This is a genomic window from Streptomyces sp. NBC_01241, assembly GCF_041435435.1.
GTDB lineage: Bacteria > Actinomycetota > Actinomycetes > Streptomycetales > Streptomycetaceae > Streptomyces.
The window spans coordinates 8,547,928-8,604,975 of record NZ_CP108494.1; the positions used below are offsets into that span (position 1 = coordinate 8,547,928).

Below are 57,048 nucleotides of genomic sequence, written 5' to 3' on the forward strand. Positions count from 1 at the left end.
GTTGACGGGCATGGTCGGCGTCGGCCTGGTCTCGGGTCTGACCGCGACGGGCCCCGGTCCGGTGCCGGTGCTGGGCGCGGCCGCCGCGGTGGCCGTGTACTGGGTGGTCATGCGGCGTCTCGCAGGACGCTCCACGCCGGAGATCGCCCGGCAGGGGGCCGGCCGGGAGGCGCTGCTAGGCAGCGCGATCGGTCTCGGGTTCATCCTCGTCTCCGCCCTCCTGATCAGTGCGTTCGGGGGCTACTCGTTCTCCTGGGCGGGGGGCGGCTTCGTGTCGGTCGTGTGGTCCGCGGTGATGGTGCAGATCGGCACCGCGGTCACCGAGGAGCTGATGTTCCGCGGCCTCGTTCTCCAGGCTCTGGAACAGCGGTGGGGCAGCCGCGCCGCCATCGTGATCACCGGGCTGTTCTTCGGTGTCGCCCACCTGGGCGGTGCGGGAGCCAGTGTGTGGAGCGCGCTGGCGATCGCTCTGGAGGCGGGCGTCATGCTCGGTGCGGCGTTCTTGTGGCGGCGTAGCATCTGGTTCGTCGCGGGTCTGCATTTCGCCTGGAACACCGCCGAGCAGCTGCTCGGCATCCCGGTCTCCGGACACGCTCCCAAGGGCCTGTTCACCGTCGAGGCGCACGGCTCCGCCCTGCTCACGGGTGGCACCTTCGGTCTGGAGACGTCGATCGTGCCCATCCTGATCGGTGTGCTGATCACGGTCCCGATGTTCGTCCTTGCCCGCCGGAGCGGCGGTCTGCTGCCCCGGCGGCGCGCCCGGCACTGAGACAGACCGACTGGAGGGAACGGAAGTGATGTTCCGTCAGGCGCCCTGGAGCTCTCCGCGGCTTAGGGCACCGCTCGACTGGTGGGAGGAGCGGGATGCCTTCCTCAAGGACGGCGTCCTCGCCCTGGTGCTCACCGTGCTGGCCTTCGTGCCGACCCTGTCCAACATCGGGGCGCAGATCGGCGACCTGCCCGAGCGGCCGGCGAATGCGCTGAGCATCGGGCTGATCCTCGCCCAGACCATGCCACTCGCGGCTCGCCGCCGGTGGCCCGCAGCCTGTCTGGCCGTGGTCGCCGCCGCGTTCGCCGTGCACCAGACGCTGGGCTTCGCGACGACGTTCGGGAGCGTGGGGCTGTATCTGGCCCTGTACTCGGCCGGGGCCCATCAGGTCCGCTTCCGCCATGGCCTGGCGGCCGGGGCGAGTGCGGGCTACGTCGTCCTGACCGTCGTTCTGCACCACCTCGGCTCACCGCAGGGGATCCCGGACTTTCTCGCGTTCTATCTGGCTCTGGCCGCGGTCTGGCTGGTGGGGGGTACCGTGCGCATGCGACGGGCGAAAGAGGCGGAGCGGCGGTGGCTGGCCGCCGCAGTGGCCACGGCCGCCGAGCGGGCCCGGATCGCCCGCGAGCTGCACGATGTGGTCACCCACCACGTCACGGCCATGGTGGTACAGGCCGACGCGGCGCAGTTCCTGCTCACGTCCGCGCCGGACCGGGCCGGCGAGGGACTGTCGGCTGTCAGCGACACCGGCCGCCGGGCGCTGACGGAGCTGCGGTATCTGCTCGGCGTCCTGGAGGCGACCGGCGAGTCCGCGGCCGCCGATGCGGCGCGCGCGGACCGGGCACCCACCCTGGGACGCGTGGGAGACCTCGTCGAACAGGCCCGCTGGTCGGGCCAGCCGGTCGAGTTCAGCGAGCGGGGCAAGCGGCGCCCGCAGTCCGTGGACGTGGAGCTGGCCGCGTACCGCGTGGTGCAGGAGGCACTCACCAACGCGATGAAGTACGCGGCCGGGCAGCCGACAAGGGTCCTGGTCCGGCACGCCGAGCAGCGCATCGAGATCGAGGTGACCACGGACGGACCCGTCCCCTCCCCGGAGGCCGCACCGGGCACGCGGAAGCCGGGCCCGGCGGGCGGACGAGGGCTGGCCGGGCTGCGCGCACGGGTGCGGACGGTCGATGGTGAACTGGAGGCCGGACCTCGGCCCGACGGCGGGTTCGAGGTCCGCGCCATGATTCCGTCCAAGCCCGTTCAGGAGTGACCCCGTGAGCGATGCGCCGCAACCGATTCGTGTGCTCGTCTGCGACGACCAGGCACTGGTGCGCACCGGCTACGTCACCATCTTCTCCGCACAGCCCGACATGGAGGTCGTCGGCGAGGCCGAGAACGGGCACGCGGCGGTCCAGGCCGTGCGGCGGCTGCGCCCCGACGTGGTCGTGATGGACATCCGGATGCCCCTGCTCGACGGCATCCAGGCGACCCGGCAACTGGCCGGTCCCGACGCCGAGGCCCCGCCGAAGGTGCTGGTCGTCACCACGTTCAACGTCGACGCCTACGTCTACGATGCCCTGCGCGCCGGAGCCAGCGGCTTCCTCCTCAAGGACGCACCCCCGGTGGAACTGGTGAACGGCATCCGGACGGTCGCCCGGGGCGAGGCGCTACTGGCGCCCGCAGTCACCCGCCACCTCATCGGCCACTTCGCCGAACACCTGCGCCCGGCCGAGACCTCCCGGCCGGCCAGGGAGGACGTAGTCCACGCGCTGACACCTCGCGAACTGGAGGTGCTCCGGCAGATCGCCGAGGGGCTGTCGAACGCGGAGATCGCCGCGGAGCTGTTCATCACGCCCGAGACGGTCAAGACCTACGTGTCGCGGATCCTGGCCAAACTCGGCCTGCGCGACCGGGTCCAGGCTGTCGTCCTCGCGTACCGGGTCGGGCTCGTGTCCGGCACGCCGTGAACCAGAGCCGCACGCGCGCGTAACGTTCGAGTTCCATCTTCCAGGTGATCAGGCCGTATTCTTCGTCCCGCGCCTGAGCCCAGGCACCGTGAGCGCCGTCGGCGCCATTCGGAGGTGTTGTGATGGCGGATGCCGTGGTCGGCCCGCACGCTGGAGCCGGATGTGGATGCGCCGCCTCGCACGGTGCGGAGGCAGGGCTCTGGGAGGACCGTATGACTGTTTCGTCGCGCGCAACTGACGCACCGCCGGCCCCGTTACGACGACCTGCGTGCCTTGGTGATCAACTGCACGCTCAAACGCACGCCGGAGACGAGCAACACCCAGGGACTGATTGACCGCAGCATCGCCGTCATGGACCCGCAGGGAGTGCACGTCGATGTCGTACGGGCGGTGGACCACGACGGTGTGTGGCCCGACATGAGGGAGCACGGCTGGGAGACGGACGCCTGGCCGGACCTCTACCAGCAGGTCCTGGCGGCCGACATCCTCGTGCTGGCCGGTCCCATCTGGCTGGGCGACAACAGTTCCGTGATGAAGAAGGTGATCGAACGCCTCTACTCCTGCTCCAGCCTGCTTAACGAAGCCGGCCAGTACGCGTATTACGGCCGCGTCGGCGGCTGCCTGGTCACCGGTAACGAGGACGGCGTCAAACACTGCGCGTGAACGTGCTCTACAGCCTGCAGCACCTGGGGTACACCATCCCTCCCCAGGCGGACGCCGGATGGATCGGCGAGGCAGGTCCGGGCCCCTCGTACCTCGATCCCGGCTCGGGCGGTCCCGAGAACGACTTCACCAACAGGAACACCGCGTTCATGACCTGGAACCTGCTGCATCTGGCGCGGGCGTTGAAGGATCTCGGTGGCATTCCCGCCTACGGCAACCAGCGTACCGCCTGGGACGCTGGCCGCCGCCGCGACTACGAGAACCCCGAGCACCGCTAGGGACCTCACTCGGTTGCCTTGATGTCGGGATTCATGGGCGATGGCGTCCGAAGACGACCAGCCTCAGCAAGATGAAGCGCAACACGTCACCAGCGCGAAGCTGGATACCAGCACCAGGGTCTCTGCCGCAGGTGACGCAGTGGGCCGGTAGTGGCGGAACAGCAGGACCGCCCCGGTGGTGACCAGGTGGGCCGGAACGGACAGGACGCCTGCCGCCAGATGGGCCTGGACGGCGCGGACCGGAGAGCCGCGGAAGGCCCGCCGCCGGTTCGCTTCGGTGTTGAGGACGGAGATGGCGAGAAGAGAGGCGAGATCGGCCGCCGGGGGAGGGGCCCAGTGGCACAGCTCCCAGTACAGCGGGGTTTGACCCGCTGCGGAGGCGACGCCGATGACGACGAACCAGCCAACTTGTCTGGTCAGCCTGATGCGGCCGGGCTGGGCGGAGGCACTGTGCCGTGCGCTGAGGCGTCGCGCGCCTCCATCATGAGGCACGGCTGCAGGGACTTGCGGGATCACTGGAGGCAGCGGTTCGACCGTTCGGCTGTGGACAGACACCCGCATGCACCTCAGGCCCGGACAGCCGACCTGATCTGTGTCAGCTTGCAGGTGTCCTGTTCGTTCGGCATGGAGCTGTCTCATCGTGAGAGAGCGGCTTGGGAACTGGAGGAGACGGCCAATGGCAAGTGGCGGACGGCCGTCGGGGCCGGCTCCATCCGATGGGTCGCGACTTCGGAGATCGGACGGGAAACGTAGACGGGCCCGGCGTGAGCGCGTGGACGCCGCTGTGGCGGTGGCCGCCGCTCGTACCCGGGCGGCCGCAGGGCGCATTGGACAGATGCCCCCACCCCCTGGTCCGTTCCGTCCCGGGTTCTGGCGCAGTCCGATCCGTGGGCCCTGGCTGACCTCCGTGTTCGGGTTGCTGCTGCTGATCGGCATCCCGCTGCTGTTCGTTACCGGACTGCTCTCCTACGCCTCCTACAACCCCGGGCTGAGCCCTCTCAACGACATGACCCCCGACAAGGGTGTCCTGGGCTTTTACCTGTTCAGCTGGCCCACACACCCGTACTGGCTGTACCGGCTGCTCCAGGGCGTGCACGTGACGTTGGGTGTGGTCCTGGTGCCGGTGCTGCTGGCCAAGTTGTGGTCGGTGATCCCGAAGCTGTTCGAGTGGCTGCCGGTGCGCTCCGTCGCCCACGGGCTGGAGCGGTTGTCCCTGCTGATGCTGGTCGGCGGGGTCATCTTCGAATTCGTCACCGGCATCCTCAACATCCAGCTCTACTACGTCTTCCCTGGCTCGTTCTATCGTCTGCACTTCTATGGCGCCTGGGTGTTCATCGCCGCCTTCGTCGTCCACGTATGCCTCAAACTCGGCCGCATGACACGGGCCTTGCGCTCTCGCAGCCTGACTGCCGAACTGCGCACCGACCTAGCCCACACCCTGCCCGAACCACCCGACTCCGACGGTCTGGTGGCGGCCGCCCCCACCTCGCCGACGATGACCCGCCGCGGCGCGGTGGGCATGGTGGGAGCGGGATCGCTGCTCCTGCTCGCCGTGACCGCCGGACAGAGCATCGGCGGGCGACTGCGCGGCACCGCGCTCCTCGCACCGCACAACCGTGACCCGGGCAGCGGCCCGAACAGCTTCCAGATCAACAAGACGGCGGCGGCCGTCGGCGTCACCCCCGCAGTTGTTGGCCCCACCTGGCGGCTGGAGATCCACGGCCACGGACCGGCACGGGTCTTCACCCGCGAGCAGCTTCTGACGATGCCCCAGCACGCCGCCGCACTGCCGATCGCCTGCGTGGAGGGATGGTCCACCGACGACCAGCACTGGAGCGGCCTCCGGCTGGCCAACCTCGCCGCCCTGGCCGGCATGCCCGACGCAGGAAGCGTCCTGGTCGAATCCATCCAGCCCCGCGGCCCGTTCACCAAGGTGGTACTGCGGGGCAACCAGATCCACGACCCCCGAGCCCTGCTCGCGCTGCGTGTCAACGGGGCGGACCTCTCCCTCGACCACGGCTACCCGGCCCGCGTCATCGTCCCGGCCAACCCGGGTGTGAACAACACCAAGTGGGTGCACCGGCTCACCTTCAGGACGTGACCATGGCACGATTCAGCCGCTGGTACGGCGCCGGACCCCTGCACCTTCTCGTCCTGATCTGCTCTTTCGCCCTCACCGGCTACGCCTTCGTGCGCCTGTTCGCTGTCCGGCCGCTCTATGTGGCGATCTGGTTCGTCGGCGCGGCGATCCTCCACGACCTGATCCTGCTGCCGCTGTACTCGCTCGCCGACCTGACGGCCCACTCCGTGCTGCGGCACCGCCCTGCTCGCGTACCGCAGGTGCCGTGGATCAACTACCTGCGCGTACCCACATTCCTTTCCGGTGTGCTGCTGCTCGTGTGGTTCCCCCTCATCTTCGATCTGGCGATCCCGTACCAAGGCGCCTCCCGGTTGCCCGAGGGCATCTACCTCGGCCGATGGCTGGCGATCACCGGTGTGCTGTTCGGCGCGTCCGCGCTGGCCTTCGCCGTCGAACTGGGCCGCATCCGGCGAGCCGCCGGCACCGACGAGGAACGGCCCCCACCCGGCCACGACGCCAAGCCGTGACGACCAAGGAGAACCAGCCGCCCCCCGGCGCAAGGACGAGACCCGGGCCGCGCCCGAGGGCCGCGACGGCAGCGTGAGCGCGGCCGAGGAGCTGGCCCGGCTGCGGGCGGAGAACGCCCGAGCAGGGGTGGCAGCTGGAGCGCGAGATCCTGCGCCGTTCCGAACTGGCCGTAGATCGAGGCAAATTCCAGGCCGAGGTAGCCGCCGCCGTTGATCGTCAGCCGTTCCGGCAGGATGATCGTGTCGATCAGTTCGGCACTTGTCACGGTGTACTGGCTGGTCCGCAGGTCGGGGATGTCGAGGACGACCGGCTCCGATCCGGTGTTGATGAGGATCGTCTCGGCGGTGACCGTCAGGCGGCCGTCGCCGGTCTGCACGCTCACGGTGTGCGGGTCGGTGAACGAAGCAGTGCCGGTGATCACCGTGACGGTGTCCATGCTGTTCAGCCCGTCGTAGTTGCCGCCACGGAACAGCTTGGTCAGCGCTTGCACCTCGCCGACAGAGCGCTCGTACCACTCCTGCGGAACGTCCTCCAGTCGGCGTTTACGGGAGTGGTGGACAAGGGCCTTGGTCGGCACACAGCCGACGTTCGGACAGGTGCCGGCGTGCATCCTCTCCGACCGCTCGACCAGCACCACGTGCTTGCCGAGCTGCCCCATCGTTGCGGCCACTGTCTACTCGCCCTTGCCGAACCCGATCACGAGCACATCGGCATGAAAGCTTCGGTCCGCGGTGCCCGTATTCGCTCCACTTCCCCACGTCGGAGTAGTCGAGGATGAACTGGATGAATGGATCTCAGGCAGGGATCCCAGCGAACAAAGTTCAACCATGCGGGTATGTACCCCCGTACTCCCCACAGCACCATCAACACAGGCCCGCCGCAACTGGCCACGAGTGTGGAGTGCACCGCTGCGTCCGCTCGGCGCAGCGCCTTGCGAGAGACGAGGCGCGGCCCATCGCGCAATCTGGAAGTGAGAAGGTGCGATCGCAGGCACCATCGCTGTCCCGTCCCGGGGCGCTGGAGCGACCGGGTTCGACCGGGAGGAGAACGAGTCATGGCTCGGCCGATAGCAGTGCTGTTCGATATCGATGAAACCCTGGTCCACACCGGAGACTCGGGAAGACGTAGTTGGTCGTGGGCATTCGACCGGTTGCACGGCGTAGCCGCCGACATCGGAAAGCACACCTCGGCCGGGGAGACGGATCCACAGGTCGGCCGGGAAACGTTCAGCGCCGTGCTCGGCCGCGAACCCAGTTGCGACGAGATGGCCCGCCTGTACGCCGCATACTTGTGGCACTTGTCGGAGGACATCTGGGTGTCACAGGCGTATCGCGTTCTGGACGGCGTCGAGGAAACCCTGCGACAGATCGCGGACGCCGGGGTCATCCTCGGGCTGCTGTCCGGCGCGATGGAGGGCGCGGCCAGGATCAAATTGGAACCGGGTAAGCTCGGCCGCTACTTCGTATTCGGTGCATATGGCTCGGACTCCCCGGACAGGGCAGAGATCACCCGCCTGGCGATGGCCAAGGCCGCTCGCCTGCACGGCCGCGAAGTGACTCGCGACGAGGTCTACGTGGTCGGCGACACCCCTCGTGACATCCAGGCCGCGCACACGGCACAGGCGACCGCGGTCGGAGTTGCCAGCGGCCATTACACCGTCGAGGAACTGCGCGCCGCCGAGGCCGACCACGTGCTCACGTCTTTGGCCGACCCCTTTCCGGGCATCTGACGGCCGGCAGCGGCGGACTCCAGCCGACGCCGGCGCCGCGCCACCGCGGATGTGCAGGGCCCTGCCGGTGATGAACCCGGCCTCCGGGGAGGCAGCGGGCTTCGCCGGGCGGGCCCGTTTGGATTGTTCTTGCAGAACAGTTCGGCTTCCATCGGACCGGGAGTAAACGAGTTGGCCGGGATTTCTTCGATGGCGAGTTCACCCGCCGAGGCACGGATTGAAGGGGTGCGGCGCACGTCGGGTCAGGCGACCTCAGCCGGCGTAGAAGGTCTTCAGCTCCGGCGCGAGGGCCGCCGGCACGGCGATGTCCTGATCGGGCAGCGCGTGGTGCCGGCTGTTGGGCAGCGCCTCGGCGAGCGCACGCGCCGAGGCGTGCAGCCAGCCGGGCGCGCTGTCGAAGGCCGGTCCGGCGTCGGCCCCGGCCCCGGCGTCGTCGGAGGACGAGCCGGAGCGTGATCTGGAACGCGTCTGAACCCCTCGTGCTCCGGGGCACGGCGCGGAAACGCCGTGCCCCGGATTGTGCGTGTGCGCATGCGGTGTGCCCCGGACCCGTGTCCGGGGCACGCGCCGTACCCGGTCCGGGCCGTGCCCGATCCAGGCTGTGCCCGGCCCGGTCCAAGGCCGGGCGGGGCAGGGCAGGGCGGATCGGGTCGGGCGGGACCGGACCGGGCACGTCCCGGACCGGGTCAGGCCGGGTGCAGGAAAGCGGATACCGGAGTTCGCGACGCGTTCGTCGCGGGGCGCGACAAGTACAACGTGGTGTGGAAGTAGCCTTCGCTCTCCTTGCCGCGGGGGTCCTCACCGGCCGCGGTGACCGCGGCGACCGCGTACAGCTGCTCTTGCGTGCTGGTGAAGCGGCGCTGCGGGAAGGTGCGCTCGGCGGCCTTCCCGGTGGTGAGGCCGTACGTCTTCAGACAGTCGGCGATGGGCTGGTAGGAGACGGTGCGCAGCACGAACGAGGCGACCCACACCGGGCCGTGGATGCTTTCCATGAGGGGCCGGAAGGTGCGCGGTGACAGAAAACTGGCTCCGCCGGTGATCGTGATCAGGCGGGTGTGGCGTACGGCCCGACGCAGTGCCGGGCCGGCGGGCGCGATCTCCAGGTTCTCGGCGAACGCTTCGTCCAGCAGGCCCACGGAGCGAGCGTAGGAGACGGCATGAGGGGCGGCGTCCAGCCCGATGACGCGGACCGCGTCCGGGCGCCGATGAGCCGCGTAGAACGCACTGTCCCACTCGATCAGTTCGGCGGTGGTCAGAGCGGTGGCCTGCGGGGACGTGTAGTGGGCGTACAGGTCGTCCCATGTGAGGTGGTGGTTGAGCAGGGCGGCGTTGATGCCGAACGAGCAACAGATGTCCAGCACCGTGGCCGGGCCTGCCGCGTCCGCCGAGGTTCCGCACGCACTGAGCATGCGCCGGAAGACGCCCTGCGCATGGTGTGGGGTCTGGTACTCCCAGGGACCCAGCACGCGGAAGTACGCCCGCGGGTCCGGCTGGTCGTAGATGTCGTCGAAGGGGGTCATGCCTCCGACGGCGGAGACGGCCTCCCCGCGGAAGCCACCGGCCACAGGCGGTTCTGAGTTCTTCGACTCTGCAGAGGTCATCACACGTCCTTTCCCTCTTTCCCTTCGATTCGAACCGGACGCCTTCCGGACCGAGTCAATGCCCAACGCCGTCCGTGGGGAACAGGACGCACGCGAATCCACCCAGGCGGCCGGTACGGCCCCGGGGCACCCCCGAGAACAACCCACGGCGCGGCAGCGCACTCCAGAAGATGGGCCGCCGCCTCCCTTGCGCGACGATGAACTGTCGCGGGCCACGGGCTGGACCGTGCCCGCTCACGAGGGAGGGCATGCCGTGTTGGGCGACGGGGACGGGACGGCTGCCGCACTGCGGTCGATGGCGGGGCTGGACACCTCGGTGGCCGTACGCGTGGCGGCGACGCTGAGGATCGCCGACCACATAGTGGCCGGACGGCACACCGTGCGGGAACTCGCCGATGCGGTCGGTGCACACGCCGACGCGCTGGAACGGCTGTTGCGCAATCTTGCCGTCCGGGGCGTCCTGGACCGCGACGACGCCTCCGGCCGCTACACCCCGACGGCGCCGGGCCAGCCCCTGCGCGACACCACCCGGCGGGAATCCGGGCCTGGTTCGACATCGAGGGCGGAGGCCGCGGCGAGCTGTCGTTCGTCGGGCTGCTGCACAGCGTGCGCACCGGCGAGGCCGTGGGCCGGTGGGTTGTGTCGGGCCGCCGCCCCATCTGCCCACGAGTCGAAGGGTGTTCGACCAGAATCCGGGGGCAGGGCCTCTGAGCCGGGCTTGCAAGTCAACGCCGTTGCGTTTGGGCGGGAAGCGGCACGTCAAGGGGGTTGAACGGAGCAACGGGACACCTGTAGATCAACGATCGGCCAAGAAAGTCGATCAAGTGCAGGAGTCCCGTTGCAGGAGAGGTCTGTCATCACCCGGACGATCGAGGTAGCCGGGGGCGTGTACGCGCCCGGGCATCTGGGCGAGTTGACCCAGATCGTGGACTTCGCGCTGGTGGACGCGGTGCTGGAGGAGACCGGGGCACGTGAGCGCAGGCTGCGGCTGCTGCCCTCGCGGGTGGTGGCGTACTTCGTCCTCGCGCTGGCCCTGTTCGAGCACGACTCCTACCGCGCGGTGTGGGGCAAGCTCGTGGCCGGACTTCAGGGGCTGCCCCTGGTGCGGCCTGCCGTTTTCTCACCTTCCCGCGCACGGCGACGGATAGGGGCCTCGCCGCTGCGGCGCCTGTTCGAGACGCCGGCCAGCCCCGTCGCCCACCGCCATCAGCCCGGCGCGTTCTATCGCGGACTGCGCACCGTGGCCGTCGACGGCACCTTCCTGCATGTTCCCGACGAGGAGGCACTCACCTGGCGGTATCTCAAGCGGAGCGGGGAGAAGCTGGAGTTCGGTTATCCGCTGCTGCGGCTGCTGGTCCTGGTGAAGTGCGGGACCCGGGCCGTACTGGCCGCCGCGTTCGGTTCGGAGTCCGAGGGCGAACTGTCCTACGCCCGCAGACTGCTGAACGCGCTGGACCACTCGACGCTGCTGCTGGCCGATGCCGCCTTCGACGCGAACGAGTTCCTGCACGAGGCCCAGGAGCGCGGCGCCCGGTTCCTGGTGCGGTCCTCCGCCCACCGGGTGCCCACCCCCACCGGGCACCTGGCCGACGGCTCGTACCTGGCTCGACTCGACTACGGCGTCCTGCCCGTCCTGCTCCCGGTGCGTATCGTCGAGGCGCACGTCACCCTGGTCCTGGCCGATGGGACCGTTCACCGTGAGCAGTGGCGCCTGTTGACCAGCCTGCTCGATGCGGACCGTTACCCCGCAGGCGAGCTGATCAAGCTCTACCACGAGAGGTGGCAGGCGGAGACGACCTACTTCTCGATTAAAGGCTGCCTGACGGCACCCGAGACACCGACTCCCTGACCCACTCGGCCGCTGCCGCATTCCGATCCGGAGCTGCGCTTCCCCTGGCGTGCGCCAGCCGCTGCGGTCAGCAGCGCTCTGCCACCGTCAGGTCACCCAGGCCGCACGGGCCGTAGCAGCCCAAGCGGTCCGGCTCGATCGAACATACGATGGTCTGGAGCGTGCTCGGGCAGCTCGTCGTGCTGGCCGTCGGAAGCGCGTAGGACGGAGGATTATGGCACAGGCCACCGACGCAACGCGGACCGTCATCCTGACAGTAGACGACGACCCGGGAGTCTCCCGCGCCATCGCCCGCGATCTGCGGCGCCACTACGGCGGCGGCTACCGGATCGTACGCGCCGAGTCCGGCGAATCCGCGCTGGAGGCGCTGCGCGAGCTGAAGCTGCGCGGTGACCTGGTGGCCGTGATCCTCGCCGACTACCGGATGCCGCAGATGAACGGTATCGAGTTCCTCGAACAGGCCCTCGGCGTGTACCCGGGGGCGCGGCGCGTGCTGCTAACTGCCTACGCCGACACCGACGCTGCCATCGACGCGATCAACGTCGTCGACCTCGACCACTATCTCCTCAAGCCTTGGGACCCGCCCGAGGAGAAGCTCTACCCAGTCCTGGACGATCTCCTCACGGCCTGGCGGTCCAGCGACTACCGGCCGGTACCCACCACCAAGGTGGTCGGGCACCGCTGGTCCGCCCCCTCCTCGCGGGCGCGCGAATTCCTCGCCCGCAACCAGGTGCCGTACCGCTGGTACTCCTCCGACGAACCGGAGGGACAGAGGCTTCTGGCGGCGGCCGGGGCCGACGGCCGACGGCTTCCCCTGGTGATCACGCCGGACGGTACCGCGCTGATCGAGCCGGAGTCGACCGAACTGGCCGCCCACGTGGGGCTCGCGACCACGCCGACCGCCGCGTTCTACGACCTCGTCATCATCGGCGGCGGCCCGGCCGGACTCGGCTCGGCGGTGTACGGGGCCTCCGAGGGGCTGCGGACCGTACTGGTCGAGCGGTCGGCGACCGGCGGACAGGCCGGCCAGAGTTCCCGCATCGAGAACTACCTCGGCTTCCCGGACGGCGTGTCCGGTGCGCAGCTGACCGATCGTGCCCGCCGTCAGGCGAGCCGATTCGGTGCCGAGATCCTCACCGCTCGCGAGGTCACGGGGCTGGAGGTGAACGGTCCGGCGCGCGTCGTACGCTTCTCCGACGGCTCAGCGGTCGCCGCGCACAGCGTCATCCTGGCGACCGGCGTATCGTACCGGCAGCTGGGGGCGCCGGGATGCGACGAGCTGACCGGCTGCGGGGTCTACTACGGCTCGTCCCTCACCGAGGCGTCGTCCTGTGAGGGCCAGGACGTGTACGTCGTCGGCGGCGCGAATTCCGCCGGTCAGGCGGCGGTGTTCCTGGCTCGGGGCGCGAAGTCGGTGACCATGCTGGTGCGCGGGGAGTCCCTGACAGCGTCGATGTCGTACTACCTGATCCAGCAGATCAACGAGGCCCCGAACATCACCGTGCGGCCCCGGACCGTCGTCAAGGAGGCGCACGGCGAGGAGCACCTGGAACGGCTGATTTTGCGGGACACCGTGACCGGCGCCACCGAAGTCGTCGATGCCCAGTGGATGTTCGTCTTCATCGGTGCCGCCCCGCTGACCGACTGGCTCGGCGGGACTGTGCTGCGCGACGAGAACGGCTTCATCCTCGCCGGACCGGATTTGACGCCGGACGGGCGCCCCCCTGCCGAATGGGCACTGGACCGGCCGCCCTACTACCTGGAGACCAACATCCCGGGTGTGTTCGTGGCGGGCGACGCGCGCGCCCGGTCCACGAAGCGCGTCGCGTCCGCCGTAGGAGAGGGAGCCATGGCCGTGATGCTCGTCCACCGCTTCCTGGAGCAGTCATGAGCGCACAGGTCATGGCCTGCGACCCGCACGAGATCGGCTCGCTGTTCCTCTTCGAGAAGCTCTCCCCGGAGCAGCTCGGACGGCTGTGCTCCGAGGGACGGATGGAACGGTTCGAGGCCGGCCCGGTGTACACCGAGGGCGACCCGGCGACCTGCTTCTACGTGATGGTCGAGGGAACCGTCGTACTGTCCCGCCGGGTCGGCGGCGACGATGTGGAGGTCAGCCGGACCTCGCAGCGCGGCGTGTACGCGGGGGCCATGCAGGCATATCTGGGCGACCAGGTCCCGCAGACGTACATCAACTCCATGCGGGTGACCGAACCCACCCGGTTCTTCGTACTGCCCGCACAGTCGTTCGCGGACGTCATGCGGGAGTGGTTCCCGATGCCGACGCACCTGCTGGAGGGGCTATTCTTCGGCTCCAAGAACACCCAGCGGGCCATTGGCCAGCGGGAACACCTGTTGGCGCTCGGATCGTTGTCCGCCGGACTCACCCACGAGCTCAACAATCCGGCCGCGGCCGCCGTCCGCGCCACCGCGGCGCTGCGTGAGCGGGTCGGCAGGATGCGGAACAAACTGGCGGTCATCGCCCAGGGCCGCTACTCCCGAGTGGCCCTCGCCAAGCTCATCGAGATCCAGGAACGCACCGCCGAACGCGTCGCCAAGGCACCAATGCTGACCCCTCTGGAGGCGTCCGACCGGGAGGACGAGCTCGCCGGCTGGCTGGAGGATCACGGCATCCTGGAGGGCTGGCGGGTCGCGCCGGCCTTCGTCCAAGCCGGGCTGGACACTGACTGGCTGGACCAGGTCGCGGCGACCGTGGGCGAAGGCATCCTGCCCGGGGCGATCGGCTGGCTCAACTACACGGTCGAGACCGAGCTGCTGATGGACGAGATCGACGACTCCACCACCCGCATCTCCCGCCTGGTGGACGCGGCCAAGCAGTACGCGCAGCTCGACCGCGCCCCTCACCAGGACGTCGATGTCCACGAACTCCTCGACAGCACGCTGCTGATGCTGTCCGGCAAGATCGGCCCTCGGGTGAGGGTGGTCAAGGACTACGACCGTTCCCTCCCCGAAATACCCGCCTACCCGGCGGAACTCAACCAAGTGTGGACCAACCTCATCGACAACGCGGTGGCCGCCATCGGCAGCACGGGCCACGACGGCACCCTGACGGTCCGCACGGCCAGGGAGGGCGACCGACTGCTCGTGGAGTTCCGCGACACCGGCCCCGGCGTCCCCGAGGACATCCGCAGCCGCATCTTCGACCCCTTCTTCACCACCAAGTCCGTCGGGGAGGGCACCGGCCTCGGCCTCGACATCTGCTGGCGGATCGTCGTCAACAAACACCACGGCAGCCTCCAGGTCGAGTCCGTACCAGGCGACACGCGATTCCAGGTGCTGCTGCCGCTGACCGCCCCCGAGACCGAAACCACAACCACTGAGGAGTCCGTATGACCGACATCGACGGCATCGCGGCGAGCGTCCCGCCCAGCACTACCGGCTGCGCGGACTGCGACGCAGTGGGGGGCTGGTGGTTCCACCTCCGGCGCTGCGCGCAGTGCGGCCACATCGGCTGCTGCGACTCGTCACCAGCCCAGCACGCCACCGCCCACTGGAAGTCCTCTGGGCATCCCGTGGTGCAGAGCTTCGAGCCGGGTGAGGAGTGGTACTGGAACTACGCCACCGACGTCCTGTACGAGTCCGGACCCGAACTGGCCCCGCCGACCAGCCACCCGGCCGCCCAGCCGACCCCGGGACCGGCCGATCGTGTCCCGCAGAACTGGCCGGACCTGCTCCATCCCTGAGAACCAGCGGCGGGATGACCAAGATAGGCATAATCACGCCCCCAACGCAATGGGTAACTCGGGCATGAGTCACCCTCCGTAGCGTCTTGATCTTGATGCTGGTCGTCGGCGGTGCGCTCACGCACGGGTATGCGGTGCCGGATGGTGATCTTCTCGGGGCCGACGAGGACGTCCTTGACGAGGAGCCTCAGGACGCGCTGGCGCTCGGGGACCTCGGCTGTCCCAGCGTTCTCGCGGAGCTGGGCGAGGAAGCCTTCGAGGTCGTCAGCGAGCTTGAGGTAGGCGTCGCGGTCGGCGAGCTGGGCTTCCAGCGCGTCGAGTTGGCCACGCAGGTTACTCTCCCGGGCCCGCAGGCCGGGCATCCGGGCCCGCAGTTCATCGATGGTGACGAGCTGTTCCTGGAACGCCTCGATCATGCGCGTGATCGCTGCGGTGGCCTTGGCCAGGGCCAGTTCGAGACGGCTGCGCTGGCGGGTGGCGGGGTCGGAGGTGCGGGCACGGTCCAGCCGCTTGTCGATCTCGGACCGGATCAGGTGCGGGTCGGCGATCATGCCGATGATGTGGTCCCAGACGACGGTGTCGAGGTAGTCGGCGCGGACGGGCTTGTTGGTGCAGACCCGGCCGCCCGCGTAGCGGTAGTCGTCGGAGCCCAGGCACCGGTAGTAGTAGATCTTCTTGCCGGAGGAAGTAGTGGTCGAGGTGCGGTAGTAGCCGTATCCGCAGCTCACACAGGCCGACAGCCCCTGAAGCAGGGAGGGGACCTTGCTGTTGCGCGAAGCGAAGCGCTTGTTGTCGGCGAGCCGCTGGGCGGCGCGTTCGAAGGTGGCCGGGGTGACGAGCGCGGGAACGGGGATGGTGATCCACTCCTCGCGGGGGCGGTCGGCGGTCTTGACGGCGCGCGGAGTGCTGCGGCCCTCCAGGCGGGCCCGGCGGTTCAGGCCCGGGGACTCGTGGAGGATCTGGGTCTTGCCGAAGGCTGCCTGCCCTTGGTAGGCGGGGTTTTTGAGCATGCCCCAGACCACGCTGCGGTCCCAGCGGGTCTTGCCGGTGCGGGTGGGAGTGCCGCTGTCGGTGAGCCAGCGGGTCAGGTCCGCGATGGAGACCCCGTCGTCGGTATAGCGGCGGAACAGCTCGACCACCAGCGCCGCCTCGGACTCGACGATCTCGTAGGTGGCCCCGCACTCGGGGGTCTTGCGCAGGTAGCGGTAGCCGAACGGGGCTCCGCCCAGCACGTTCACCGCCCCCGAGCGGGCCCGGTAGGTCTTCCCGCGCCGGTAGCGTTCCATCAGCTGGGCCTTCTCGTACTCGGCGAACATGCCCTGGAACTGGACCATCAGCTGGTCCTCGGGGCTGTCGCCGCGTGGGCCGCGGACGAACTCCACCCGGGTGCCTGCCCGGGCGAACTCCTCGACCAGCAGGGCCTGGTAAGCGAACTTGCGGGCGAGGCGGTCGGGCGCATAGCACAGCACCACATCCACGCCGACCTGGGCGACCAGGTCGCGCAGCCGCTCCAGCGCGGGCCGCACCAGGGTCGCCCCGGAGTGCCCCTCGTCCTCGAACACCCACTCCTCGGGCAGCTCAAGACGCTGTTCTGCGACGTGCGCGCGCAGGGCCGCGGTCTGCGAGCTGATCGTCTGGTCCTTCTTCTGCCGGGCCGAGGACACCCGGGCGTAGATCGCCACGCTGGTCATCGCTCACTCCTGCCTGCTCCAGGCGATCCCGTATCCGGGCCCGCCGCTGCGGAACCAACGCCGCATAGGCCGCGGACAAGTCCGCCGCCGCATGACGGTCGAAGACCGCCTCCACCTCCACCGGCCGGCCGCTCACCTGCCCGGCCGCCCCTCCGGGGCACCCCGCTCAAGGAATTCGGCCAGGGCCTGGGCCACCACCGCGGAGATCGCCCGGTCGCTCTCGTGGGCACGGGCGCGGATCTGTCCTGCCAGCGATTCCGGCAGCTTGACAGTGAACACCACGCTCGACTCGGGGACTTCGAGATGTCCAGCGGCCATGGCCTGCTCCAGATACCGGCGTGCCTGACGCACCGACACCCCGTACCTACTCGCCAACGTGCGGGCGGCTGCGGCCACGGGCGCACCCGCCCCGACCAGATCCGCGGCGGCGTTGACCCGCCGGGCGTACTCGACGCTATCGACACGATCACCACGCACCATGTCACAAACCTACTACCCATTGTGACGCTCCTTACCCTCCGCGCGAGGAAGGAGTTCCAAGCGCCGGTAGCCGAGCGTCACCTCGAAGCAGAAGTTGCCCATTGCGTTGGGGGCGTGTATACGCCCATCTGCGGCTTGAATAACGGTGCAGGCCCTATCGGTCACCCAACCCCGAGGAGCCAGCCCCGGACGGCCACCCGGCGCCAAGAACAAAACACCGGGCACCCCGCTACGACGTCGGCAAAACCGTCAAACGCCCCGAGCCCCTCAAGGCCATCGGCAAGCCCGGAAGATCTTGGTAGATAAAGAACAAGCTTAGCTCTGGACGAAGTCGAGGAGGTCTCGGGATAGACGCTCCTTCTCGGTGTCGGTGATGCCGTGCGCCGCGCCCTCGTACACCTTGAGCTGAGCGCCTCGGATCATCTGCGCCAAACGCTTACCGCCGACCTCGAACGGTACGATCTGATCATCGTCGCCGTGGTGATCAGCGTGGGAACGTCAATCCTCTCCAGGTCCGGGTGAAAGTCCATCGCAGAGAACGCGGCGATGCATTCGAACGCAGCGCGGTGGAAAGTCATCGCGGAAGCCGCCCCGGCAGCAACCGAACCCGACCCGCCTCAGACCGAGACGAGCACCGCCTACCAGGCCATCGTGAACGCCTTCAACCAGCACGCCGGCCAGATGTTCCGGGCCCGTGAACTGCACGAACTCCTCGACCTGCCCACCGACGAGGCATCCGTCAACATCACCCGAAGCCGCCTCGCACGCCTCCTCCACCAACGCTTCCTCACCCAACCCGGACGAGGCCGCTACCAGAAACGGACTTAACGTCCACTGAGAGGGCCGAGGGTCGGCCTGTGCGCGCTGACGATCCATGCGCAGTGGCGATGGTGGTTGTCACATTCGCGGGCCCGGCGGTGTCTTCATGCCAAACAGGCAAACGTTTGAGGAGAACACCATGGCGCTACGCGTCCCGAAGGCCGAGCTTCCCGCCGAGCTCCGCGAAAACCTGATCAAGCAGCTCGGTTCCGTGCCCGAGCCCAACGAGGTGCTGTGGAACAACCCCAAGCTCGCCGAGGCCAACCAGGAGTTTTCAGCCAAGGTGGGCACCTGGGACGCGGCCGACGCGAGCCTCAAGACGTTCGCGCACATGGCCGTCGCGGCACAGGTCGGCTGCAGTTGGTGCCTCGACATCAACTACTTCGCGGCACTGAACCAGAACCTGGATCTGGCCAAGGCGAGCCAGGTGCCGCGCTGGCGGGAGTCGGGGGTGTTCACGCCGTTGGAGCGGGAGGTGATGGAGTACGCCGAGGCCATGACGAACACGCCGACGACCGTCACCGATGAGCTGTCGGCGAGTCTGCTCGGCCAGCTCGGCCCGGCGGCGCTGGTCGAGCTCACCGTGTTCATCGGCTTCGCCAACCTGGCAGCCAGGTGCAACACGGCGCATGGGATCACCTCGCAGGGCTACTCCGATGCCTGCGAGATCCCGCTGGCTGCGCGTCCTGAGACGTCCGACGTAGCGTCGACGGCATGACTGGGGACCCGTTCGTCGCCCATCGCAGCCTGCTGTTCACAGTTGCCTACGAGATGCTCGGCTCCGCGGCCGACGCGGAGGACGTGCTGCAGGAGTCCTGGCTGCGGTGGGCCGAGGTCGACCAGTCGCGGGTGAGCGACGCGCGGGCGTACCTCGTCAGGACCGTCACGCGGCAGGCGCTCAACCGGCTGCGGACGTTGGCGCGCAGCCGCGAGGACTATGTCGGCGAGTGGCTGCCGGAACCGTTGCTGACCAGTCCTGATGTCGCCGAGGACGTAGAGCTCGCGGAGAGCGTCTCGATCGCGATGCTGACCGTTCTTGAAACGCTAGGGCCGACGGAGCGGGCGGTGTTCGTGCTCCGCGAGGTCTTCGAAATGCCGTACGGCGAGATCGCCGAGGCCATCGGGAAGTCCGCGGCCGCGGTGCGGCAGATCGCGCGGCGTGCCCGCGAGCATGTGGCGGCCCGGCGGCCGCGGGTGCAGGTGAGCCGGTCGGAGCAGCAGGCCGTGGTGGGGCGGTTCCTGTTTGCATTGCGCACCGGGCAGTTGCAGGAGCTGGTGGAGGTCATGGCGCCGGACGTGGTCTTGATTGCCGATGGTGGCGGGCTGGCGGCCGCCGCTCTGGCTCCGATCCACGGGGTCGAGCTCGTGGCGAAGGTGCTCGCGCGCACGAACCGGGTGGAAGCGGCCGTGCTCGCGACGACGGCCGTGTGGCTCAACGGCGCACCTGCGGGCCGGATCGAGATCGACGGCGAGTTGGCCACAGCGGTGAGCCTCGTGGTGGAGAACGGGCAGGTCACCCGGGTCTACTTGGTGAGAAACCCGCGGAAGCTGACGAGACTGGACGAACCGGCTGAACTCGCCAGGGGGGTGTCGTGAGTGTTCCGGGCGAAACCGCCCGGAACACTCACCACCGCAAGCCGGGCCAGAACCCGACGGCGGCCAGGACCAAGGATCCCGGACGGACGCGGATTGGCGCCCGATCCGACATGGATATCCCCCAAAAGGCCCGAGTACCACCTGAGACGCGTGAGACGCCCCCGGGCCAAGTGAGAGCGGACGCACGTGTCCCGTCTCATTAGATCTTGCAGATATGGGGCCGTTGACCTGTGGGGTGACAGGTTGATCTGCGACTTGCGACGGGCGAGACAATGCGTCCCAGACGAGGTGCGGCCAGTGGCGAGCACGCATCTCATCGATCATGGCGAGTGAAGTTCCCCCTCTGAAGTGGACAGCGGTTGTTTACGCTGCGGGGGTGAAGTCGTGCTGCAGCCTGGCTCGGGTTTCGAGCGGGGTGAGGTACCCGAACTCGGGGTGCTTGCGGAGCCTGGTGCGGTTGTACTCGACCTCGATGAAGCGGAAGACGTCGGCGCGGGCCGCCTCACGGCTCTCCCAGACGGCGGTGCCGATCTCCGCTTTCAGCAGTCCGAAGAAGCTCTCGGCTGCGGCGTTATCGTAGCATATGCCGGTTCGTCCCATGCTCTGCCTCAGGTTCAACTCCCGCAGCTCGTGGCGGAATTCGCCACTTGTGTACTCGCTTCCGCGATCGGTGTGCATGATGCAGCCGCCCTGAAGGTCGCCGCGGCTGGCGGCCATCCGCAGCGCGTCGGTGACCAGCTCGGCACGGTGGTGTTCGGCCATCGCGTACCCGATCACCTCGCGCGTCGCCAGGTCCATGACGGTCGCGAGATACCACCAGCCCTCGATCGTCGGCAGATAGGTGATGTCGCCGACGAGCTTCGTGCCGGACCGGGTAGCGGTGAAGTCGCGGCCGACCAGGTCCGGAGCCGGTGCGGCCTTGGTGTCCTGCTGCGTCAGGTGGCGGCGTCTGCGGCGGGTGACGCCGCGGATGTCGCGCTCGCGCATGATCCGCTCGACCTTCTTCCGGTTGATCGCATGGCCCTTGCGCCGCAGCGCGGCGTGTACGCGCGGGGCTCCGTAGGCACCCCGTGAGGAGGCGTGGATCTCGCGGATCTCCTCGGTCAACTCGTTCTCGGCACACTGCCGTTCGGCCGCTGCCGGCCGGGCCGCCAGCCAGGAGTAGTAGGTGGAGCGGTTGATCCCCGTGACGCGGCACAGCAAAGCCACGCTGTAGCCGTCGGGGTTGGCCTCGGCGGCCTTCTCCGCGTCGATGAATCGGCACAGCGTGCCTACTTCATCGTCTCCTTCGCGAAGAAGGCCGCTGCTTTTTTCAAGATCTCGATCGTCTGCTGCTGTTCCCGGTTCTCCCTGCGCAGCCGCTGGAGCTCTTCCTTCTCCGCCGTGGTCAGCGCGCCGGGCGCCCCCTCGCCGCGGTCGGCCTTCGCCTGCTTCACCCAGCCGCGAAGCCCCTCCGGACTCACACCGAGTTCCCGGGCAACCTCGGTGACATTCCGCCCTGACGACCGGACCAGTGCCACCGCGTCCCGCTTGAACTCCGACGTGTACCGCTTGCTCATGTTGCTCTTGCCACTCAACCTGGACTGCTTCCTCCGGGACCGATCCGTCCCAGTATCAGGCTGTCCACTTCAGAGGGGGAACTTCAGAGGGAGGTGCTTGTTGAGCTGGGCCTCGTCAGGATGCTGAGACGCCTGCTTCCAGAATTCGCAGTGAAGGTGGCAGTTTCCGGGCCAGGCCCAGCACGGTGCCCCTTCCGAACCGCTTGCGGGGCTCAAGCGCGAGCTTCGGCCCGAGGCGGTCGATGATGCGGTCGGCGGCTGGCTTCGACACCAGCCACACCGTGATCATCCCGCTGCGACCGACCCGTCCGGACGGGTCCCTGACGCGAAGCCGAGGATGTCGGAGACTGCTTCGTGCAGGCTCCCGAAGTGACGGTGCACGCCAGCCACCCTGATCGGAGCGTTCACCCCCCCCACACCGTCATGCCGGCGCGCAGTCCTGCCTCAACACCGTAGGTGGCGTCCTCAATGACCGGGCAGTCCTCGGGCTGGGCACCGAGCTGCTCGGCGGCCAGCAGGTAGGGCATGGGCGATGGCTTGCCCTCCTCTACCGCGGCGGCGTCCACGATGACACGCGGGACCGGCAGGCCCGTCCGAGCAAATCGCCCACGCACCCGGTACTCATAGTTCGAGGTCACCAGCGCCCACGACCCCGACGGCAGGGCATCCAGCAGCTCGGATGCACCGGCGAAGGCCGCATAGACGCTGGACCGGACGTCCTCGTCCTCAAGTTCGTGGAGCACGGCCAGACACTCCGTTGGATCCTGGTCCGGAGCTACCTGCGCGAAGGTCTCCATCGGCCGCGTCCGCAGTGCCACCCGGTAGACCTCATCCGCGTCCAGCCCGTATTGCCCCGCCCAGGTTCTCCAGACCCGGCGTTGGTCGTCCACGGCGTCGATCAACGTGCCGTCGACATCGAAGAGGACGAACTTCCTGGGGCCGGGCTGCACAAGCTCACTGGTCACGCCGTGATCACGCCAGGAAGCCCTGAAGATCATTTATGGGACGGGCCTTCTTCCTGCTGGTCCTGTTCGAGAACAAGGCTCGAAGGCAGGGGCTGGGCAGAGATGCCGAAGCGGCGTGCCGCCTCGGTCGGCATCCGGGGGTGGTCTCGCCAGTGGGCTGAGGCGAGCAGGCCAGTGAGAACGACGGATTCGGGATAGGTGACCAGTTCGATCCGGACTTCGAAGGGACGGTGGGGAGCGCCGAACTGGTCCTCGCCCAGCACGCCGAGTCGGCGGTTCCAGCGCTGCCGCAGCGGCTGGCTGCTGGCCCCGTTGTTGAACCACTTGATCAGGCAGTCGCGGGCATCGACGTAGGCCAGCGCGGTGGTGGGGTGGGTGACTCGGCGTGCGATCCGCTGATGTCGGCGGTTAGCCCGAAGAGCTTCGGGCAGTCGCGTGAGGCTGTGCTGCTCGTCTCCAAGAAGCCAGCGGTGATGCCAATGGCAGACGCCTTCATGGTGAGGAGTGCTGCGGATGACGAGACCGCGGATGTGGCGGCGGGCCATGCAGAGGCGGCAGGCCGGGCGGCGCCGCGGCTCGATGACCTCCTCGGTGGCGGACAACGGCAGCCGCCGGATCGGGTCACCGATCGTGCCGAGCGGAGGCATCGCGTGGATCAGAGAGGACGGGCTCCGACCGGTCAGGGCGGCGAGCCGCAGCAGCCGAGTTATTGTCAAGACCTGTGGTCTGGGTGATGCCTGATCAAGCTGTAATGGCCTCAGGCCACTCGACGAGGTTGCCGTCCTCGAATCGGGTTCCGGCTCGGATCAGGTCCAGTAGGGTGAGTCCGTGCTATGGACAGAGTTCGCCGAACAGGAGCCTGATCTCGCCCGGCGGGGACGGGTATTGCTCGCCGAGGAGCACGGTTATGTCTATCTGTCGACCGTGGCCGCAGACGGTGGCCCCCGGCTTCACCCCGTGGCTCCCCTTCTGAGTGATCACGGGTTGTTCGTCGCTGTGACGCGTCGCTCGCCGAAGTTGGCTGATCTCCGCAGCGAACCGCGAATAGCGCTGCATTCCACCGTGTTGCCGCCGGACGACGAGGAGTTCTCGGTGCGTGGGGTCGTCCGCGAGGTGGAGGACGTCGTCGCGCGGAAGGCTGCTGTAGTCGGGGCGCGGGGTGGTGCGCAGTTGTCCGATGCTTTGGCGCTTTTCGAGGTGGGGTGGGCTCGGTGGTCACAGGGAAGACCGACCCGTGAGCGTTGGCGGGCTACGGGCGTCAGCTCCTCCGGTTAGCTGGGTTGCAGGCTCGGCTCCCGCGGGGACGCGGGCGACAGGCTGGCATGATCAGGCGGCTCGGGGGTGGGGTAAAAGACCTCAGCCTCGAGCCTCCCTCCACCTACTACTACCGGCAGATGTTCTGCCGCTTCTTCCAGGACAAGCACGGCATCGACTCGATCGAGACCGTGGACGTCGACAATGCGACGTTCGAGATCGACTATCCCCACGTGGATTCGACGTAAAGCTGTTGCGGGGGAATACGAGCGCAGGGTTTGCGGGGTGTCCGGGGTGCCGCCGGTGAAGGTGTGCAGGGCCGGGTCGGACAGCACCGCGGCCATCTCTTCGGCGTGCTTGATGCGAAACGGCAGCAGGTCCAGCGTTCCAGTGCTGATGGCCTGGGCCGCGAGGGTGCTCACGCCGCGACCGCCTCGGGGCGTTCGACGAGTCGGCCGCGTTCGAAGCGGGCGCCTGTGCGGACGAGGGCGACCAGATGCGGTGCGGTGACCGCGCGCCAGCGGGCCTGGGCGGACTCGGCGAGCTTGAACACCATCGCGAGGGCCGCGGCCGGGCTGCCGGCACCGCGGGTGACCTTCGTCCGCAGCTTGACCGTGCTGAAGGTCGACTCGATCGGGTTCGTGGTGCGCAGGTGGATCCAGTGTTCGGCGGGGAACTCGTAGAACGCGAGGAGTTCGTCCACGTCGTCAGTTATCTTCTTGACGGCCTTGGGCCACTTCGCGCCGTACGTCTTCTCGAACGATCTTACTGTCTTGAGGGCGTGGTCGCGGTCCTCGGCGTTGTAGATCTCCTGCATCGCCTTCTTCGCGCCCGGCTGTGCGGACTTCGGCAGGGCGCGTTCGTCACGTTGCGGATCTTGTGCACCCAGCAGCGTTGGTGCCGGGAGGCGGGGAACACTTCGGCCAGGGCCTTCCACGGCCCCATGGCGCCGTCGCCGACGACGAGCTCGGGATCTTGCATGCCGCGCCGGCGACAGTCGCGCAGCAGGTCGGCCCAGGACTCGGCCGAGTCGCGCAGGCCCTCGGCGAGCGCGATGATTTCCTTGGTGCCGTCGGGGCGCACGCCCATGAGGACGAGCACGCAGGAGTGGGCCTGGCCGAGGCGCACTTTGGGGTGCACGCCGTCGGCCCACACGTAGACGTAGTCCGATTCGTGGAGGTCACGGGCGTGGAAGGCGGCGTGGTCGTCCTGCCACTGCTTGGTCAGCCGCGTGACGGTGGCCGGCGACAGCCCGGCCGAGCTGCCGAGGAACTGCTCAAGCGCGGGCACGAAGTCGCCGGAGGACAAGCCGTGCAGGTACAGCAGCGGCAGCACCTCGCTGACCTTGGGCGACTTGCGGCACCACGGCGGAAGGAACTCCGAGGAGAGCCGCATCCGCTCCCCGGTGGCCTCGTCGACGCGCTTGTCGTTCACCCGTGGCGCCTTCACCTCGATCAGTCCGGCGGCCGTGGTGACAGCCCGCTCGTGGTGGTAGCCGTTGCGGACCACCAGGCGACGGCCTCGCTCGTCCTTCTGGTCGGCCAACTCGGCTATGTACTGGTTGACTTCGGCCTCCAGTGCGGTGGCGAGCATGCGCCGGGCGCCCTCGCGGACGATGTCGTCGATCAGGAAGCCGGTGGCGGTGGTGCCGTCTTCGTTGACTACGCTGAGCACGGGCGTGCCTTCCCGACCCGCGCTGCGAACGCGGGCCTACTCGGTGACTTGCTGATCACTCACTCGGGAAGGTACGCCCCTCGTGCGTTCTCCCGGGAGAGCCGATCCACAAGTCGTGAGCATTGCTCCAAGCTGCCACGTCGCAGCCTGAAGGAGCCATTCGTACAGCCTGTCGTTCAGCTCGGGTGAAGCCGTGACCAGCTCGGGGAAAAGCACCCGTCGTAGTGCCGCCTTGTCGAGCAGGACACCGGGTATAGCTTCGGCCAGAGCCTGCGCGAGGGCGGTCTTGCCGCTGAGGGGGCGACCGCCTAGTGTCCCGCGCCGGAAATTGCGGCTGTAAGTCTGTAGGCTGTTTTCATGTCGCATCGGGGTCCGCGTGCTGTCGAGGTCGTACTGTCCGAGGAGGAGCGCGCTGAGTTGTCGCGTTGGGTGGGTGGTGGGGCGGGATCTCGTCCGGCTGAGCGCGCGCGGATCGTCCTGTCTTGCGCGGATGGCGCGTCAAGTTCCCAGGTGGCGGCTGACTTGGGCGTGAACGTGGCGACGGTACGCAAGTGGCGCTCCCGGTTCGTGGACCTACGGATGGCGGGCTTGGTCGACGAGCCGCGGCCGGGCCGGCGCAAGTCGGAGCTGGTACTCAGCAAGACCGAGCGCGCGCAGTTGACCCGCTGGGCGAAGCGGGCGAAGACTGCGCAGTTCCTGGCGCTGCGCGCGAAGATTGTGCTGCGGTGTGCGGAGGGCAGGACGAACAAGCAGGTCGCCACCGAACTCGGGGTGGCGCAGGCGACGGTCAACCGCTGGCGGTCGAGGTTCGTCACCGGTCGCCTGGACGGGCTGATGGACGAACGGCGTCCGGGACGGCCCCCGTCGATCCTGCTCGACCAGGTCGAGGACGTCGTCGTGGCGACCTTGGAGTCGACGCCGGGCAGGGACACACACTGGTCGCGCGCCTCGATGGCCAAACGCACCGGACTGTCGAAATCCACCATCGGGCGGATCTGGAAGAGGTTCGACCTCAAGCCGCACCTGCAGGACTCCTTCAAACTCTCCGCCGATCCGCAGTTCGTCGACAAGGTCGTCGATGTCGTCGGCCTGTACCACAACCCGCCCGAAAAGGCGGTGGTGCTCTGCGTGGACGAGAAGAGCCAGATACAAGCTCTGGACCGCTCCCAGCCGGTGCTGCCGATGATGCCGGGCATGCCCGAGCGTCGCACCCACGACTACCTGCGGCACGGCATCACCAGCCTGTTCGCCGCCTTCAACATCGCCGACGGCACCGTCATCGGTGAACTCCACCGCCGCCACCGGGCGATCGAGTTCAAGAAGTTCCTGGTCACGATAGACAAGGCCGTCCGCAGCGAGCTCGACGTGCACCTGGTGTGCGACAACTACGCGACCCACAACACTCCAGAGATCAAGACCTGGCTGGCCAGGCACCCTCGCTTCCACGTGCACTTCACCCCCACCGGCTCGTCCTGGATAAACCAAGTCGAGCGCTGGTTCGGCCTGTTGACCGACAAGCTCATCCGCCGCGGCGTCCACACTTCCGTAAAGGCGCTGGAAGACGACATCAAAGCGTGGATCGCAACCTGGAACGAGGACCCGAAGCCCTTCACCTGGACGAAGACCGCCGACGAGATCCTCAACTCACTCGCCGACTACCTCGCCAAGATCACCCCACCCAGCACCGAATCCTGACAAGAAAATAAGCTCGCCATTTCTGGCGCAGGACACTAGTAGGGCTTTGTTAGGTACCCCGAATGTTCGGCCAGGGGTAGGGTTGTGATCTTCTTTCAGGTGTGACACCTGAGGAGATGGAGACGGTCCGCCCGCGCTTGGAGGCGTTCGCGGCGGAGATGCTCGGTTCACTGGCGCGGCGGGACCAGCGGGCCAAGGGTGAGTTGTACCTGCGCGGGCTGATGCTGGACGGTAAGCGCAAGTCGATGCAGCCGATGGCCGAGCGTCTGGGTGTGGACCATCAGCAGCTCCAGCAGTTCGTCTCCTCTTCCACCTGGAACTGGGGCAAGGTCCGTGAGCGGCTGGCCCGTTGGGCTGCGGCTCACATCTCGCCCGAGGCGTACGCGATCGATGACGTGGGCTTCCCCAAGGACGGCTACGACTCGCCGGGGGTGGCGCGGATGTACTGCGGCGCGCTGGGCAAGCGCGGAAACTGCCAGGTCGGGGTCAGTGTCAACCTGGTGTCCGACCGTGCCTCCTCGGCGGTCGACTGGCGTCTGTTCCTGCCCGAGAGCTGGGACGACGCCAAGAACGCGGACGATGCGCTGCTGGCCGAGGCGATCCGCCGCCGCCGGACGAAGGCCGGCATCCCCGACAGCGAGCGGCACCGGGAGAAGTGGCGCCTGGCCCTGGACATGCTGGACGAGGTTCGCGGGGACTGGGAACTGCCCGACCTGCCGGTGGTCGCCGACGCCGGCTACGGGGACGCGACAGGCTTTCGCGAGGGCCTGAGCGAACGTGGGCTGGCCTACGCGGTCGCGGTCAAGGGCAGCACCACCGCCTACCCGGGTGACGCCGTCCCCCGGCGCCCGCCCTACAGCGGCCAGGGCCGCCCGCCCGGCCCGGCGTACCCCGACCCCCACACCACCTTGCGCCAACTCGCCCTGGACGAAGGACGATCCACGCTACGGACGGTGACCTGGCGCCAGGGCAGCAAGACCACCAGGAACAACCCCCGCGCCGAGATGCGCTCACGATTCCTCGCACTGCGCGTCCGCCCGGCCAACCGCACGATCCGCCGCGCCGTGGACGGTTCCCTGCCCGAGTGCTGGCTGCTGGCCGAGTGGCCGCCCGGCGCCGCCGAGCCCACCGACTACTGGCTGTCCACCCTGCCCGCCGACACCCCACTGCGCGAGCTGGTCCGCATCTGCAAGATCCGCTGGCGCATCGAGCACGACTACCGCGAACTCAAGGACGGCCTGGGCCTGGACCACTTCGAGGGCCGCAACTTCCCCGGCTGGCACCGCCACACCACCCTCGCCTCCCTCGCCCAAGCCTTCTGCACCCTGCTCAGACTCGACCCAAAAGCCCCTGCGCCGGCCTGACCCTCTACGCGGTCCTCCGCGAACTCCAAGCCCTCCTGGCCACCTGGACCGGCGCCTGCTCCATATGCGGCCAACCCGCCCCGGCACCCGAACCACACCACCGCACCTAACAAAGCCCTACTAGTGTCCTGCGCCGGAGATTCGTCGGCAGAAACGCGCGAGGGAGTCGAGGATCTCCTCGGCCGTCTTGGTCCAGGTGAACGGTGTTGGGTTTTCGTTCCACTCCTTGACCCAGGCTCGGATGCCGGCTTCCAGGGAACGCACGCATTTGTGGGAGCCGCGGCGGATCTTCTGGTCGGCGAGGAAGCCGAACCACCTCTCCGCCTGGTTGATCCAGGATGAACCGGTGGGGGCGAAGTGCAGGTGGAATCGGGGGTGTTTGGCCAGCCACGCTCTGATGGCGGGTGTCTTGTGGATGCCGTAGTTATCGCAGATCAGGTGGATCTGGAGGTGCCCGGGAACCTCCTTCTTAATCTTGATGAGGAACTTCTTGAACTCCGCTGCCCGGCGCCGACGGTGCAGCGAGGTGATGACTTCGCCGGTCGCGACGTCGAAGGCCGCGAAGAGGGTGGTCAGACCGTTCCGGATGTAGTCGTGGGTGCGACGCTCGGGCATGCCCGGCATCATCGGCAGCACCGGCTGAGACCGGTCCAGCGCCTGGATCTGCGACTTCTCGTCCACCGACAGCACCACCGCCCCTTCGGGTCTGCTCGCCGAACGCGCCCTGCGCACTGCCCTGACAGTGACCGACCCCTTCGGCAAGCTTCTCGTTGCCGGCCTGGCCACCTCTCTTGTGCTCCAGGTCTTCGTCGTCGCAGGGGGCGTCACCGGCCTCATACCTCTCACCGGCAAGGCCCTGCGGTTCCTCGCCCAGGGCGGTTCCTCCATGGTCGCCAACTGGCTGCTGGTCGCCCTCCTCATCAAGGTCAGCGACACCGCACGCCGCCTGGCACCGGCCCCCGCCGCGGATCCGAGCGCGGCCGCGACGCAGCTCGTCCGGACGTGAGTGGGGACGGATCGAAGGCGCAGAGGAGATGCCCCTAGGTTTCGTCAAGTGGCGGAGAGCGGGGCTGGAATGGCCGCCGTCAGCCGGATATGACGGTAGATCTCGCGCGCGACGTAGCGTTTGAGGCAGCGGTTGATCTCGCGCTTCGACATGCCCTGCTTGGTGCGTCGCTCCAGGTAGGAGCGGGTGCGTTCGTCCCAGCGTATGCGCGTCGCAGGACGGCTACGAGCTGCATGCGTGTCTTCGACGCGCCAGATCTGGCGCTGCACCGGCCGGCCACCGCGTCTTCGTCCGAAACAGCCAGTCTGGGACCGGAGAACGCCACCGACGGGGACCCCGGAAGCCGGTGGGCCAGCGCTTACCACAACGGCGAATGGATCCAGGTGGACCTGGGCCGCGCACAGCCGGTCCGACGCGTCCTGCTCGACTGGGAGACGGCGTCCGGACAGGACTACGACATCCAGGTCTCCGACGACGGGGTGAAGTGGAAGACAGCCGCCGCCGTCCGGGACAAGCCTGCAGGCGCGCGCGTGGACGACCTCACCTACGCGCCCGCCTCGGGCCGGTACGTGCGCATGCAAGGCATCAAGCGCACGTCGTCCTTCGGCTGTTCGCTCCGGCGATTCGAGGTCCGGGCCGCGAGCCCGGAGTCGAACCTCCTGCGCCGCTGACCATTCTCCAGCGCAATGTTGATCAGAAAGCAGCCGCCACGAGGCCCTGTCCGAAGCGGCACCCAGGCGAGGTGTGGCGTACCTGGGCCGGGGCTGCCGTGCGGCGCGTCCCCTTTTTCTCCGTGACGACCGCGGGATCGCTCATACTCCCCCGCCCCTTCTCAACGACCCTGGCGAGACGAGCACTTGGCCGGGAGATGGTCGCGGTCCGGCGACCGACGTTCGGTGCGGGCCAGGGCCGGGCGCGGGAGGCAAACCGTACGCCTGCGGGCTTCTCGCCCGGGCCTTCACGCCGTGGGGAAGGGGACGGGGTGGACATCGATCTCGTGCATCCGCTTGGCGTAGTCCCGGTAGCGGCGGCGGGCTTCGCCGTGCCGGCCCGCCGCGGAGAGTGCGGCGATCAGTCCGAGGTGGGCCGACTCGTCGTAGCCGTCCTCGCCGATCAGGCGCAGGTACCAGCCGGCTGCCGCGTCGTAGCGGTCCAGCCGCAGGCAGCGGCGGGCGAGAGTACGGACGACGTCGCGGTGCAGCTCGGCGAAGGCCGCGCGCGGGCGTTCGCTCCACTCCCCGGTGAGCTCGCCGTCGTCGCCGAAGTCGCCGGTGTACATGCCGACGACCACTTCCAGGCGCGCCACCATGTCGCCGCCGGCCGCCGTGTCCCGGTTGCCCTCGATCGCGGCGTTCGCCGCGATGGCCGCACGGGCCGCGTCGTGGAACCGGACCGTGTCGAGGACGACGTGCCCCGTGTTGAGCCGCACGCTGGAGGGATCGGTGACCAGAAAGCGGTTGGCCGGATGCCGCCGCGCCGGGTCGAGGACCGCGCGCACCGTCGAAATCAGCACCGAAAGACGGCGGTTGGCCACCTCCGAAGGTGTCTGCGGCCACAACAGGGCGGCGAGCGCGGTCCGGGTGACCGGTCTTCCCAGCTGACCCGCCAGCACCTTGACGAGCTCACGGGCCTTCCGCGACTGCCATCCGGCCGGGGGGACGGGGGTTCCGGAGAGCAGTACCGCCAAGTGGCCCAGGGTCTGCACGGCAACCTCGGGGACCGGCGGCGGACCGATCGCTGCCAGCGGCCCGGCGATGTGCCAGACGTCGTCGCACACCCCCAGCCGGTGCAGCCGCTGCCAGGCGACGTCCTCGGACAGCCGGTCGCCTGCGTGGCGCGCCCGCAGCAGTGCGTTGGTGGCCAGTGCCACCTCGTTGCCCGTGTCGGCCCAGACCGCGGCCGCCTCCACCAGCCCGGCGGCACGGCGTGCGGTAGGGCGCCCCGGCATCGCGGCCGAATCACCCCGGTATGCAGCGAGCGCGGCGAGTTCCATCGCCTCGGCCAGCCCGGCCGGGTCGCGGCGGCGGCCGGCCTCTGAGCGGACGTCTGCGGCGTACTGGGCGGCCGAGGCGGTGTCTCCGCTGCACAGTGCGACCCAGCCTGCGGCCAACTCGCCGGTGACCGGCCCGGCGGCGCTCGGAAGCGTGAGGGACAACTCCGCGTACCGCGCCGCCTCGCCCGGATCGTCGGCGTAGCAGGTACGCGCCAGCCCCGCCCATGCTTGCGCCACGACCTGGGCGTTGCCATCCGGCTCGGCCATCGCCACGGCCTCGCGGTAGGTCGCCGTCGCCTGCCAGGCGGAGCCCCGGGTCAGGTGCACCCGGGCGATCATCAGCAGTCCGAACGCGGCCAGCGGTGAGCCCTCCCGCTGCCACAGGGTGAGCGCACGATCGGCGTCGGCGCGGGCGGCGTTGAGATCGCTGAGCCCCAGCCAGGCCTCGGCGCGGTTGTGCAGGGCCAGTGCGAGCAGCGTCTGCTGGGGGGCGCCCTCACCGAGGCGGATAGCCTCGGTGAGGGCGTCGACCGCCTCGCGCAGACGCCCCTCCTCGACCAGGCGGGAGCCGACGTTGGAGCGGATCCGCAGCTGCAGGCCTATGTCCCCGGCCCGTTCGGCCGCTGCGTAGGCCCTGGCGTAGGCGTGTTCGTTGGCGGCGCGGTCGCCCTCACTGAAGGCGACCAGCGCCTGGGCGAGATAGGCCGCCGCCAGCGCAGCGTCGTCGCGGCTCTGCTCGGCAGCCCGTACCGCCTCGTCGGCGAGGCTCCGTGCCAGCGTCCGGTCACCACGGGCCCAGCGTGCTGCCGACCGGCCGGCCAGCAACTGGGCCTGGTCCGCGTCCCCGGCATCGGCGGCCGCGCGTTCGTACAGCGACTCGGCGCCCTCGAACTCGCCCCGCTGATGGAGTACGCGGCCGAGCCTCCAGGCCAGTTCGGCAGGCAGCAGCGCATCCGCCGGGAGCGTCGCGACATGCCGCAGCGCCTGGTTGTACTGCCCCTGTCGCAGGGCCGACTCCGCCAGTCGCGCGACAGTATCGGGGTCGCGCACCCGGTCAGCACCCGCAGCCCCTCCCGCGCTGGTGGTCACCGCGTCAGGATACTCTGAACCGCCGACTTATATGGGGAAAGCGGGACGCGGTCGGGTTGGCCGCTCGTAGCGTGCCGTAGGACGCCGGTCCGGGTGACTCGTGAACCGTCTGCCGCTCTTCGGGGCTGGCTCTCCCGGGGTATGTCGCCGGTCCGGTGTCCGTCCGCGGTCTGACTCAACAGAGGCGCGTCCCGGCCAGGTTGGTTCCGGAAGTCGGCGTGTCGACCGTGGCTGTCCCCGTCGTCCGACTGTGAGGAATCAGGTCCCGTGATACTGCTCGGTGTCGACCCACACAAGTCCACCCACACCGCCACCGCCGTCGAGCCGGTCTCGAACCAGCAGGTCGGGTCGATGCGGATCGAGGCCAGTCTGGCGGACTACCGGCGGCTGCTGGCCTGGGCCAAGCGGTGGCCACAGCGGAAGTGGGCTGTGGAGAACGCCAACGGCCTGGGCCGGCATCTCGCCCAGTGGCTCATCGCCCGCGGTGAGAGCGTCGTCGACGTGCCTGCCGCGGCGACCAGCCGGGTGCGCGAACTTTCCCGCGGTGGACGGCGTAAGAACGACCAGATAGACGCAGCGGCCGCAGCCACCGTTGCTTATCTGCAGGGAGAAGGGCGGGATCTCGCGCCTGAGGATCACACCACGGCGCTGGCCCTCCTGGACGAACGGCGTGTGAACCTGGCCCAGGCCCGGGTGCGCACGGTCAACCAGCTCCACGCGCTGCTGCGTGACCTGCTGCCCGGCGGCGCCCCGACCCAGCTGTCCGCGGACCTGGCCGCCAAACTGCTGCGATCCGTCCGCCCCGCCGGCGATATCGAGACCGTCCGGAAGGACATCGCCTGGGACCTGGTCGCCGAGATCCGGAAACTGGACAAGCAGCTCACGGACAACGCTGCCCGGATGCAGAGCCTGGTAGAGGCATCGAGCAGCACGCTGATGGACACCCCGGGCATCGGGCCGGTCATGGCCGCTCGGCTGATCGGCCGCACCGGACGGGCTCACCGCTTCTCCACCTCGGCGGCATTCGCGAACTATGCCGGTGCCGCCCCGGTGGAGATCGCCAGCGCGGACAAAGCCCGCCACCGGCTCTCCCGCTCCGGCGACCGCCAGCTCAACTCCGTCCTCCACACCATCGCGGTCGTGCAGATACGGATGCCGAAATCACCCGGACACGCCTACTACCAGCGCAAACTCTCCGAGGGTAAGACGCCGAAGGAAGCGAAGCGGTGCCTGAAACGCCGCCTGGCCGACCACGTGTGGCGCGTCATGATCGCCGATGAGCGAAAAGCCAAGTCGCTCCCTAACCAAGGGACTTGACAAGACACAGAGGCACCCCGGGTTCGGTAGAGATCTCAGATTGTGGTTTTGACCTGGGGTTTCGGGGATTCCATGTAGTGATTGGTCCCATACTCGACGGGTGGGACGTGGCCTATCTCACCGTGGAGTCGGCGGTGGCAGTACCAGCCGGTCCACTCGGCGGTGGCGAGCTCGACCTGGGAGAGTGTCTTCCCGGGCCGGCCGGGTTTGATCAGCTCGGTCTTGAACAGGCCCGATCGTCGATTCCATCAGGGCGTTGACGCGCCTATAGCTGTCAACGCGTTGCGGGGGTCGTCTGTGGAGCGGGTCGAATCAGGTGGTAGACCTCGCGGATGACGTAGCGCTTGAGGCAGCGGATGATCTCGCGTTTCGTCTTGCCTTCGGCGGTGCGGCGGGCGACGTAGTCGATCGTAGGTTGATGGAACCGCATGCCGACGATGACGGTGCGATAGATCGCGGCGTTGAGCTGCCGGTGGCCACCGCGCTTGCTGCGTGCCCGGCCGGACGGTCGACAGATCAACGCCAGGACACCCGTGGGGTCGGTCGTAAGCAAGAGTCAGACCGTCGCGGCCGGGACTACCCGATCCTTGCGGGATCCGGTACGAAGAGACTGACAGTCGTAGGCGTCGCCTACCGAGCCGATCGATGCCGCGATTCCTGCTCGATCCAGATGCTCGGCCGGCGCGAACGATGTGTACTGCGACTTCGCGTCCGAGTGATGTATCAACTCGCCCTGCTCTAAGTGAATCCATCACGATCGCGTTGCCGCAGGGCCATCTTCAGCGCGTTCAGGACGAGCTTGGTCTCCTTGGCGGTGGAGGCTGACCAGCCGACGATGCGACGGGAGAAGGTGTCCACGATGAAGGCGACGTAGACGACCCCGCTCCAGGTGGCGACGTGCGTGAAGTCAGCGACCCAGCAGCGGCTGGGGGCACTGGCGACCGGGAGGGCCACCGCGCGTGGGGCGAGGCCGAGCGCCGCCGCGCAAGCCAGATGCCGACCCCACAGGGTAACCGAGACGGCGGGCTGTCGGCCGAACAGCCCACTCGTGGCGAGGTGTTCAGGCACATCCAGCCGGCGGCCCGCGACCTCGGCGCCCCGCCGGGTGCCGCGCTCGCCGTTCAGTCTGCCCATCAGCATCAACAGCAGCGTCCAGGAGACCAGGCCCGCGCCGGGCCGGCGTTGTGCTTCCCGTCGTCCGCCGTCGCACACGTGCCGCGAGGCCGGTCAGGCCCGCGATGACGTCGGCCGGGACCGTCTGGATCGCGTTGTTGTAGGTGAAGACTGCGTCGTTGTACTACTGCCGGGAGTAAGCGATGCGGTTCTGGGTGACCGACAGCTCCTCCTGTGTCTGCCGCTCGTGCGCGGCCTACCCGCTGACGGTTTCCACGCGGTTGGGGGACCAGATCGTGGGGTCGCTTGAGCTGTACCTCGATCTGGGGCCCAGGCGTTGTCCACCGCACCGCGTTTACGGACGAGACCGTTGCAGGGCACGACGAAGGCGAGGATGAACAGCAGCACGACGAGAACGACAGCGACGGGTAGGATCGCGGGGGCTCCTGTGGATGGGGCGGGTGCGCACGGCGGACACGGGTCAGATCCGGGTGGCTACCTTTCGGGCCAGCTCTTGCAGTGGTGTGCGGTTCTCCGCCGGGTCGTTGAGCCGCACCAGACGGATCGACACCCACCGGTCGGACCTGCGGAGGAAGACCGCCTCGTCCTCGGCGTACGCCTCGTCACCGATACCGGTCAGCGGCCTGAGCGTGTGTCCGAGGTCGCGTTCGATGTCGAGGTACTTCTTCGCACCGTCCCCGACGAAGATCTCCACCTGGGCCGTCGGCCCGGTGACGGGACCCGTGTAGGTGCATGTCTCCCGTACCGGTGTCGCGGGGTCGAGCGCTGTTCCGGCCAGCTTCTCGGCCTCCTGCTTGGTCACCAGGGCGCAGGAGTCGATGGCTGCTCCATTCGGCGACGGCGCCTCGGTGCTCTCCTCCGGAGTCCGGGTTGCCGTGGCCGGCTCGCTCGACGAGGGGCCGGCTGCCGGGGACTGCCCGTGGCCGCCGCACCCGGACAGTGCGAGCAAGGCGAGCACAGCCAGGGGCACCAGTGGCGACGGCGAGCGGCTGCGGTTGCGGTTCATCGGGATCCTCACTGTCTGCCTTCGTCTCGGTGTCAGGACTTGCACAGCGGTACGTCCGGCAGCGTCTGCTGTCTGTGGACGAAAGGTGTCAGGCTCTCCTGCAGCAGCTGGAACTTCATCGTCGGCAGGAGCTTCTTGAGGGCGGCCATGGCCACGGCGGAGACGGAGACCCCCACGCCCCCGCCGACCTTGCCGTCCAGCGTCGCTCCGACACAGCGGGTCAGCGGGGCGCCGAGGGCCGAGCCGTTGGTCACCCCGAAGTCCATGACGAGCTTGGCGTAGGGACCGGCGAAGGCAGCGGGCACACCGACTCCGACCTGGACCTTGAACTCGACGGCGGTGGCGATGCCGCTGACTCCGACGGAGACTCCGGTGACCGAGTCCATGATGCTTTTGATCACCGAGAGCTTCGGGGTGACGATCGAGCCGTTGACCATGCCGATGGCACCGTCGAGCCCCCACTCACCGCCGGCGGTCACCGTGGTGTTGTTGCCACCGAGTGCGGTGGCGACGCTGAACTTCCAGCTGATGTTGAAGGCGAAAGGGGTCCCCGCGATCGGCAGGGTCATCTGGACCGGTACCTCGGCCCGGATCTTCGAGTTGTCGATGACACCGTTGGCCGCACCGGCGGCGATGCTGATCGCGACGCTTTTGATTCCCTCGACGGCGAACGTGGCCCCGTCGGCGACCCGACCGCCGGAGATCGGTACATCGGAACGGATGTGCAGCTTCTCCGTCTTCAGCGAAAAGTCGACAAAGACCTTGAGCCCCGCCGCGGCCTTGTGATTGAACTTCAGGCCGAACGCCCCCGGGCTGCGGTACGGCTGGGCCTTCCATTCCCCGAGATCCGCCGTGACGCTGCTCGACCTGGCCGGCGGCAGCGTGCCCCCGGCGGCGGCGGCCCGGACCGGTCCCCGTGCGACCACGGTGCCGACGCGCCCTGAATGCGCGGCGCGCACCGACGTCTGTCCGATCGTACGCGCCGTCGTCGGAACATCCCGTGCGGCGTCCTTGGCAGCGCCCTTCTCGGCCTCTGTCGCAGCGTCCGTCGGGGCATCCGCAGACACGGTCACCGCCCCGGGCAGGTCCGGGATCTCCAGGTAGTGGAGCGCGCCATCGTCGATGTCCTGGTCGAGGGTGAGGTGGGCATCGCGGAAGACCTCGGTGAACTCCACCGGGCCCAGGGTGGCCACGACGTCTCCGTGCACCCGACGCACCTCCTGCACCCGCCCCACCGCGCGGCTGGTGGCGTACAGGACCTTTCCGAGCCGAACATCCTGGGCACCGCGGGCTTTTCCGTCGATGGTCCAGGTCAGACCGTCACTGGATGCCGACCGGATCGCTCGCGGTCCGCCCTCGACGATCACGACGTCGGGCTGGTAGGTGATCGACGGATCACGGACCGGCCGGGTCCCGTAGGTGAGCGCGGCCTCGGACGTGTCGGCCGGACCGGAGCCCTCGTGCGCACGCCCGGGTGCGCCACCGCATGCCGCTGTGGTGGTCAGGAGGAGTGCGATCGCGAGCGGCGCGCCCCGCCTCCCCGGGCGCGGCGCGCTCAGGGCCCACCCCGGGCGGAGGGCCGCAACCCCCCGTGACACAGCCGACAGCAGCCGGATACCTCTCATGCCGTGATCCGTTCGCCATGGCCGACGCGCGCGGCGCCGTACCCCGTAGACCATCATCAACTGGCGTGTTCGCGCCCTGTTCAGAATCCTTCGGGCCACCGGTCGCTGCGTCGCCTCTCGTGGTCGCTGCGGCTGCCGGGCAACGGCGCCAGACGGCCTCGTGGAGTGCTCCGCCACCGCCTCGCCTAGCACGCGGACGTGCAGGGCTTCGGCACGGCCGGACGAGGCGGGTCCCAGGAACGGGCCGCGCGGCACGACAGCACTTCCGCCCGCGCCCGGCCCCCACCCCCGGCACGTGCCCCCGCCGACCGCGCGCCGTGCTCGTGGGGTGCGGCCCGGCGCGGGCCCGGCTGCCGGTGTCAGATGCGCGCGGCCACCGTCCGGGCGAGTTCGTTCAGCCGCCCGGCGTTGTCCGCCCTGTCCGCCACCACGGTCATCGCCACCCAGGTCCCCGACTTCCGGAAGAGCACGGCGAAGGTCCCGTGATCGGAGGCGTCGTAGGAGTAGGCCTCGTCGCCCACGCCGGAGAGCGGCTTCTTGTGGGCTCCCGCGAGAGTGTCGTCGGCGAAGGCCTTGGCTTCGTCGCCCCGTACAGTCGAGGAGATCAGCACCCCTTCGTGCGAGTACTCGCAGCCCGTGGTGTTGAACTCGCTAGTCTTCGCCGTGACGGACGCGCCTCCCAACTGCTGGACCTCTTGGACGGAGATGAGCCCGCAGGGGTCCGCCGGCGGCCTTTTCGCAGGGGCTCCGCCGCTGTCGCCTGTGCGGTCCGTGGCGTCCGACCGCGGCCGGTCGGCAGCCGAGGGAGCCCCATCGCCGGAGCCGCCGCACCCGGCTGCGGCGAGCGTCACGAGCAGCGTCACGGTCAGCACCGGAGCATGCCGCAAGCGTCTTCGGGACATCATCAGCCAGACCTCCTTGTCACCGCCGCCGACTCTGCGCCGTGCGAGGGCGGCAGCTCCGGCCCCGTACTGTCCGGGCCGGTCCACCGCCCTGATCAGCATGGACGCATGTGTTCGTGCCGGGTTAGGGAATTCTTCAGGTGAACGGAGGCGCCGCTCGCCGCCGACTCTGCGGGCGCAGCCCGCGCACCCGCGGGGAACTGGTGACGGGCGCACTGGAATCGGTCGGGCCGGCCGACGCGGCCGGAGCGTATCTGTGGCAGCTCTCGGGCGGGATGCATCAGCGGTTGGCGTCGCCCGCACGCTCGTGTACGAGCCCTGTGCTGCTGATGGACGGGCCGTTCGCGGCTGTCGACGCGCAGACGCGCGCCGATCTGAAGGCCCTCGTAAGAGGCTGCGGCGGGAGCGGGGGACCACGATCCTGTTCGTGACGCTCCGCAAGACCGGCAAGACCGGCAAGACCACCATCACGACCGTCTACGCGGTCACCAGCCTGACCGCCGAGCAGGCCACCCCCGTCCAACTCGCGAGACTGATCCGCGACCACTGGAAGATCGAGGTCCTGCACCACGTCCGCGACACCACCTTCGCCGAGGACGCCTCCCAGCTTCGGACCGGCAACGCACCCCGCGCGATGGCGACCTGGCGCAACCTCGCCGTCGGCGCTCTCCGGCTGAGTGGCGTCAAGAACATCGCCGCCGGCCTCCGCCGCAACGCACGCGACGCCCGCCGACCCCTCGCACTCCTCGGCCTCGCATGATCACAAAACGGGCGCCCGCCGACTACGCCGAAGCCCTGCCCACAACCCGTCAGTGGACACCACAAGCCGGGGCCGCGAACCGATAACCTTCACGCAGAAAGTGCCTTCCTCTGGCGACGACAGGACCCCTAGACAAGGTCCATCGTCCCAGCTCAGGAAGGCACTTTTGCGTTTCTACCCACCCCTCAGCCGCACCCCAACCGAAACGGCGAGGTTACTGCTTGATTGCGGGCAATGAAGGGCGCCTGGCTGGGAGTTCCCCCAGCTCAGGCGCCCTTTTCCATGCCTTTAGAAGAAGCCCAGCTTCTTCGGCGAGTAGCTCACCAGTAGATTCTTCGTCTGCTGGCGGTACACCGCCCGCTTGGCTCTGACCAGCGCAAATGTGCCATGCGGAGGGGCATGGGCGGACCTTGGTCCGGGTATGGTCCGGATCTTGCGTCGGTTGGCGCGACCGCCGCTCCCAGCGCCGTGCAGGCTGGTGCGGTGGTGCTGCGCGGGCAATTGACGGTGCCCGAGGGCGCGAGCGAAATCGTGGTGTTCGCGCATGGCAGTGGCAGCAGTCGGCACAGCCCGCGCAACCGGTTCGTGGCCGCCGGACTGAATCGGGCCGGGCTGGGCACCCTGCTGTTCGACCTGCTCACCAAGGAGGAAGAGATCGAGTTGTGCCTCGCGGTTGAGGTCGAGCACCAGCTGGTCATGGCCCCCGACGATCAGCAGCGTGGGCGCCGTCACCGCCGGCAGTCGTGGCCTCGCCAGGTCGGGCCTGCCGCCCCGCGAGACGACCGCGGCGATCCGCGCTCGTCTCGGCGCTCACGATTGAGCCCTACAGCGATCGACCGTCCTGGACTCGGACGACCGCGCCGCAGACGGGTCACATGTCCGGGCCCTCACAGCGGGGACCGATCCACGGGCGGGTGCGCCGCCGTATCGACTGCCACACCCTGGACGGTCGGGGCTCCCTGTCGGCTGCATCACCGCCCGAGGTCGGTTACGTTGGTAAAGTACCTGGTCAGAGGGGGTAGCAAGCCGTAACCCACTGGGGACGTTCCATGACCGGCCTGACCGTCATCCTGCTGCTCGTGGTCCTGGCCACAGCCGTGACGACCGGTGCTCGGCGCTGGAGCATGCCCGCCCCTTCGCTTCTCGTCGTTGCCGGTCTGATCGTCGGGTTGATGCCCTGGGTGCCCGAAGTTCGCCTGCCGCCTCATGTGATCAACGTGCTGGTGCTGCCGCCACTGCTCTTCGCCTCGGCCGGGGAAATCTCTGTCCGCGACCTGCGCACCGTGTGGCGGCCCGTGACCGGCCTGGTCTTCGGTCTGGTCCTCGCCTCGGCCATCGCTGTCGGGTACGTCGCCCGAGCGATCACGCCGCTCACTGCCGCGGCCGCGTTCATCCTGGGCTCCGTCCTGGCCAGTACCGACCCCGTGGCCGTTTCCGCGCTCGGGCGGCGCCTGTCTCTCCCACCGCGCGTGCAGGTGATGGTGCAGGCGGAAAGCCTGTTCAACGATGCCACGTCCCTGGTCCTGTACAAGGCCGCCGTGGCCACCGCGGTTTCCGGCAGCGCCCTCACCGTGTCCGGCACTGTCGAGCAGTTCCTGATCCTTGCCGGCGGAGGAGCCCTCATCGGCGCGGTTGTCGCCGGAGTGGTGACCCTCATCCGCAGACGGACCGAGGACCCCATGCTGGAGACCGTCATTGCATTGGTCACCCCGTACGCCTCGTACGTTGTTGCAGAGGACTTGCACACCTCCGGCGTGACTGCCGTCATTGTGTCCGGGGTCGTCCTCGGCAGCGCCGGCCACAAGCTCAGCATCGCCCCCGTCCGCCTCCAGGTCCACGCCGTCTACGACACCGTGACCTTCCTCCTCGAGAGCGTCGTCTTCGCTCTCATCGGCCTCGAGCTCCCCTCCACGGTCCGTCAGCTTGCGCACGACGAGCACGGCTGGCCGCTATGGGTCCCGGTGATCGTTTTCACCCTGCTTGCGATCCGCCTGCTGTGGATCTTCCCGCTGTCCGCCCTGATCCCATACCGGCACACGGAGGGAGACAGTCGCCTCTCCTGGCGTGTTCCGGCCGTCTTGTCCTGGGCAGGCACCCGAGGCGTCATGCCGCTGGCTGCCGCACTCTCCATCCCCCTGGTCACCCACACGGGGGCGCCGCTGCCGCATCGGGCCCTCATCCTCATGCTCACTACCGGGACCGTCGCGCTCACTCTCGTCTTCCAGGGGTTCACCCTCGCCCCTGTCGTCCGCCTCTCCGGCATCGCACTGGAGCCGGAGCACTCCGCGCGCGAGGAGTCCCGGACCCGCCGGCACATTGCCAAGGCCGCTCTCGAAGAGCTCAAACAGCTGGGCGATCCGGACCAGCTCGCGGAACTGGGTGCCGCCGCCGAGGCCGCTCTGAATCAGGCCCGTCGCCATTTGGAGGCGCGCATCCACCAGGCTGAAGATGCCCACTACAGCGACCCGGACGCCCGTCCTGCCGACGCCTACCGCGAGATACGTCGGACACTCATTGCCATTGAGGCGGCCGAGCTCCAGCGCCTCTACGAAGCGAACAAGATCAGCAACGCCACCCGGCGCCGGATCCAGCGGGAACTCGACCTCGAAGAAGCGAGCCTCCGCGCCCGCGGCTGATCAACCGGTTCTGGTACCGATCGCGGGACTCGAGCTGCGTCACCCGAGCCGAAGGCCGGATCCGGGCCGCCCGCGCAACGGGACTGCGCAACGGGACTGTGCAACCTGCCCGTGCACGAAAAGGTGTTGGGGCGAACCCGGCAATGGTGTTGGGGCGACCCCGGGCAATCCTGCTCTGCAGAGCAGCTGCTCGCCGGCTCTCTATGGGGGCGAACGGGACCCGGTCGGCGGCCCGTTGTCGCGTTGCTCGGTGATCGGGGTGGCTCGCCCTGACCTGTGGCCGAGCGGCAACGGGGCCCTGTCGTTCTGCCGAAGCATCTGGTCAGGGATGGCATGTGATGTGCAGGTGAGCTGCGGCATTGTTGGCGTATCCCCTGGGATTGGATTCCAGACGGTCGCCGGGGATTCGGCCTGCATGGCCGCGGTGGAGTCCCAGGCGCGTGCGATGATCTCGGCCTCGCCCGGGGGCAGGGTGAGCGTGGCGTGCCAGTGCTGCCACGTCCAGGGGTTCTCCGGTGGGTCGAGATCCGCGTGGGTCCAGGTGCCGCCACCGTCGGTGGAGACATCCACGCGCGCCACGGTTCGGTCGTCCCCGGCGAAGGCGAACCCGCTGACCTCGGTCGGGCCGGACGCCAGGTGGGCGTTCTTGCAGGGCCGCAGGATGGCGCAGTGGATGGCGATCGGACCGAGGGTGATGCCGACGCCGGGTCCAGTCGCCCCAGAGGCGGCTTCCGGGGGCAGGATGCTGTATTCGGTCTGGAAGTCGCGGCCAACCCCTGGCGGGGCCGGTGCGACGTCGGTGACCTCACGGGCAGCGAATGGGTGGCCGAGGGCCTTCCCGGAGCGCGGATCGTGAAGGCGTTCAACACCCTGTTTGCCGCGTTCATCGCCGCGGACCCCCAGCACGAGGAAGGCCACCAGGCGGTCTTCTACGCGGGCGACGACGCCGACGCGAAGGCGGCCGTGGCCGCTTTGCTGAACCAGTTCGGGTTCGCCGCACTGGACCTCGGTGGTCTGCGAGAGGGCGGGGCAGCCGGTGTCGTCGACGATCAGCACGCCGTCCGGCTGACCAAGCCGCTCGGCTATGTAGTCCTGCAGGTCGTCGCGGATCTCATCCGGGTCCCACTGGCACCACGACAGCAGCCGCTGCAGCCCGTACGGGGTGTCGTGGCCCGCGTGCTCGGCTATCTGCCAGCTGTTCTTGCGGCCCACCGGGCCCAGCAAGCCGCGCACGTAGTCCCGCATCCGCCGCCGCGGCTCGACCCGGCCGAACCGCTCTCCCACCCGCAGCAGTAACGAGTCCAACTCGGCATCCCACAGACCAACTTCGACATCGCTCTCCGTCTCCATGACTGGTTCAACGCGCCCCGATCGGGTGAGTCACGAACCACCGCCACTCTGACGGGGTGTCAGCCCAATAGACTTCAAAAGGGTCCTGTGACCAGGACAAATGGAGAAGCACGACTGGAGTATTAGGTGCAGGCTGGTCCGGATATATTCCGGACCAGCTGGTCAGGGCGTGGGCGACAGTGGGGCGAACTGGGAGCAAGCGAGCATTTCGCCTTACTGCTTGATTGCGGGCAATGAAGGGCGCCTGGCCGGGAGTTTCCCCAGCTCAGGCGCCCTTTTCCATGCCTTTAGAAGAAGCCCAGCTTCTTCGGCGAGTAGCTCACCAGTAGATTCTTCGTCTGCTGGTAGTGCTCCAGCATCATCTTGTGGTTCTCGCGGCCGATCCCCGACTGCTTGTACCCGCCGAAAGCGGCGTGCGCCGGGTACGCGTGGTAGCAGTTCGTCCAGACCCGGCCGGCCTGGATGGCGCGGCCCGCCCGGTACGCGGTGTTGATGTCGCGGGTCCACACGCCCGCGCCGAGGCCGTACAGGGTGTCGTTCGCCGTGGCGATCGCGTCGTCGAAATCGGTGAAGGACGTGACCGCCACGACCGGGCCGAAGATCTCCTCCTGGAAGACCCGCATCCGGTTGTCGCCCTCGAAGATGGTCGGCTGGACGTAGTAGCCGCCCGCCAGCTCCCCGTCGTACTCGATGCGCTGACCACCCGTGAGGACCTTTGCGCCCTCCTGCTGGCCGATGTCCAGGTATGAAAGGATCTTCTGCAGCTGGTCGTTGGAGGCCTGGGCGCCGATCATCGTGTCCGTGTCCAGCGGGTGCCCCGGCACGATCTTCTCCGTGCGGGCGATGCCCGCCTCCAGGAATTCGCCGTAGTGGCCGCGCTGGATCAGCGCGCGCGAGGGGCAGGTGCAGACCTCGCCCTGGTTGAGGGCGAACATGGTGAATCCCTCAAGGGCCTTGTCACGGAAGTCGTCGTCCGCGTTCCACACGTCGTCGAAGAAGATGTTCGGCGACTTGCCGCCCAGTTCCAGCGTCACCGGCTTGATGTTCTCGGAGGCGTACTGCATGATCAGCCGCCCCGTCGTGGTCTCACCGGTGAAGGCGATCTTAGCGACGCGCGGGCTGGAGGCGAGCGGCTTGCCGGCTTCCGCGCCGAAGCCGTTGACGATGTTGACGACGCCGGGCGGCAGGAGGTCGGCCACCAGCTTCAGCCATACGTGGATGGAGGCGGGGGTCTGTTCGGCCGGTTTGAGGACCACCGCGTTGCCGGCGGCGAGCGCCGGGGCCAGCTTCCACGTCGCCATCAGGATCGGGAAGTTCCACGGGATGATCTGTGCGACGACGCCCAGCGGCTCGTGGAAGTGGTACGCGACCGTGTCGTCGTCGATCTCGCCGAGCGACCCCTCCTGGGCGCGCAGCGCACCGGCGAAGTAGCGGAAGTGGTCGATGGCCAGGGGGAGGTCAGCGGCCAGGGTCTCCCGGACCGGCTTGCCGTTGTCCCAGCTCTCGGCGACCGCCAGCTCCTCCAGATGAGCCTCCATCCGGTCGGCGATCCGGTTGAGGACCAGGGCGCGCTCGCCCGCCGCGGTCGCTCCCCACGCGGGGGCCGCGGCGTGTGCCGCGTCCAGGGCCCGTTCGACGTCCTCGGCAGTGCCGCGGGCGATCTCGGTGAAGGGACGGCCGTTGACGGGACTGGGGTTCTCGAAGTACTGGCCACGGGCGGGCGGGACGTACGCGCCGCCGATCCAGTGGTCGTAGCGGGACTCGTACGAGACGATGGCGCCCTCGGTGCCCGGCGCAGCGTAACGGGTCATCTCTGTGGCCTCCCGGATCCGGTGCCGCCCGCCGTTGGACGGCCCTCGGGACGAGGGTAGACAGCGGCACGTTGCAAACCCGTTGCACGGGGAACACCGCTATCCCTGCTCGGTCTCCAGCGTCCGGACCCTGGCGAGCAGTGCTGGGCGCCGACCCGCCGGGACGGCCGCCGCGAGCGCCCTCCAGACCGGGAGGTCGTCCTCGCCCCAGGGGCTGTACGCCCAGTCGGCCAGCAGGCCCGGGTCGCCGCGCGCGATCAGTGCGGCCCGCAGCTGCCCGTCGAGCCGGCGCCGCAGCCGGATGACGGACGGCGCCTGCGAGCCCGGCAGGAGCGGACCCGCGTAGGCGCTGAGCGCCGCCGCCACCGCGCCGGACGCCAGTCTGCGCGCCACCGTGTCGAAGTCGGCGTCGACCGGCGCGGAGAGACGGTAGGGGCGGGAGAGGAGCAGTTCGGGGCCGAGCAGTCGTCGCAGCCGGGAGAGTTCGGCCCGCAGCGTCACCGGGGTCACCGACTCGTCCTCGTACAGCTCGACGAGGAGCTCGTCGCCACCGAGGCCCTCGGGATGGCGGGCCAGGCTCACCAGGAGCTCGCTGTGCCGCCTGCTGAGCCGGACCGTGCGGCCTCCGGCGACGAGCAGCGCCTCGTCCCGGCCCAGCGCGCTGAGCCGCACGGTCTCTCCGGCCGACGCGGGCGCGAGGAGCGCCAGCTGAGACTCGGCGGCGCGGGCCACCGCCTGCACGAACGCCAGGCTGTGCGGATGCGCGAGCCGGTTCCCGCCGGTGATGTCCACGGCGCCCAGGACCCGTCCCGTGTGCGGGTCGTGGAGCGGAGCCGCCGCGCAGGTCCACTGCTGGACCGGCCGCAGGAAGTGCTCGGCGGCGAAGACCTGCACCGGCCGGTCCACGGCGATGGCCGTACCCGGCGCGTTCGTGCCGGCCACGGACTCGGCCCAGCGGGCGCCCTCCACGAAATTCATCCGGCCCGCGGCCCGCCGGGTTGTCGCGTGTCCTTCGACCCACAGCAGCCTGCCGAGCGCGTCGCACACCGCGAGAAGGTGTTCGCCGTCCGTCGCGTACGCGCTCATCAGCTCGCGGATCACCGGCATGGCCGGGGCCAGGGGGTGCCCGTCCCGGTACGGTCCGAGGTCGTCCGCGCCCAGCTCGACCAGGGCGGCACCGTCCGGGCTGACCCGGGCCCGTGCCGAGCGCCGCCACGACTCGCCGACCACCGGACGCACCGGCCGCTCCAGCCGTCCGGCGGTGGTGAACACCTCGTGCGCATGCCGGAGCTGGCCGAGCCGCTCACCGGGGTCCGCGCCGACCGTGAGGGCCACCCAGGGGTCCGTCAACTCACCCTCCCGTCCAGGGGCGTCGTGCACACCCCATCGTGGCCGCAGCGGACGTCTGTGACAACCGCGGCGCGGAGAGCGACCGGACGTGGTGGGGCGGGCGCGTCAGCCTGCCGAGTAGAGATTGACGAGACGGATGTAGCGCACCCAGTCCCAGTTCGGGCCGGGATCGGTGTGGTCGGTGCCGGGTACCTGGGCATGGCCGAGAATGTGCGCACGGTCCTTGGGGATGCCGTAACGGTCACAGACCGACGCGGTCAGAAGCGCCGACTTCTCGTACATGGTGTGGGTGAAGTAGGACGGCTGGTCCACCCAGCCCTCGTGCTCGATGCCGACACTGCGCGTGTTGTAGTCCCAGTTGCCCGCGTGCCAGGCGATGTTCTGCTCCCGGACGCACTGGGCGACGTAGCCGTCCGCCGAGCGCACCACGTAGTGCGCGGAGACCTGTTTCGCCGGATTCTGGAAGATCCCGATCGTGTTCGAAAACGTCTCCTGGGTGACGTGGATGATCACGTACTGGATCGGATAGGCCGAAGGGCGGGTCGAAGCCGTGTAGTTGGACGTGGAGGCGGGCGTCCAGTGGGCGGGCGGATAGTCCGTCTCGCCCGCCGCCGCGGAAGCCGCGGCGCGGGCCGAGGCGGGGAGCAGAGCGGCGGCCGCCGTCACGGCGGCGCCCTGAAGAATCCTTCTGCGGTGCATGAACACTCCTGTGGGGGGAGGGGATCAGGGACTGGACAGCAGCGTCGCGGTCTCCCGCAGATGGCGGTGGAGTCCGCGATGGGGATCGCCTGTGGGCAGCCACTCCTTGCGGATCTTGGCCACACAGGTGTAGTTGGTGTCGCACACATTGGCCAACGGTGCCTCGCCGGCCTGGCCGACCAGCTGATAGGCGTCGAGTTCCGACAGACCGTAATCACGCGCCAGCCACTGCACCAGGTCCAACTGCGAGATACGGAAGGCGTCTTCGAGCGGACGGGCGGAGCCGGTCGACATCAGATGCGTGTCGGACTCGATGCGCGGCCACGGTGTCGTGACATCCTTCAGTAGCTCGACCAGTACTACCGTGTTCATTGCACACTCCACGGCGACTCCGCAGGTCTCGCCCTCGCCCTGACGGGCGTGCCCGTCCCCGAGACTCAGCAGTGCACCCTCGACATTGACGCCCAGATAGCAGGTGACACCCGCCCGCATCTCGGGCGTGTCCATGTTCCCGCCGTGCGCGTCGGGCACCAGTGCGGACCGTACCTCCAGATTGGCCGGCGCCACCCCGACCGTGCCGTGCATCGGGTCCATCGGCAGCTCCACCCGGATGTCGCTGTCCCGGGCGCTGAACAGACAGGTGCGGCGCGCCCGGTCCAGCTGCCACATCCACACCACTTCGGGCAGCGGGGCCTGTAGTGACGCGGTGGTGTGCGTGGAGGTGAGCGCGCCGAAGAGCGGCACGGTCGTGGAGGCGGCCCAGTCCCTGGCCGGTTCGATGGAGACGAAGTGCACCGCTACGGTGTCCCCGGGTTCTGCGCCCACCACATGGAAGGGACCGGTCTGCGGGTTGAGGAAGGGGAACGCGCAGACCTCGGAGACCAGGTCATTCTCCGAGCGCACCCGGCCGGCGAAGCAGTCCTCCGTATACACGTCGAGGAAGGTGCCCGGCTCGATACGGGCGACCGGCGCCGCTCCGCCGAAGGTCCAGGCGTACTCGCCCTCCTTGGGACGGACGGTGAGAATACGGGGGTCGTTCACTGCACTGCTCCTGTCCTGGGCTCCCCGGCCTGCTCCGAGGCCTCGTCGAGATGGATCCGTCCGGTCTGTGCCACCCGTTCCGGATGCCTGCGCAACAGCACCACCAGCACAACGATCCCGATCAGCATCCAGACACCGACGACCGGACCCGCGTACGAGACCGGCGCACTGAGCTCCGAGACGAAGTCGAAGACCGGAATCCCGGCGGCCGTCAGCAGCGCGGGCACGAACGCCGCGATGCCCAGGACCGGGAAGAGAAGATGGAGTACGGGATTGAACGCCTCGCGCCGGCGCCGCAGGAAATACCCGGCGCAGGCCAGATTCACGACGATGTACACACCGATGATGACGGTGACGATCACGGTGGCCAGCAGCACGAACGCGGTCACGGGGTCGTAGGCGAAACCCAGTCCGAGTGCCGCGCCGACCGCGATCACGAACTGCACGGCCACTCCGGTGACGGGGGAGCGGCGGCGCGGATGGAGGCGCGCGAACGCCTTCGGGAACACCCCGATGCGACCGAGGGCGAAGGCCGTCCGGGTCGACACGTTGGCGCACGCATTGGCGTTGGCCACCGTCGAGTTGACCACGGCGAGGAAGAGCAGCACCCAGAACAGCCCGAACGAGGCACGGGCCACGCCCTCCCACGACGCCGCCCCCGCCGTGCCGAATCCGGCGAACCGGTCGGGCCCGAAGTACACGGACATCGCATAGGTCGTGAGGACGTACACCAGTCCGATGGAGAGCGCTGCGCCGAGCACCGCACGACGCATCGTGCGCCGCGGGTTCTTCGTCTCCTCGGCGAGCGGCGCCGCGGCCTCGAAGCCGGCGAACGCCAGCACGGTGTAGACCGAGCCGGCGAAGATCCCGCTGATCCCGTCGAAACCGTCCGCGGTGTGTGAAGTACCGAACACCGAAAGGGTGTTGTCCGAGCCTGCCTGCCCGATGAGCAGCACGGCGAAGCCCACGAAGACGAGCACTTCGAAGATGCCGAGCGCGGTTCCGAACCGGGCGGAGGCCCGTACCCCGAAATACCCGGCGGATGCGATGACCAACGCGCCCAGCAGCGACCACGGCCACCACAGGTCCGCCGGATAGGACGACCACTCCTGGTGCAGCGTGCCCGCCGTCGTGAAACCGAGCTGGAGCAGCAGCAGCGCGGGGACCAGCGCCTCCACGAATACATAGCCCCACCCGACGAGAAAGCCGATGGCTGGATGCAGCCCCTGCGCGGAGTAGGTGGCGACCGAACCGGCGGCCGGAAGATGACGGGCCAGCTCCGCTACGCACGACGCGGTGAACAGACAGGCCACCAGCGCCACAACCACGGACAGCGGAAGACTGCCGCCCGCGAACGCGGCTCCGGACGGAATCGATGCGGCGATGGCGGCGGCGGGCGCCATCGCCGTGATGCTCTGGAAGAGGACCTCGCGCAGCCCGATGGCATCACGTAACAGTCCGCTGCCCGAATCCCCCGACACCTCGTGACTCCCTCTGTCCCACAACCGGAAGGCGTTGTCCGATGTACGGCCGAGCGTCTCGCGCGCCCTACCGTACGGGCGTCGCGCGGGCGACGGAAGACGGCAGGAGCCCAAATCGGGTGCGCGGGGCGGGGAACGCGACGACGGGCGGGGGCCGGTCAGGACGTCTTGACCGGCCCTTGCCGCCCCGTTCAAGGATGACCCGGCCGCGTGGCGGCCTCAGAGGCTGTCGGGCGACCTGCGATCGGGCGACCACGCCCTGGCACGCACTCCCCCAAGGCCTTAAGGGCCAGGGGGACCCCCTCCCGCGATGCCGAAATGCCCTCGTAGCTCCTTCCCCGAGCTCTCAACTTCGTTCGAGCAGGGGAGACCCCATTCGAGGACATTTCGGCGCCTTGGAATCGCACGCACCAGACCGCGTCCGCTTTCCGACCGGAGGTCGCCCGACAGCCTCTCAGCCGTCCGACCCGCTCGAACTTCCCAGCGCCGCCGCCGGATCGTCGTCCGCCGGGCCTGCCGGAACCCAGTGCCCGTTCTCCTTGCGATAGGGCCACCAGCGCCCGTCCCGCCCGTACCTGAGCTGCACACCGGCTTCCACGGCGGTCCAGTGATTGCCCGTCGACCGGAGCAGTGGCTGCTCGCCCTCTTCCCACGCCGCGGCGAGCCGGGCCCGGGCCCGGGCCAGCGATTCCGGATCCGGCGTCCATTCCTCGTCGAGCACGGTGAGCGCGGCCGCCCCGCCGTACTGCCAGGCACGCACCGCCGCGTCGAGTCCGGCCCGCGACCGCCCTGATCCGGCGGCCAGCCGCGTCGAGATCCAGGGCTCGGGCCGGGCATCCGCGATCAGCCGTACGGCGTCCTGCTGCGGCGTCAACCCGGCTGGGGGCGGCTGCCGTTCATGGCCAGGGGAGAGGGCGTCCGCCAGCATCCGGTGAGCGCGTGCCGCACCGTCCCTCGCCAGGAACTCCAGGACCGCCGGATCGACGCCGGGTTCCGGTTCCGTCTCCGTGTCCAGCGACGGCGCGGGGCCCGGTTCCGCGGGCAGCGGCGGCGGAGCGGGCAGCGGCGGCAGGATGTCCCGCGCGGTGAACGCCTCGTCCGCCCGTACACCCTGGTCCTTCGCCTTCGCGGCCGAGGCGCCGGACCCGTCGCAGAAGGAGGCCGGCCCGTCCGGTGACCGCCCCTCGGCACGGGCGGCGATTCGCTCCTGGAGCTCGTCCAGGAGCCACCGCTCGCCGCGCCCCCGCATGAGCAACAGGACGAACGGATCCTGGTCCAGCAGCCGTGCCACCTGATAACAGAGGGCGGCGGTGTGCGGGCAGTGGTCCCAGGTCTCGCAGGTGCACTCCGGGTCCAGACCGCCGATCCCCGGGAGCAGTTCCACACCGGCCGCCGACGCGTCCTCCACCAGGTGCGGCGGCATCTCGCGGTCGAGGAGCGCCGCGATGTACCCGGCCCGGGCGGCTGCTATGTCCAGGAACCGTCCCCAGTCCGCCTCACTCAGCTCCTGGAGGAGTACATCACTGCGGTACGTGGACGAGTCACGGTCCCGGACGACCGCGGTGATCCGGCCGGGCCGCACGGTAACCGCTCCGACCCGGCCCTCGCGGGCGAACCCGCGCCCCTTCTTGAGCTGTGCGCCGTCCAGGGCGGTGTCCTCCAGGGCCTTCAGCCATGCCCGCCCCCACCAGGTCTGCGCGAAGCCGCGGCCGCGCTCGGGCGGCAGCGCGGCGAAGGTACGTTCCTGTACCGGAACCGGAAGGTCCCCTCCGTCGGCGGTCTCGGACGCGTACCCGTCACTGTCGTATGCGTCGTTCATCGCGTGCCCCCTCGCAGCTCCACCAGATCGGCCAGTTCCGCATCCGTCAGTTCGGTCAGCGCCGCCTCGCCGGAGCCGAGCACCGCGTCCGCCAGTCCCTGCTTGCGGGCCAGCATGGCGGCGATCCGGTCCTCGACGGTGCCCTCGGCGATGAGCCGGTGCACCTGCACCGGCTGGGTCTGTCCGATCCGGTACGCGCGGTCGGTGGCCTGCGCCTCCACCGCCGGGTTCCACCATCGGTCGAAGTGCACGACATGGCCTGCCCGGGTGAGGTTGAGCCCGGTGCCGGCCGCCTTCAGGGACAGCAGGAAGACCGGGGCTTCGCCCGCCTGGAAGCGGTTCACCATCGCCTCCCGCTCCGCGACCGGCGTACCGCCGTGCAAGAACTGCGTGCGCACCCCGCGGGCCGCCAGATGCTGTTCGAGGAGCCGGGCCATCTGTACGTACTGGGTGAAGACGAGGACACTCGCGCCCTCCGCCAGGATCGTGTCCAGCAGCTCGTCCAGCAGCTCCACCTTGCCCGAACGGTCCTCGATCCGGGGCTCCTTCTCCTTGAGGTACTGCGCGGGGTGGTTGCAGATCTGCTTCAGGGCCGTCAACAGCTTCACGACGAGACCGCGGCGGGCGAGGCCGTCGGCGCCGGAGATCGCGGCCAGCGTCTCGCGTACCACTGCCTCGTACAGGCCCGTCTGTTCCGCCGTCAGCGACACCGTCCGGTCGGTCTCGGTCTTCGGCGGCAGTTCGGGCGCGATGCCGGGATCCGACTTGCGCCGTCGCAGCAGGAATGGCCGCACCAGCGCGGCGAGCCGCTCGGCCGCCGCCGGGTCGCCGCCCTCCGCGGTCCGCGCGTAGCGGGTACGGAACGTGCCGAGCCTGCCCAGCAGACCAGGTGTCGTCCAGTCGAGGATCGCCCACAGCTCGGACAGGTTGTTCTCCACGGGAGTGCCGGTGAGCGCGACCCGTGCCTGTGCGCCGATCGTCCGCAGCTGCTTGGCCGTTGCCGAGTACGGGTTCTTGACGTGCTGAGCCTCGTCGGCCACCACCATGCCCCAGCGGACGTCGGCGAGTTTTGCCGCGTCGAGCCGCATCGTGCCGTACGTGGTGAGGACGAACTCGCCGTCCGCCAGGTCCGCGAGGTTGCGCGACCCGCCGTGGAAGCGGCGCACCGGCGTGCCGGGCGCGAACTTCTCGATCTCCCGCTGCCAGTTCCCCATGAGCGAGGTCGGGCAGACCACCAGCGTGGGCCCCGCGGCCGATTCGATGTTCTGGCGGTGCAGATGCAGGGCGATCAGGGTGATGGTCTTGCCGAGCCCCATGTCGTCGGCGAGACAGCCGCCGAGGCCGAGCGACGTCATGGTGTGCAGCCAGTTCAGACCGCGCAGCTGGTAGTCGCGCAGTGTGGCTGCCAGGGCCGCGGGCTGACCGACCGTCCGCTGCCCGTCCTGCCGCCCACCGGACTCCGGGTCGGCCACCCGGCGGCGCAGCTGTTCCAGCCAGCCGGTGGCCCGGACCTCGACCCGACGGCCGTCGACCTCGGTGGAACCGGTCAGCACCGCTCCGAGCGCATCGATCGGAGTGACCTTGCGGTCCTGGGTCTCGCGGGCGCGGCGTGCGTCTTCGGGATCGATCAGCACCCACTGGTCGCGCAGCCGCACCACCGGCCTGTTGGCCTCGGCGAGACGGTCGAAATCGGCGCGGCTGAGCTGCTGGTCGCCCAGGGCGAACCACCAGTTGAACGTCAGCAGCGCATCGGCGGACAGCAGCGGCGGGGTGTCCGAGCCGGTCCGCGCGAACCCCTCGTGTTCCTGGTCCGCTCCGTCGTCCTGCGGACCGATGACGGCGCGTGCGGTGAGCTTGCGCGCCAGTTCCCTGGGCCAGTGCACCTGGACCCCGGTCGCGGCGAGTGCCCGCCCGGCTGGGCCGAGGAGTTCGGCGAGCTCTTCATCGGCGGGGTCGACGGAGTCGGGCACCGCGGCCGACAACAGCGGAGCCAGTGGAGGCCAGGCACGGGCGGCCCGGCGCAGCGCCAACAGGGCGTCCATCCGGACCCGCGGGCCGAAGGCGGCCGCGGCCGGTGCGGAGCCGGCCCAGACCTCGGCGGCATCGGCGACCAGCGCCGGATCGCTGACGCTGTGGATCTGCAGGACGGCTCGGAAGGACGGGCCGGCGGTCCGTACCTGGTCCTCGCCCTCGTCCGGCGCCGTCAGCCCCGACGCCTCGACCCGCAGCGAAAGCCGGACGCCCGCGTCGTGCCCGGCCGCGACATCGGATGCCCAGGCCCGCTGACCGGGTAGACGCTGCGGCGCGTCGACGGCGAACGCCGGGCCACCGGTGGCGCAGGCCGCCGCGGCGGTGCGCGGCAGCCCGTCCGCCACCGCGTCGAGGAACGCGCGCAGCAGCCGCTCGGGTTCGGGCAGCAGCACCGGCTGCGCGGTCCCGTCGAGCGGTACCGCATGGGCCAGAGGCGGCATCGAGGCGGCGAGTTCCCGGATCCGCGACTGATCGTCGGCCGTCAGCGGACCGGCCCGCCAGGCGTCGTGATCGGTGACCGTCAGCCCGGGCAACAGCAGACCCCGGGCAGCGAGTTGCAGCGCGAGGAGAGCAGCGGCGCCCCAGAACGCGGCGGCGCCGGAAGCATGCTCCGAGGTCCGTGCGCGCGTGAGTACGGGCAGCGCGTCGCGGACCGGGAGCAGCAGCGCCGGTACGGCGTACACCCGCGTGTCGGCGCCGACGACGGTCAACTCCTCGACGGAACCAGGAGTATCGGGGGGACTGCTACTGTCCGGATACCAGAAAGCCATACGGCCGGTACGGCAGGGATCCGCGGGCAGGAAGACCACGGAGCAGCCGGAGAGTGCGGAGATCTCGGAGAGCGTTGTCGCAGGAAGCCTGTGCACAGCGATGCCGAATTCCTCAAATTTGACTAGTTGGGGTTCGAGGCGCCGAGGGTACTCCACCACCGCGTGTCTCCGTGAGCGGAATCGCCGTGATCCGGCCCACTTCAGATGACTCGGCAGCCCTGCCCTGCCACCTGCCTCGCTTCGGGGTGGAGCCAGCACCCCCACAGGGGGAGGGGGCTTCCCCCGGAGTTCCGGGGTGATGGCGCCATGGCTGACGTACCCCTCGTAACCGTACGTTTCTACAGGTCAGCGCAGCTTTCCAGAGACCGGAGACCTCATGCCCCAGACCGTAGCCACCGTCGTGGACGGCGTCCGTGACGGTACGGGAAGTGCTGTAAGTGATGTAGATGCCGGCCGTACCGGAACCGCCCCGAGCCAGGGGAGTGCCTTCGCTCCCCTCCTACGGGCGGTCAAGGGGCAGGGGCTCCTGGAACGGCGCACCGGGTGGTACGCGGCGGGCATCGCCGCCAACCTGGTCGCTCTGGGCGCCGTGCTCACCGGCATGTTCCTCCTCGGTAATACGTGGTGGACCCTGCTGCTCGCACTGCCGTTGGCGATCTTCTGGTCCCGCACCGCGTTCGTCGGACACGACGCCGGACACGCCCAGATATCCGGTGACCGCGAGGCGAGCCGGGCCATCGGCCTCGTGCACGCCAACCTCCTGCTCGGCATGAACGAGGCATGGTGGAACGACAAGCACGTACGCCACCACGCCAACCCCAACCACATCGACAAGGATCCTGACGTCGGCGTCGGCGCCCTGGTCTGGACCCAGAAGCAGGCGGCCCAGCGAGAAGGCTTCGCCCGCTGGCTCACCCGTAACCAGGCGTGGCTGTTCTTCCCGATGCTGCTCCTCGAAGGCATCGCGCTCAAGATCTCCGGCTTCCAGTACCTGCGGCGGCAGCCCGCCCGCGAACGGGCCCTCTCGGCACTGCTCCTGGTCGCCCATCTCTGCCTGTACGCAACACTGCTGCTCACCGTCATGTCCCCGGGGAAGGCCGTCGTCTTCGCGCTCGTGCACCACGCGTTGTTCGGGCTCCACCTGGGCATGGCGTTCGCGCCGAACCACAAGGGCATGGAGATGCCCGACCTCGACGGCGACCGCTGGGGCCACCTCCAGCGCCAGGTCCTGACCTCGCGCAACGTACGCGGCGGCATTCTCACGGACTGGTTCCTCGGCGGACTCAACTACCAGATCGAGCACCACCTCTTCCCGAGCATGCCCCGCCCGCATCTGCGCCTGGCACAGCCCATGGTGCGGGCCCACTGCGAGACGATCGGCATGCCGTACACGGAGACCGGACTGATCGAGTCCTACCGGCAGGCACTCCAGCACATGCACGAGGTCGGCGAACCCCTGCGGTGAGGAAGTCGCGGCGGGCAGGAACCGATGGGGGCGCACAGGCGTTCTCACAGCAGGAGCGGCTTCCGGGCCGCGAAGGAGGCGTGGACGATGTCGAACAGCGCGAAGATTGCCATCGGGGGAGTCGTCGTGGCGGTCATCCTGATGCCGTTCATCGGATTCTGGCTGTCGCTGCTGATCCTGATCGGAGTTCCGGCGGTCGCCTATCTGCTGCTGGACCCGAGTCAGCGACGCAGGCTCCGCAGGATCACCCGCAAGGAAATAGGCCGCTGAACCATCAGTCGAAGACAAGCTGCCGACAACAAGCCGACAACAAGGGGGATTCAGCTGTGGGCGGGACCGTGACCGCGGTGAGCAGGAACGAGGCATATTCGTTCACCAAGCCGAACCGGAAGAGCATCACCCTGCTGGCCGGGCTCGGCGTGGAGGGAGATGTGCACGCGGGAGTCACGGTCAAGCACCGGTCACGGGTCGCGCGGGATCCCACCCAGCCGAATCTGCGCCAGGTCCATCTCATCCACGCGGAGCTGTTCGGCGAATTGCGGGCAGCGGGTTTCGAGGTCGCTCCCGGCGATCTCGGGGAGAACGTCACGACCGGCGGGGTTGATCTCCTGGCCCTGCCCGTCGGCACTCTGCTGCACCTCGGCGACGAGGCAGTCGTCGAGGTCACCGGCCTGCGCAATCCGTGCCTGCAGATCGACACCTTCCGGGACGGGCTCCTCAAGCAGGTCGTCGGCCGGGACGCTACGGACCGGATCGTGCGCAAGGCCGGGATCATGGGCATTGTCGCGGCCGGTGGTGTGGTCCGGCCCGGCGACCGGATCGAGGCCCAGCTGCCCGTCGGGCCGCATCGGGCGCTGGAGCGCGTATAGCCGGAGAGCGCGCGGTACGCGGCGGTGGGGGCGGAAGGCGGCCGTCGGCGGGCCGGCTGCCCCTTCGCGCCGCCGCCGGGAGCCTGCTCAGCCCGGCCGTACCGCGATGGCGTCCAGGGCCTTCAACAGGCCGGGCAGTTCCGTGCCGCGCCCGACCGGAAGCACCTCGCCCGGTTCCTCGTCCAGCAGGATGAACGCGATGTCATCGGTCCTGGCGACCAGTGACCAGCCGGGGCCGTCGGCGCGCAGCATCCGGGCGTCGCCCGTGGCGAAGGAGGACCGAACGCGGCCCGGGGGCGGCGGGGTGTCCACATAGGAATGGGCCTCCGCGAGGGCCCGGCGTACTCCAGCGTGCGCACTGGAAGGCTTGTCCTCTGCGGGGTTCTGGGCGGTGGAGGAGGGCCCGTCGCTCCGGGGCCGCTTCTCGACCCCGGCCTCGATCTCGGCTCCGGTCCCGGTTCCGGCTTCGTCTACGGCGTTGCCCCCGCCGACAGCTCCGTCCTCGGACTCCACCTCGGCTCCGGTCCCGCCCGTGACTTCATTCCCGGCTTTGGCGTCGGCGTAGGAGTCGACATCTGCTCCGGCGTCGGCACTGAGCTCGCCGTCGCCTTCATTTCCGGCATCGGCGTCGACCTGTTCGGCAA

At 69.0% G+C, this 57,048-nt stretch carries 48 protein-coding genes and 12 pseudogenes (2 of these 60 cut by a window edge); 28 read left to right on the forward strand and 32 right to left on the reverse strand.

The features are described from left to right. The 4 genes and pseudogenes from OG306_RS38760 to OG306_RS38775 all read left to right on the forward strand — a co-directional run. Positions 1-769 carry the 3' portion of a CPBP family intramembrane glutamic endopeptidase gene (locus tag OG306_RS38760; protein WP_266751240.1) on the forward strand. 110 nt of this gene lie to the left of the window's left edge, so only the last 769 of its 879 coding nucleotides appear in the window; the start codon falls outside the window, past its left edge; its stop codon occupies positions 767-769. A 28-nt stretch (positions 770-797) separates the two neighbouring features. Further along, a complete protein-coding gene (locus OG306_RS38765; RefSeq protein ID WP_266751242.1) occupies positions 798-2,027 on the forward strand; it encodes a sensor histidine kinase in 1,230 nt (409 codons plus the stop codon). A gap of 4 nt (positions 2,028-2,031) precedes the next feature. Beyond that, positions 2,032-2,724 carry a response regulator gene (locus tag OG306_RS38770; RefSeq protein ID WP_266904347.1) on the forward strand — a complete coding sequence of 231 codons (693 nt, stop codon included), beginning with the start codon at positions 2,032-2,034 and terminating at the stop codon, positions 2,722-2,724. Between the two features lie 212 nt (positions 2,725-2,936). Next, positions 2,937-3,665: pseudogene (locus tag OG306_RS38775) on the forward strand (flavodoxin family protein). 63 nt (positions 3,666-3,728) lie between these two features. On the opposite strand, the gene OG306_RS38780 reads toward OG306_RS38775, so the two are convergent. Then, positions 3,729-4,157, reverse strand: a complete 429-nt coding sequence (locus OG306_RS38780) for a hypothetical protein (protein WP_266904345.1) — start codon at positions 4,155-4,157, stop codon at positions 3,729-3,731. 343 nt (positions 4,158-4,500) lie between these two features. Between OG306_RS38780 and OG306_RS38785 the strand changes: the two genes are divergently transcribed. Next, entirely contained in the window at positions 4,501-5,766 is a 1,266-nt protein-coding gene (locus OG306_RS38785) for a molybdopterin-dependent oxidoreductase (RefSeq protein WP_327258334.1), read from the forward strand. Positions 5,767-5,768: 2 nt separating this feature from the next. After that, positions 5,769-6,272 (forward strand): hypothetical protein, encoded by a 504-nt coding sequence (locus OG306_RS38790; RefSeq protein ID WP_266751245.1) that lies wholly within the window; start codon positions 5,769-5,771, stop codon positions 6,270-6,272. Positions 6,273-6,436: 164 nt separating this feature from the next. Here the strand turns inward: OG306_RS38790 and OG306_RS38795 are convergent. Then, positions 6,437-6,931: pseudogene (locus OG306_RS38795) on the reverse strand (FAD-dependent oxidoreductase); the annotation flags it as partial. Between the two features lie 396 nt (positions 6,932-7,327). Here OG306_RS38795 and OG306_RS38800 point away from each other — a divergent pair. Next, on the forward strand, positions 7,328-8,002 hold the full coding sequence (locus tag OG306_RS38800) for an HAD family hydrolase (protein WP_266904341.1): 675 nt from the start codon (positions 7,328-7,330) through the stop codon (positions 8,000-8,002). Between the two features lie 252 nt (positions 8,003-8,254). Here the strand turns inward: OG306_RS38800 and OG306_RS38805 are convergent, their stop codons facing one another. Then, positions 8,255-8,566, reverse strand: a complete 312-nt coding sequence (locus OG306_RS38805) for a hypothetical protein (RefSeq protein WP_266751249.1) — start codon at positions 8,564-8,566, stop codon at positions 8,255-8,257. A gap of 122 nt (positions 8,567-8,688) precedes the next feature. After that, positions 8,689-9,603 carry a hypothetical protein gene (locus OG306_RS38810; protein WP_266904339.1) on the reverse strand — a complete coding sequence of 305 codons (915 nt, stop codon included), beginning with the start codon at positions 9,601-9,603 and terminating at the stop codon, positions 8,689-8,691. 295 nt (positions 9,604-9,898) lie between these two features. On the opposite strand from OG306_RS38810, the gene OG306_RS41030 reads away from it, so the two are divergent. The 5 genes from OG306_RS41030 (at position 9,899) to OG306_RS38830 (ending at position 15,153) form a co-directional block, all read left to right on the forward strand. Beyond that, the gene (locus tag OG306_RS41030; RefSeq protein ID WP_432762254.1) at positions 9,899-10,375 is read left to right on the forward strand and encodes a methyltransferase family protein; all 477 of its coding nucleotides are present in this window, start codon (positions 9,899-9,901) and stop codon (positions 10,373-10,375) included. Between the two features lie 66 nt (positions 10,376-10,441). After that, entirely contained in the window at positions 10,442-11,452 is a 1,011-nt protein-coding gene (locus OG306_RS38815) for an IS4 family transposase (protein ID WP_266904337.1), read from the forward strand. Positions 11,453-11,666: 214 nt separating this feature from the next. Then, positions 11,667-13,343, forward strand: coding sequence for an FAD-dependent oxidoreductase (locus OG306_RS38820; RefSeq protein ID WP_266904335.1), 1,677 nt, complete (start codon positions 11,667-11,669; stop codon positions 13,341-13,343). Beyond that, positions 13,340-14,803: an ATP-binding protein gene (locus tag OG306_RS38825; protein WP_266904333.1), complete on the forward strand. Its 1,464-nt coding sequence runs from the start codon at positions 13,340-13,342 to the stop codon at positions 14,801-14,803. The genes OG306_RS38820 and OG306_RS38825 overlap by 4 nt, the downstream gene beginning before the upstream one ends. Further along, a complete protein-coding gene (locus OG306_RS38830) occupies positions 14,800-15,153 on the forward strand; it encodes a UBP-type zinc finger domain-containing protein (RefSeq protein WP_266751264.1) in 354 nt (117 codons plus the stop codon). Before OG306_RS38825 ends, OG306_RS38830 begins: the two co-directional genes overlap by 4 nt. A gap of 569 nt (positions 15,154-15,722) precedes the next feature. Here the strand turns inward: OG306_RS38830 and OG306_RS38835 are convergent. Continuing rightward, a pseudogene (locus OG306_RS38835) lies at positions 15,723-16,844 on the reverse strand (recombinase family protein); the annotation flags it as partial. 132 nt (positions 16,845-16,976) lie between these two features. Then, positions 16,977-17,324, reverse strand: coding sequence for a hypothetical protein (locus tag OG306_RS38840; RefSeq protein WP_266744339.1), 348 nt, complete (start codon positions 17,322-17,324; stop codon positions 16,977-16,979). A gap of 546 nt (positions 17,325-17,870) precedes the next feature. Between OG306_RS38840 and OG306_RS38845 the strand changes: the two genes are divergently transcribed. From OG306_RS38845 to OG306_RS38855, 3 genes are all read left to right on the forward strand, one after another. Next, positions 17,871-18,152 carry a hypothetical protein gene (locus OG306_RS38845; RefSeq protein ID WP_266904331.1) on the forward strand — a complete coding sequence of 94 codons (282 nt, stop codon included), beginning with the start codon at positions 17,871-17,873 and terminating at the stop codon, positions 18,150-18,152. A 130-nt stretch (positions 18,153-18,282) separates the two neighbouring features. Continuing rightward, complete coding sequence (locus OG306_RS38850) at positions 18,283-18,861, forward strand: carboxymuconolactone decarboxylase family protein (RefSeq protein WP_266751271.1); 579 nt, start codon at positions 18,283-18,285, stop codon at positions 18,859-18,861. Then, positions 18,858-19,739: an RNA polymerase sigma-70 factor gene (locus OG306_RS38855; protein ID WP_266904330.1), complete on the forward strand. Its 882-nt coding sequence runs from the start codon at positions 18,858-18,860 to the stop codon at positions 19,737-19,739. Before OG306_RS38850 ends, OG306_RS38855 begins: the two co-directional genes overlap by 4 nt. 363 nt (positions 19,740-20,102) lie before the next feature. On the opposite strand, the gene OG306_RS38860 is transcribed toward OG306_RS38855, so the two are convergent. From OG306_RS38860 to OG306_RS38880, 5 genes and pseudogenes are all read right to left on the reverse strand, one after another. Then, entirely contained in the window at positions 20,103-21,005 is a 903-nt protein-coding gene (locus tag OG306_RS38860; RefSeq protein WP_323184070.1) for an IS3 family transposase, read from the reverse strand. A 5-nt stretch (positions 21,006-21,010) separates the two neighbouring features. Beyond that, positions 21,011-21,316 carry a transposase gene (locus OG306_RS38865; protein WP_266751048.1) on the reverse strand — a complete coding sequence of 102 codons (306 nt, stop codon included), beginning with the start codon at positions 21,314-21,316 and terminating at the stop codon, positions 21,011-21,013. A gap of 133 nt (positions 21,317-21,449) precedes the next feature. After that, a pseudogene (locus tag OG306_RS38870) lies at positions 21,450-21,569 on the reverse strand (IS5/IS1182 family transposase); the annotation flags it as partial. 14 nt (positions 21,570-21,583) lie between these two features. After that, positions 21,584-22,263, reverse strand: a pseudogene (locus OG306_RS38875) (HAD family hydrolase). A gap of 29 nt (positions 22,264-22,292) precedes the next feature. Continuing rightward, positions 22,293-22,910 carry a hypothetical protein gene (locus tag OG306_RS38880; protein ID WP_266904328.1) on the reverse strand — a complete coding sequence of 206 codons (618 nt, stop codon included), beginning with the start codon at positions 22,908-22,910 and terminating at the stop codon, positions 22,293-22,295. A gap of 181 nt (positions 22,911-23,091) precedes the next feature. Between OG306_RS38880 and OG306_RS38885 the strand changes: the two genes are divergently transcribed. Both OG306_RS38885 and OG306_RS38890 read left to right on the forward strand, forming a co-directional pair. Beyond that, entirely contained in the window at positions 23,092-23,538 is a 447-nt protein-coding gene (locus OG306_RS38885; RefSeq protein ID WP_353963818.1) for a pyridoxamine 5'-phosphate oxidase family protein, read from the forward strand. 56 nt (positions 23,539-23,594) lie between these two features. Then, positions 23,595-23,762, forward strand: a pseudogene (locus OG306_RS38890) (amidohydrolase family protein); the annotation flags it as partial. 173 nt (positions 23,763-23,935) lie between these two features. Here OG306_RS38890 and OG306_RS38895 read toward each other — a convergent pair. Beyond that, a pseudogene (locus tag OG306_RS38895) lies at positions 23,936-25,191 on the reverse strand (IS256 family transposase). Between the two features lie 357 nt (positions 25,192-25,548). Here OG306_RS38895 and OG306_RS38900 point away from each other — a divergent pair. Next, the gene (locus tag OG306_RS38900; protein ID WP_266904326.1) at positions 25,549-26,886 is read left to right on the forward strand and encodes an IS630 family transposase; all 1,338 of its coding nucleotides are present in this window, start codon (positions 25,549-25,551) and stop codon (positions 26,884-26,886) included. A 101-nt stretch (positions 26,887-26,987) separates the two neighbouring features. Next, positions 26,988-28,250, forward strand: coding sequence for an IS701 family transposase (locus tag OG306_RS38905; protein WP_371665068.1), 1,263 nt, complete (start codon positions 26,988-26,990; stop codon positions 28,248-28,250). Positions 28,251-28,370: 120 nt separating this feature from the next. Here OG306_RS38905 and OG306_RS38910 read toward each other — a convergent pair. Next, positions 28,371-28,961 (reverse strand): annotated as a pseudogene (locus OG306_RS38910) (IS630 family transposase); the annotation flags it as partial. Here OG306_RS38910 and OG306_RS38915 point away from each other — a divergent pair. Next, positions 28,954-29,256, forward strand: a pseudogene (locus tag OG306_RS38915) (FtsW/RodA/SpoVE family cell cycle protein); the annotation flags it as partial. The pseudogenes OG306_RS38910 and OG306_RS38915 overlap by 8 nt on opposite strands. Before the next feature lie 44 nt (positions 29,257-29,300). Here OG306_RS38915 and OG306_RS38920 read toward each other — a convergent pair. After that, the gene (locus tag OG306_RS38920; RefSeq protein WP_323187892.1) at positions 29,301-29,525 is read right to left on the reverse strand and encodes a hypothetical protein; all 225 of its coding nucleotides are present in this window, start codon (positions 29,523-29,525) and stop codon (positions 29,301-29,303) included. Between OG306_RS38920 and OG306_RS38925 the strand changes: the two genes are divergently transcribed. Beyond that, positions 29,490-29,927: a discoidin domain-containing protein gene (locus OG306_RS38925; RefSeq protein WP_266904324.1), complete on the forward strand. Its 438-nt coding sequence runs from the start codon at positions 29,490-29,492 to the stop codon at positions 29,925-29,927. The genes OG306_RS38920 and OG306_RS38925 overlap by 36 nt on opposite strands. A 287-nt stretch (positions 29,928-30,214) precedes the next feature. On the opposite strand, the gene OG306_RS38930 is transcribed toward OG306_RS38925, so the two are convergent. Further along, a complete protein-coding gene (locus tag OG306_RS38930; protein WP_266904322.1) occupies positions 30,215-32,338 on the reverse strand; it encodes a BTAD domain-containing putative transcriptional regulator in 2,124 nt (707 codons plus the stop codon). Positions 32,339-32,605: 267 nt separating this feature from the next. Here OG306_RS38930 and OG306_RS38935 point away from each other — a divergent pair, with 267 nt between their 5' ends. Further along, complete coding sequence (locus OG306_RS38935; protein WP_266904146.1) at positions 32,606-33,655, forward strand: IS110 family transposase; 1,050 nt, start codon at positions 32,606-32,608, stop codon at positions 33,653-33,655. 35 nt (positions 33,656-33,690) lie between these two features. Here OG306_RS38935 and OG306_RS38940 read toward each other — a convergent pair whose 3' ends face one another. From OG306_RS38940 to OG306_RS38965, 6 genes are all read right to left on the reverse strand, one after another. Continuing rightward, positions 33,691-33,885 (reverse strand): hypothetical protein, encoded by a 195-nt coding sequence (locus tag OG306_RS38940; protein WP_371666308.1) that lies wholly within the window; start codon positions 33,883-33,885, stop codon positions 33,691-33,693. Between the two features lie 44 nt (positions 33,886-33,929). After that, positions 33,930-34,208, reverse strand: coding sequence for a hypothetical protein (locus OG306_RS38945; protein ID WP_371666160.1), 279 nt, complete (start codon positions 34,206-34,208; stop codon positions 33,930-33,932). Positions 34,209-34,393: 185 nt separating this feature from the next. After that, a complete protein-coding gene (locus tag OG306_RS38950; protein WP_371666161.1) occupies positions 34,394-34,795 on the reverse strand; it encodes a DDE-type integrase/transposase/recombinase in 402 nt (133 codons plus the stop codon). Positions 34,796-35,249: 454 nt separating this feature from the next. After that, positions 35,250-35,795, reverse strand: a complete 546-nt coding sequence (locus OG306_RS38955) for a hypothetical protein (RefSeq protein WP_266904316.1) — start codon at positions 35,793-35,795, stop codon at positions 35,250-35,252. Between the two features lie 32 nt (positions 35,796-35,827). After that, positions 35,828-37,420 (reverse strand): hypothetical protein, encoded by a 1,593-nt coding sequence (locus OG306_RS38960; protein WP_266904314.1) that lies wholly within the window; start codon positions 37,418-37,420, stop codon positions 35,828-35,830. Positions 37,421-37,779: 359 nt separating this feature from the next. Continuing rightward, a complete protein-coding gene (locus OG306_RS38965) occupies positions 37,780-38,424 on the reverse strand; it encodes a DUF3558 family protein (protein ID WP_266904312.1) in 645 nt (214 codons plus the stop codon). Between the two features lie 325 nt (positions 38,425-38,749). Here OG306_RS38965 and OG306_RS38970 point away from each other — a divergent pair, with 325 nt between their 5' ends. Both OG306_RS38970 and OG306_RS38975 read left to right on the forward strand, forming a co-directional pair. Beyond that, a complete protein-coding gene (locus OG306_RS38970; RefSeq protein WP_323187891.1) occupies positions 38,750-39,082 on the forward strand; it encodes a hypothetical protein in 333 nt (110 codons plus the stop codon). Positions 39,083-39,547: 465 nt separating this feature from the next. Next, positions 39,548-39,739 (forward strand): annotated as a pseudogene (locus OG306_RS38975) (phosphoribosyltransferase); the annotation flags it as partial. Here OG306_RS38975 and OG306_RS38980 read toward each other — a convergent pair. After that, positions 39,734-39,874: pseudogene (locus OG306_RS38980) on the reverse strand (phosphoribosyltransferase); the annotation flags it as partial. The pseudogenes OG306_RS38975 and OG306_RS38980 overlap by 6 nt on opposite strands. Before the next feature lie 257 nt (positions 39,875-40,131). Between OG306_RS38980 and OG306_RS38985 the strand changes: the two are divergent. Next, positions 40,132-41,718: a Na+/H+ antiporter gene (locus OG306_RS38985; RefSeq protein WP_266904310.1), complete on the forward strand. Its 1,587-nt coding sequence runs from the start codon at positions 40,132-40,134 to the stop codon at positions 41,716-41,718. A 201-nt stretch (positions 41,719-41,919) separates the two neighbouring features. Here OG306_RS38985 and OG306_RS38990 read toward each other — a convergent pair whose 3' ends face one another. The 9 genes and pseudogenes from OG306_RS38990 to OG306_RS39025 form a co-directional block, all read right to left on the reverse strand. Continuing rightward, entirely contained in the window at positions 41,920-42,774 is an 855-nt protein-coding gene (locus OG306_RS38990; RefSeq protein ID WP_432762255.1) for a hypothetical protein, read from the reverse strand. Further along, positions 42,751-43,068: pseudogene (locus OG306_RS41035) on the reverse strand (transposase); the annotation flags it as partial. The pseudogene OG306_RS41035 and the gene OG306_RS38990, both read right to left, overlap by 24 nt. Before the next feature lie 287 nt (positions 43,069-43,355). After that, the gene (gene exaC / locus OG306_RS38995) at positions 43,356-44,879 is read right to left on the reverse strand and encodes an acetaldehyde dehydrogenase ExaC (RefSeq protein WP_266904306.1); all 1,524 of its coding nucleotides are present in this window, start codon (positions 44,877-44,879) and stop codon (positions 43,356-43,358) included. A gap of 99 nt (positions 44,880-44,978) precedes the next feature. Next, positions 44,979-46,229: a GAF domain-containing protein gene (locus OG306_RS39000; protein ID WP_327258330.1), complete on the reverse strand. Its 1,251-nt coding sequence runs from the start codon at positions 46,227-46,229 to the stop codon at positions 44,979-44,981. Positions 46,230-46,334: 105 nt separating this feature from the next. After that, a complete protein-coding gene (locus tag OG306_RS39005) occupies positions 46,335-46,928 on the reverse strand; it encodes an N-acetylmuramoyl-L-alanine amidase (RefSeq protein WP_266904305.1) in 594 nt (197 codons plus the stop codon). A gap of 24 nt (positions 46,929-46,952) precedes the next feature. Continuing rightward, the gene (locus tag OG306_RS39010) at positions 46,953-47,969 is read right to left on the reverse strand and encodes an acetamidase/formamidase family protein (RefSeq protein ID WP_371666162.1); all 1,017 of its coding nucleotides are present in this window, start codon (positions 47,967-47,969) and stop codon (positions 46,953-46,955) included. After that, a complete protein-coding gene (locus OG306_RS39015; RefSeq protein WP_266904301.1) occupies positions 47,966-49,450 on the reverse strand; it encodes an APC family permease in 1,485 nt (494 codons plus the stop codon). The genes OG306_RS39010 and OG306_RS39015 overlap by 4 nt, the downstream gene beginning before the upstream one ends. A 454-nt stretch (positions 49,451-49,904) precedes the next feature. Further along, entirely contained in the window at positions 49,905-51,269 is a 1,365-nt protein-coding gene (locus OG306_RS39020; protein WP_266904299.1) for an SWF or SNF family helicase, read from the reverse strand. Next, a complete protein-coding gene (locus OG306_RS39025) occupies positions 51,266-54,166 on the reverse strand; it encodes a DEAD/DEAH box helicase (RefSeq protein WP_371666163.1) in 2,901 nt (966 codons plus the stop codon). The genes OG306_RS39020 and OG306_RS39025 overlap by 4 nt, the downstream gene beginning before the upstream one ends. 280 nt (positions 54,167-54,446) lie before the next feature. Here OG306_RS39025 and OG306_RS39030 point away from each other — a divergent pair, with 280 nt between their 5' ends. The 3 genes from OG306_RS39030 to OG306_RS39040 all read left to right on the forward strand — a co-directional run bounded on the left by OG306_RS39030 (position 54,447) and on the right by OG306_RS39040 (position 56,404). Further along, positions 54,447-55,535: a fatty acid desaturase family protein gene (locus OG306_RS39030; protein ID WP_266904295.1), complete on the forward strand. Its 1,089-nt coding sequence runs from the start codon at positions 54,447-54,449 to the stop codon at positions 55,533-55,535. 87 nt (positions 55,536-55,622) lie between these two features. Beyond that, complete coding sequence (locus tag OG306_RS39035; RefSeq protein ID WP_371666164.1) at positions 55,623-55,805, forward strand: hypothetical protein; 183 nt, start codon at positions 55,623-55,625, stop codon at positions 55,803-55,805. Positions 55,806-55,873: 68 nt separating this feature from the next. Beyond that, the gene (locus OG306_RS39040; RefSeq protein WP_371666309.1) at positions 55,874-56,404 is read left to right on the forward strand and encodes an MOSC domain-containing protein; all 531 of its coding nucleotides are present in this window, start codon (positions 55,874-55,876) and stop codon (positions 56,402-56,404) included. 87 nt (positions 56,405-56,491) lie between these two features. Here the strand turns inward: OG306_RS39040 and OG306_RS39045 are convergent, their stop codons facing one another. Further along, positions 56,492-57,048: the 3' end of a hypothetical protein gene (locus OG306_RS39045; protein ID WP_432762248.1), read on the reverse strand. The gene runs 583 nt beyond the window's last position; only the last 557 of its 1,140 coding nucleotides appear in the window; its start codon lies beyond the right edge, outside the window — the gene reads right to left on this strand; its stop codon occupies positions 56,492-56,494.

Bases quoted from the DNA above. Each gene is read 5' to 3' on its own strand.
- OG306_RS38765 (WP_266751242.1), top strand. From the start codon at position 798: ATGTTCCGTCAGGCGCCCTGGAGCTCTCCGCGGCTTAGGGCACCGCTC.
- OG306_RS38785 (WP_327258334.1), top strand. From the start codon at position 4,501: ATGCCCCCACCCCCTGGTCCGTTCCGTCCCGGGTTCTGGCGCAGTCCG.
- OG306_RS38790 (WP_266751245.1), top strand. From the start codon at position 5,769: ATGGCACGATTCAGCCGCTGGTACGGCGCCGGACCCCTGCACCTTCTC.
- OG306_RS38800 (WP_266904341.1), top strand. From the start codon at position 7,328: ATGGCTCGGCCGATAGCAGTGCTGTTCGATATCGATGAAACCCTGGTC.
- OG306_RS38810 (WP_266904339.1), bottom strand. From the start codon at position 9,603: ATGACCTCTGCAGAGTCGAAGAACTCAGAACCGCCTGTGGCCGGTGGC.
- OG306_RS41030 (WP_432762254.1), top strand. From the start codon at position 9,899: ATGGCGGGGCTGGACACCTCGGTGGCCGTACGCGTGGCGGCGACGCTG.
- OG306_RS38820 (WP_266904335.1), top strand. From the start codon at position 11,667: ATGGCACAGGCCACCGACGCAACGCGGACCGTCATCCTGACAGTAGAC.
- OG306_RS38825 (WP_266904333.1), top strand. From the start codon at position 13,340: ATGAGCGCACAGGTCATGGCCTGCGACCCGCACGAGATCGGCTCGCTG.
- OG306_RS38830 (WP_266751264.1), top strand. From the start codon at position 14,800: ATGACCGACATCGACGGCATCGCGGCGAGCGTCCCGCCCAGCACTACC.
- OG306_RS38840 (WP_266744339.1), bottom strand. From the start codon at position 17,324: ATGGTGCGTGGTGATCGTGTCGATAGCGTCGAGTACGCCCGGCGGGTC.
- OG306_RS38845 (WP_266904331.1), top strand. From the start codon at position 17,871: ATGCATTCGAACGCAGCGCGGTGGAAAGTCATCGCGGAAGCCGCCCCG.
- OG306_RS38850 (WP_266751271.1), top strand. From the start codon at position 18,283: ATGGCGCTACGCGTCCCGAAGGCCGAGCTTCCCGCCGAGCTCCGCGAA.
- OG306_RS38855 (WP_266904330.1), top strand. From the start codon at position 18,858: ATGACTGGGGACCCGTTCGTCGCCCATCGCAGCCTGCTGTTCACAGTT.
- OG306_RS38880 (WP_266904328.1), bottom strand. From the start codon at position 22,910: ATGCCTCCGCTCGGCACGATCGGTGACCCGATCCGGCGGCTGCCGTTG.
- OG306_RS38900 (WP_266904326.1), top strand. From the start codon at position 25,549: ATGTCGCATCGGGGTCCGCGTGCTGTCGAGGTCGTACTGTCCGAGGAG.
- OG306_RS38925 (WP_266904324.1), top strand. From the start codon at position 29,490: ATGCGTGTCTTCGACGCGCCAGATCTGGCGCTGCACCGGCCGGCCACC.
- OG306_RS38950 (WP_371666161.1), bottom strand. From the start codon at position 34,795: ATGCTGATGGGCAGACTGAACGGCGAGCGCGGCACCCGGCGGGGCGCC.
- OG306_RS38955 (WP_266904316.1), bottom strand. From the start codon at position 35,795: ATGAACCGCAACCGCAGCCGCTCGCCGTCGCCACTGGTGCCCCTGGCT.
- OG306_RS38960 (WP_266904314.1), bottom strand. From the start codon at position 37,420: ATGAGAGGTATCCGGCTGCTGTCGGCTGTGTCACGGGGGGTTGCGGCC.
- OG306_RS38965 (WP_266904312.1), bottom strand. From the start codon at position 38,424: ATGCTGATCAGGGCGGTGGACCGGCCCGGACAGTACGGGGCCGGAGCT.
- OG306_RS38985 (WP_266904310.1), top strand. From the start codon at position 40,132: ATGACCGGCCTGACCGTCATCCTGCTGCTCGTGGTCCTGGCCACAGCC.
- exaC (WP_266904306.1), bottom strand. From the start codon at position 44,879: ATGACCCGTTACGCTGCGCCGGGCACCGAGGGCGCCATCGTCTCGTAC.
- OG306_RS39005 (WP_266904305.1), bottom strand. From the start codon at position 46,928: ATGCACCGCAGAAGGATTCTTCAGGGCGCCGCCGTGACGGCGGCCGCC.
- OG306_RS39020 (WP_266904299.1), bottom strand. From the start codon at position 51,269: ATGAACGACGCATACGACAGTGACGGGTACGCGTCCGAGACCGCCGAC.
- OG306_RS39030 (WP_266904295.1), top strand. From the start codon at position 54,447: ATGCCCCAGACCGTAGCCACCGTCGTGGACGGCGTCCGTGACGGTACG.
- OG306_RS39035 (WP_371666164.1), top strand. From the start codon at position 55,623: ATGTCGAACAGCGCGAAGATTGCCATCGGGGGAGTCGTCGTGGCGGTC.